General features: G+C 67.7%; 51 protein-coding genes (1 of these 51 running past the window's edge). 33 read left to right on the top strand and 18 right to left on the bottom strand.

Translation table 11 applies throughout. From position 1 onward, the window contains the following. Positions 1-3: 3 nt before the first annotated feature. The 12 genes from CA234_RS15760 to CA234_RS15820 form a co-directional block, all read right to left on the bottom strand. Complete coding sequence (locus CA234_RS15760; RefSeq protein WP_126002175.1) at positions 4-426, bottom strand: endonuclease domain-containing protein; 423 nt, start codon at positions 424-426, stop codon at positions 4-6. A gap of 77 nt (positions 427-503) precedes the next feature. Next, on the bottom strand, positions 504-2,105 hold the full coding sequence (locus tag CA234_RS15765; protein WP_126002176.1) for a carboxyl transferase domain-containing protein: 1,602 nt from the start codon (positions 2,103-2,105) through the stop codon (positions 504-506). 193 nt (positions 2,106-2,298) lie between these two features. Further along, positions 2,299-3,456: an isovaleryl-CoA dehydrogenase gene (locus CA234_RS15770; protein WP_126002177.1), complete on the bottom strand. Its 1,158-nt coding sequence runs from the start codon at positions 3,454-3,456 to the stop codon at positions 2,299-2,301. Then, complete coding sequence (locus CA234_RS15775) at positions 3,453-3,821, bottom strand: Rieske 2Fe-2S domain-containing protein (RefSeq protein ID WP_126002178.1); 369 nt, start codon at positions 3,819-3,821, stop codon at positions 3,453-3,455. Before CA234_RS15775 ends, CA234_RS15770 begins: the two co-directional genes overlap by 4 nt. A gap of 200 nt (positions 3,822-4,021) precedes the next feature. After that, entirely contained in the window at positions 4,022-5,299 is a 1,278-nt protein-coding gene (hmgA, locus tag CA234_RS15780; protein WP_126002179.1) for a homogentisate 1,2-dioxygenase, read from the bottom strand. Between the two features lie 266 nt (positions 5,300-5,565). Continuing rightward, complete coding sequence (gene hppD, locus CA234_RS15785; protein ID WP_125973324.1) at positions 5,566-6,606, bottom strand: 4-hydroxyphenylpyruvate dioxygenase; 1,041 nt, start codon at positions 6,604-6,606, stop codon at positions 5,566-5,568. Between the two features lie 51 nt (positions 6,607-6,657). Further along, positions 6,658-8,007 carry an FAD/NAD(P)-binding protein gene (locus CA234_RS15790; RefSeq protein WP_126002180.1) on the bottom strand — a complete coding sequence of 450 codons (1,350 nt, stop codon included), beginning with the start codon at positions 8,005-8,007 and terminating at the stop codon, positions 6,658-6,660. Between the two features lie 25 nt (positions 8,008-8,032). Beyond that, positions 8,033-8,299, bottom strand: coding sequence for a DUF6356 family protein (locus CA234_RS15795; protein WP_126002181.1), 267 nt, complete (start codon positions 8,297-8,299; stop codon positions 8,033-8,035). A gap of 268 nt (positions 8,300-8,567) precedes the next feature. Continuing rightward, positions 8,568-9,437, bottom strand: a complete 870-nt coding sequence (locus tag CA234_RS15805) for an NAD(P)-dependent oxidoreductase (RefSeq protein ID WP_126002183.1) — start codon at positions 9,435-9,437, stop codon at positions 8,568-8,570. A 57-nt stretch (positions 9,438-9,494) separates the two neighbouring features. Further along, on the bottom strand, positions 9,495-12,086 hold the full coding sequence (mprF, locus tag CA234_RS15810) for a bifunctional lysylphosphatidylglycerol flippase/synthetase MprF (protein ID WP_126002184.1): 2,592 nt from the start codon (positions 12,084-12,086) through the stop codon (positions 9,495-9,497). A gap of 81 nt (positions 12,087-12,167) precedes the next feature. Beyond that, on the bottom strand, positions 12,168-12,932 hold the full coding sequence (locus CA234_RS15815; RefSeq protein WP_126002185.1) for an AcvB/VirJ family lysyl-phosphatidylglycerol hydrolase: 765 nt from the start codon (positions 12,930-12,932) through the stop codon (positions 12,168-12,170). 175 nt (positions 12,933-13,107) lie between these two features. Further along, positions 13,108-14,190: a potassium channel protein gene (locus CA234_RS15820; protein WP_126002186.1), complete on the bottom strand. Its 1,083-nt coding sequence runs from the start codon at positions 14,188-14,190 to the stop codon at positions 13,108-13,110. A gap of 116 nt (positions 14,191-14,306) precedes the next feature. On the opposite strand from CA234_RS15820, the gene CA234_RS15825 reads away from it, so the two are divergent. The 28 genes from CA234_RS15825 to CA234_RS15955 all read left to right on the top strand — a co-directional run bounded on the left by CA234_RS15825 (position 14,307) and on the right by CA234_RS15955 (position 43,832). Continuing rightward, positions 14,307-15,299 (top strand): L,D-transpeptidase, encoded by a 993-nt coding sequence (locus CA234_RS15825; protein ID WP_126002187.1) that lies wholly within the window; start codon positions 14,307-14,309, stop codon positions 15,297-15,299. A gap of 183 nt (positions 15,300-15,482) precedes the next feature. Beyond that, entirely contained in the window at positions 15,483-16,061 is a 579-nt protein-coding gene (locus CA234_RS15830) for a M23 family metallopeptidase (RefSeq protein WP_126002188.1), read from the top strand. 40 nt (positions 16,062-16,101) lie between these two features. Further along, the gene (gene efp / locus CA234_RS15835; protein ID WP_125977018.1) at positions 16,102-16,665 is read left to right on the top strand and encodes an elongation factor P; all 564 of its coding nucleotides are present in this window, start codon (positions 16,102-16,104) and stop codon (positions 16,663-16,665) included. A gap of 119 nt (positions 16,666-16,784) precedes the next feature. Continuing rightward, positions 16,785-17,600 (top strand): inositol monophosphatase family protein, encoded by an 816-nt coding sequence (locus CA234_RS15840; RefSeq protein WP_126002189.1) that lies wholly within the window; start codon positions 16,785-16,787, stop codon positions 17,598-17,600. Between the two features lie 128 nt (positions 17,601-17,728). Next, the gene (locus CA234_RS15845; RefSeq protein ID WP_126002190.1) at positions 17,729-20,197 is read left to right on the top strand and encodes a PAS domain S-box protein; all 2,469 of its coding nucleotides are present in this window, start codon (positions 17,729-17,731) and stop codon (positions 20,195-20,197) included. A gap of 8 nt (positions 20,198-20,205) precedes the next feature. Continuing rightward, positions 20,206-21,606: a chemotaxis protein CheW gene (locus tag CA234_RS15850; protein WP_206431216.1), complete on the top strand. Its 1,401-nt coding sequence runs from the start codon at positions 20,206-20,208 to the stop codon at positions 21,604-21,606. Positions 21,607-21,735: 129 nt separating this feature from the next. Then, entirely contained in the window at positions 21,736-22,110 is a 375-nt protein-coding gene (locus CA234_RS15855) for an NADH-quinone oxidoreductase subunit A (RefSeq protein ID WP_125977022.1), read from the top strand. Then, a complete protein-coding gene (locus tag CA234_RS15860; protein WP_019367962.1) occupies positions 22,101-22,640 on the top strand; it encodes an NADH-quinone oxidoreductase subunit B in 540 nt (179 codons plus the stop codon). Before CA234_RS15855 ends, CA234_RS15860 begins: the two co-directional genes overlap by 10 nt. Further along, positions 22,637-23,473: an NADH-quinone oxidoreductase subunit C gene (locus CA234_RS15865; protein ID WP_125977023.1), complete on the top strand. Its 837-nt coding sequence runs from the start codon at positions 22,637-22,639 to the stop codon at positions 23,471-23,473. Before CA234_RS15860 ends, CA234_RS15865 begins: the two co-directional genes overlap by 4 nt. Beyond that, on the top strand, positions 23,470-24,699 hold the full coding sequence (locus CA234_RS15870; RefSeq protein WP_125977024.1) for an NADH-quinone oxidoreductase subunit D: 1,230 nt from the start codon (positions 23,470-23,472) through the stop codon (positions 24,697-24,699). Before CA234_RS15865 ends, CA234_RS15870 begins: the two co-directional genes overlap by 4 nt. After that, a complete protein-coding gene (locus CA234_RS15875; protein ID WP_125977025.1) occupies positions 24,699-25,367 on the top strand; it encodes an NAD(P)H-dependent oxidoreductase subunit E in 669 nt (222 codons plus the stop codon). The genes CA234_RS15870 and CA234_RS15875 overlap by 1 nt, the downstream gene beginning before the upstream one ends. Then, positions 25,367-25,534 carry a hypothetical protein gene (locus tag CA234_RS24415; RefSeq protein ID WP_164521846.1) on the top strand — a complete coding sequence of 56 codons (168 nt, stop codon included), beginning with the start codon at positions 25,367-25,369 and terminating at the stop codon, positions 25,532-25,534. The genes CA234_RS15875 and CA234_RS24415 overlap by 1 nt, the downstream gene beginning before the upstream one ends. Position 25,535: 1 nt before the next feature. Then, positions 25,536-26,840, top strand: a complete 1,305-nt coding sequence (gene nuoF, locus CA234_RS15880) for an NADH-quinone oxidoreductase subunit NuoF (RefSeq protein WP_126002192.1) — start codon at positions 25,536-25,538, stop codon at positions 26,838-26,840. Beyond that, positions 26,840-28,858 (top strand): NADH-quinone oxidoreductase subunit NuoG, encoded by a 2,019-nt coding sequence (nuoG, locus tag CA234_RS15885; RefSeq protein ID WP_126002193.1) that lies wholly within the window; start codon positions 26,840-26,842, stop codon positions 28,856-28,858. The genes nuoF and nuoG overlap by 1 nt, the downstream gene beginning before the upstream one ends. Then, positions 28,855-29,904, top strand: a complete 1,050-nt coding sequence (gene nuoH / locus CA234_RS15890) for an NADH-quinone oxidoreductase subunit NuoH (protein WP_126002194.1) — start codon at positions 28,855-28,857, stop codon at positions 29,902-29,904. The genes nuoG and nuoH overlap by 4 nt, the downstream gene beginning before the upstream one ends. Further along, a complete protein-coding gene (gene nuoI / locus CA234_RS15895) occupies positions 29,901-30,386 on the top strand; it encodes an NADH-quinone oxidoreductase subunit NuoI (protein WP_010545143.1) in 486 nt (161 codons plus the stop codon). Before nuoH ends, nuoI begins: the two co-directional genes overlap by 4 nt. A gap of 33 nt (positions 30,387-30,419) precedes the next feature. After that, complete coding sequence (locus tag CA234_RS15900) at positions 30,420-31,031, top strand: NADH-quinone oxidoreductase subunit J (RefSeq protein WP_019367953.1); 612 nt, start codon at positions 30,420-30,422, stop codon at positions 31,029-31,031. Then, positions 31,028-31,333, top strand: coding sequence for an NADH-quinone oxidoreductase subunit NuoK (gene nuoK / locus CA234_RS15905; protein WP_084580737.1), 306 nt, complete (start codon positions 31,028-31,030; stop codon positions 31,331-31,333). The genes CA234_RS15900 and nuoK overlap by 4 nt, the downstream gene beginning before the upstream one ends. Further along, positions 31,333-33,456, top strand: coding sequence for an NADH-quinone oxidoreductase subunit L (nuoL, locus tag CA234_RS15910; protein WP_126002195.1), 2,124 nt, complete (start codon positions 31,333-31,335; stop codon positions 33,454-33,456). The genes nuoK and nuoL overlap by 1 nt, the downstream gene beginning before the upstream one ends. 7 nt (positions 33,457-33,463) lie before the next feature. Beyond that, a complete protein-coding gene (locus tag CA234_RS15915) occupies positions 33,464-35,029 on the top strand; it encodes an NADH-quinone oxidoreductase subunit M (protein ID WP_125977031.1) in 1,566 nt (521 codons plus the stop codon). Beyond that, positions 35,029-36,486 (top strand): NADH-quinone oxidoreductase subunit NuoN, encoded by a 1,458-nt coding sequence (gene nuoN / locus CA234_RS15920; RefSeq protein WP_126002196.1) that lies wholly within the window; start codon positions 35,029-35,031, stop codon positions 36,484-36,486. Before CA234_RS15915 ends, nuoN begins: the two co-directional genes overlap by 1 nt. 5 nt (positions 36,487-36,491) lie before the next feature. Further along, positions 36,492-37,187, top strand: a complete 696-nt coding sequence (locus CA234_RS15925; protein ID WP_126002197.1) for a biotin--[acetyl-CoA-carboxylase] ligase — start codon at positions 36,492-36,494, stop codon at positions 37,185-37,187. Positions 37,188-37,206: 19 nt separating this feature from the next. Then, complete coding sequence (locus CA234_RS15930) at positions 37,207-37,989, top strand: type III pantothenate kinase (protein ID WP_125977034.1); 783 nt, start codon at positions 37,207-37,209, stop codon at positions 37,987-37,989. Then, positions 37,990-39,627, top strand: a complete 1,638-nt coding sequence (locus CA234_RS15935; RefSeq protein WP_126002198.1) for a ribonuclease J — start codon at positions 37,990-37,992, stop codon at positions 39,625-39,627. A 10-nt stretch (positions 39,628-39,637) separates the two neighbouring features. After that, positions 39,638-39,898 carry a DUF1467 family protein gene (locus CA234_RS15940; RefSeq protein ID WP_125977036.1) on the top strand — a complete coding sequence of 87 codons (261 nt, stop codon included), beginning with the start codon at positions 39,638-39,640 and terminating at the stop codon, positions 39,896-39,898. Between the two features lie 59 nt (positions 39,899-39,957). Further along, entirely contained in the window at positions 39,958-40,350 is a 393-nt protein-coding gene (locus CA234_RS15945; protein ID WP_125977037.1) for a hypothetical protein, read from the top strand. 110 nt (positions 40,351-40,460) lie between these two features. After that, the gene (locus CA234_RS15950) at positions 40,461-42,017 is read left to right on the top strand and encodes an alkaline phosphatase D family protein (RefSeq protein WP_126002199.1); all 1,557 of its coding nucleotides are present in this window, start codon (positions 40,461-40,463) and stop codon (positions 42,015-42,017) included. Between the two features lie 12 nt (positions 42,018-42,029). After that, a complete protein-coding gene (locus tag CA234_RS15955; protein WP_126002200.1) occupies positions 42,030-43,832 on the top strand; it encodes an adenylyl cyclase in 1,803 nt (600 codons plus the stop codon). Here the strand turns inward: CA234_RS15955 and CA234_RS15960 are convergent. Then, positions 43,829-45,040 (bottom strand): MFS transporter, encoded by a 1,212-nt coding sequence (locus tag CA234_RS15960; protein WP_126002201.1) that lies wholly within the window; start codon positions 45,038-45,040, stop codon positions 43,829-43,831. The genes CA234_RS15955 and CA234_RS15960 overlap by 4 nt on opposite strands. A gap of 236 nt (positions 45,041-45,276) precedes the next feature. Here CA234_RS15960 and CA234_RS15965 point away from each other — a divergent pair, with 236 nt between their 5' ends. From CA234_RS15965 to CA234_RS15980, 4 genes are all read left to right on the top strand, one after another. Continuing rightward, positions 45,277-48,264 carry a TonB-dependent receptor gene (locus CA234_RS15965; RefSeq protein WP_126002202.1) on the top strand — a complete coding sequence of 996 codons (2,988 nt, stop codon included), beginning with the start codon at positions 45,277-45,279 and terminating at the stop codon, positions 48,262-48,264. A 95-nt stretch (positions 48,265-48,359) separates the two neighbouring features. After that, on the top strand, positions 48,360-49,094 hold the full coding sequence (locus tag CA234_RS15970) for a SapC family protein (protein WP_126002203.1): 735 nt from the start codon (positions 48,360-48,362) through the stop codon (positions 49,092-49,094). Further along, positions 49,087-50,118 carry a cupin-like domain-containing protein gene (locus CA234_RS15975; RefSeq protein ID WP_126002204.1) on the top strand — a complete coding sequence of 344 codons (1,032 nt, stop codon included), beginning with the start codon at positions 49,087-49,089 and terminating at the stop codon, positions 50,116-50,118. Before CA234_RS15970 ends, CA234_RS15975 begins: the two co-directional genes overlap by 8 nt. A 28-nt stretch (positions 50,119-50,146) precedes the next feature. Further along, the gene (locus CA234_RS15980; RefSeq protein WP_126002205.1) at positions 50,147-51,202 is read left to right on the top strand and encodes a LacI family DNA-binding transcriptional regulator; all 1,056 of its coding nucleotides are present in this window, start codon (positions 50,147-50,149) and stop codon (positions 51,200-51,202) included. Between the two features lie 138 nt (positions 51,203-51,340). On the opposite strand, the gene CA234_RS15985 is transcribed toward CA234_RS15980, so the two are convergent. After that, positions 51,341-53,629: a hypothetical protein gene (locus CA234_RS15985; protein WP_126002206.1), complete on the bottom strand. Its 2,289-nt coding sequence runs from the start codon at positions 53,627-53,629 to the stop codon at positions 51,341-51,343. A gap of 82 nt (positions 53,630-53,711) precedes the next feature. On the opposite strand from CA234_RS15985, the gene CA234_RS15990 reads away from it, so the two are divergent. Continuing rightward, on the top strand, positions 53,712-54,005 hold the full coding sequence (locus tag CA234_RS15990) for an Hpt domain-containing protein (protein ID WP_125977046.1): 294 nt from the start codon (positions 53,712-53,714) through the stop codon (positions 54,003-54,005). A gap of 443 nt (positions 54,006-54,448) precedes the next feature. On the opposite strand, the gene CA234_RS15995 is transcribed toward CA234_RS15990, so the two are convergent. The 4 genes from CA234_RS15995 to CA234_RS16010 form a co-directional block, all read right to left on the bottom strand. Beyond that, positions 54,449-55,147: a DUF2185 domain-containing protein gene (locus CA234_RS15995; protein ID WP_126002207.1), complete on the bottom strand. Its 699-nt coding sequence runs from the start codon at positions 55,145-55,147 to the stop codon at positions 54,449-54,451. Beyond that, the gene (locus CA234_RS16000) at positions 55,144-56,322 is read right to left on the bottom strand and encodes a VWA domain-containing protein (protein WP_126002208.1); all 1,179 of its coding nucleotides are present in this window, start codon (positions 56,320-56,322) and stop codon (positions 55,144-55,146) included. Before CA234_RS16000 ends, CA234_RS15995 begins: the two co-directional genes overlap by 4 nt. A gap of 73 nt (positions 56,323-56,395) precedes the next feature. Next, positions 56,396-57,238, bottom strand: coding sequence for a MoxR family ATPase (locus tag CA234_RS16005; protein WP_126002209.1), 843 nt, complete (start codon positions 57,236-57,238; stop codon positions 56,396-56,398). 54 nt (positions 57,239-57,292) lie between these two features. After that, positions 57,293-57,671: the 3' portion of a hypothetical protein gene (locus tag CA234_RS16010; protein ID WP_125977050.1), read on the bottom strand. Its footprint extends 287 nt past the window's final position; 379 of the gene's 666 nt are visible here — the last part of the coding sequence; the start codon falls outside the window, past its right edge — the gene reads right to left on this strand; it ends in the stop codon at positions 57,293-57,295.

A 57,671-nucleotide genomic window follows, 5' to 3' on the forward strand; every position in this document is an offset into this window, starting at 1 on the left:
GCCTTAAAATTCCTCCCCGGAACGGGGAGGGGGACCGCCGGCCGAAGGCCGGGGGTGGAGGGGAAGCCGCGCCCGGCAGGCGCGAACGATGTGGACCAGGACAGCGTCGAGGTCGCGCAGGATCTCGCTCGCGGGGACGCGAAGCGTTGCGAAGCCGCGTTGTCCAAGGCGATGGTCCCGGCGAGCGTCACGCTCCGGCCGGTCGCCACGTTCATGGGCCTCCCCGTCTACTTCGATCGCGAGCCGCGCCTCCAGGCAGGCAAAGTCGATACGATAGCCGAGCTGCGGGTTCTGGCGGCGAAACTTGAACCCGCCCGGGCGCTTGCGCAGCTGTTGCCAGAGCAGAACCTCAGGCAATTCCAGCTTGGCGCGATCCTCGCGAGCCTGTTCCACCGCCCGGCGGGGCGTGCGGAGAATTTCGGGCATTTCCCCTCCACCACGCGGCTTCGCCGCGCGGTCCCCCTCCCCGTTCCGGGGAGGAATTGGAGGGGCCGCTTCGCTACTCACATCCGGAACACGCCGAACTGCGGCCGCTCCGGGATCGGCGCGTTGAGCGTGGCCGCCAGCGCCAGGCCCAGCACGTCGCGGGTCTGGGCCGGATCGATGATGCCGTCGTCCCACAGCCGCGCGGTGGCGTGCCAGGGATTGCCCTCGTCCTCGTATTTCTGGCGGATCGGCGCCTTGAACGCCTCGGCTTCCTCCGGGGACCAGCTCGCGGCATCCCGGTGGACCGTCGCCAGCACGCTCGCCGCCTGCTCGCCGCCCATCACGCTGATGCGGGCATTGGGCCAGCTGAACAGGAAGCGCGGCGAATAGGCGCGGCCGCACATGCCGTAATTGCCCGCGCCGAAGCTGCCGCCGATCAGGATGGTGAGCTTCGGCACGCTCGCCGTCGCCACCGCGGTCACCAGCTTGGCGCCGTGCTTCGCGATGCCCTCCGCCTCATACTTGCCGCCGACCATGAAGCCCGAGATGTTCTGGAGGAACAGCAGCGGAATGCGCCGCTGGCAGGCGAGCTCGATGAAATGCGCGCCCTTCTGCGCGCTTTCGGAGAACAGCACGCCGTTGTTGGCAAGGATCGCGACCGGCATCCCCCAGATATGCGCGAAACCGCACACCAGCGAGCTACCGTACAGCGCCTTGAATTCGTGGAATTCCGAGCCGTCGACCAGCCGCGCGATCACCTCGTGCACGTCATAGGGCGCGCGGACGTCGGCGGGGAGGATGCCGTACAGCTCCTCGGCCGCATATTTGGGCGGGCGCGGATCCTTGAGCGCGACATCGGGAATGCGGTCGGCGGGGAGATGGCTGACGATGTCGCGGACAATAGTCAGCGCATGTTCGTCATTCTCGGCGAGATGGTCGACCACGCCCGAGCGGCGGGCATGGAGGTCGCCGCCGCCGAGATCCTCGGCGCTGATCTCCTCGCCGGTCGCGGCCTTCACCAGCGGCGGGCCGGCGAGGAAGATCGTGCCCTGGTTGCGCACGATCACGCTCTCGTCGGACATGGCGGGGACATAGGCGCCGCCGGCGGTGCAGCTGCCCATCACGCAGGCGATCTGCGGGATGCCCTGTGCGCTCATGTTCGCCTGGTTGAAGAAGATGCGGCCGAAATGGTCCTTGTCCGGGAACACCTCGGCCTGGTGCGGCAGGTTGGCCCCGCCGCTGTCGACGAGGTAGATGCAGGGCAGGCGGTTGGCCTCGGCGATCTCCTGCGCGCGGAGATGCTTCTTCACCGTCATCGGATAATAGGTGCCGCCCTTCACCGTGGCGTCGTTGCAGACGATCATCACCATCCGGCCGGAGACGCGGCCGATGCCGGCGATCACCCCCGCGCCGGGGACCTCGCCGTCATACAGGTCGCAGGCCGCGAGCTGGCCGATTTCGAGGAAGGGCGCACCGGGATCGAGCAGCCGCTCGACCCGCTCGCGGGGGAGCAGCTTGCCGCGCGCGACATGCTTGGCGCGGGCGGACTCGCTGCCGCCGAGCGCGGCAAGCGCGACGTCGGCGCGGAGCTTCTCGGCCAGCGCCCGGTGGTGCGCGGCCTGGGCGCGGAACGGGTCGCTGTCGGGGTTGACGGCGGTGGGGAGGACAGGGGCGGTCATGCGGCTACCTTCATTCCTCCCCGGTACGGGGAGGGGGACCATGTGCGCAGCACATGGTGGAGGAGCCGCCGCGGCACGCGGCGGGATCCTGCGCTTCGAACGAGTTCCGCGCCTTGCGGCACGGCCCCTCCACCCCGCGCCTGCGGCGCGCGGTCCCCCTCCCCGTGCCGGGGAGGAATTGGGAGCTCGACCCTCACGCGGCAGCCCCCAGCAATTCGCGGCCGATCAGCATGCGGCGGATCTCGTTGGTCCCCGCGCCGATGTCGAGCAGCTTGGCGTCGCGCAGGAAGCGTTCGACCGGCCAGTCCTTGGTGTAGCCGGCGCCGCCCAGCGCCTGCACCGCCTCGCCCGCAACGCGGAAGGCGTTCTCGCTGGCGAGCAGGATGGCGCCCGCCGCATCGAAGCGGGTCGTCTTGCCCGCATCGCAGCTCCTCGCCACGGCATAGACATAGGCGCGCGCCGAGTTGAGCGCGACGTACATGTCGGCGATCTTGGCCTGCATCAGCTGGAAGCTGCCGATCGCCTGGCCGAACTGCTTGCGCTCGCGCAGATAGGGCAGGACGACGTCGAGGCACGCCTGCATGATTCCGAGCTGGATGCCGGCGAGCACGGTCCGCTCATAGTCGAGCCCGCTCATCAGCACGGCGACGCCGCCATTGAGCGGGCCCATCACGTTCGCCTCGGGCACCTCGCAATCGGTGAACACCAGTTCCGAGGTGGGCGAGCCGCGCATGCCCATCTTGTCGATCTTCTGGCCGATCGCGAAGCCGGGCATGTCCTTCTCGATCAGGAAGGTGGTGATGCCGCGCGAGCCCTCGCCGGTCTTGGCATAGACGACGAGCGTGTCGGCGTACGCCGCGTTGGTGATCCAGAACTTGGTGCCGTTGAGCACATAGCCGCCCTGGACCTTCTCCGCCTTGAGCTTCATCGAGACGACGTCCGATCCGGCGCCGGCCTCGGACATGGCGAGACTGCCGACATGCTCGCCCGAGATCAGCTTCGGCAGATACTTGGCCTTCTGCTCTTCATTGCCCCAGCGGGCGATCTGGTTGACGCAGAGGTTCGAGTGGGCGCCATAGCTGAGCCCGATCGAGGCCGAGGCGCGGGCGACTTCCTCGCAGGCGATGACATGCTCGAGATAGCCGAGTCCGAGGCCGCCATCGGCCTCCGGCACGGTGATGCCGTGCAGGCCGAGCTCGCCCATCGCCGCCCAGAGTTCGTCGCGCGGAAACCAGTCCTCGGCATCGATCCGCGCGGCGAGCGGCGCGATCCTGTCGCGGGCGAAGCGCGCGGTGGTGTCGCGGATCATGTCGGCGGAATCGCCGAGGGCGAAATCGAAATCCGGGGTCATTCTGTGTCCTCTCCAACGGTCACGATCATGCCGTCGATTGTCGTTACGGGCCATGGAAGCAGTCGCGCGCCGACGCAAGGGCCGCCGACGCACCGGCCCTCCTCCACGGTGTAGAGCGCGCCGTGCCAGCTGCACTGGATATGGGTGGCATCGGGGGTGAGATAGGCGTCGAGCTGCTGGGTCAGCGGCACCGGCATGTGGGCGCAGCGATCGACATAGCCGAACACTTGGCTGCCCCGACGGACGACGAAGCCGTGGAAGCGCCCGGCGCGCATCTCCAGCACGAAGTTGCGGGCGGTGCCGTCGGGGATCAGGTCGAGCGGGCCAAGGGGCACGCCGGCGGGGGTGGCGGTGAGGCGGCCCACCTACCTGCCTCCCCCTTGATGGGGGAGCCCGCGAGACTTGGCAGCTTGCTGCCTAGTCGCAGCGGGAGAGGGTGAAGCGGCGCTGTGCGCCGCGCGATTTGCGTCCGCAAATCGCCCCCCTCTCCAAGCTGCGCTAGGCGCTGAAGCGCCAAGCTTCGCTATCCTCCCCCGCAAGGGGGGAGGAGCAACCAAGCAGTGGTTCACGGCAGCTGGGCCTTGGGGAAGCCTTCCCACACTGCGTCATAGTCCGGCTGGGCGTGCGACAGCGCATGCTCGGTCGGGCGATAGGGCCAGCAGGTTTCGACCATGAACGCCATCGTGCCCTCGATCTTGTGCGGCTTGAGGGTCGCCTCGGTCGCTCCGCGCCAGCTGGCGACGTCGGGGCCGTGGCCCGCCATCAGATTGTGGAGCGACAGCCCGCCGGGCGCAAAGCCCTCGGCCTTGGCGTCGTACGCGCCGTGGATCAGTCCCATCGCCTCGCTCATCACGTTGCGGTGGAACCAGGGCGGGCGGAACGTGTCCTCGGCGACCATCCAGCGCGGCGGGAAGATCACGAAATCGGCGTTGGCGCGGCCTGCCACGGTGCTCGGCGAGGTGAGCACGGTGAAGATCGAGGGGTCAGGATGGTCGAAGCTCACCGTGTTGATCGTGTTGAACCGGGCGAGATCGTAGCGATAGGGCGCGAGATTGCCGTGCCATGCCACCACGTCGAGCGGACTGTAGGGCAGGGTGGTTATCCACAGATTTGCCAACGACTTCTGCACAAGCTGAAACGCCTCGTCCCGATCTTCGAACCAGGCGGCGGGGGTCTCGAAATCGCGCGGGTTGGCGAGGCCGTTGGCGCCGATCGGGCCAAGATCGGGCAGGCGGAAGGGCGCGCCGTAATTCTCGGCGACATAGCCGGTGGCGCTGCCCTCGGGGAGCAGCACGCGGAAGCGGACGCCGCGCGGGATCACGGCGATCTGGCCGGGGGCGATGTCGATCCGGCCAAGCTCGGTCAGCAGCGCCAGCGCGCCGGCCTGCGGGATGAAGAGCAGCTCGCCGTCCGCGTCGACGAAGGCGCGATTGTCCATGTCGCGATTGGCGGCGTAGCGGTGGACGACCACGCCCTCCAGATCGGCGGGATCGCGCGTGGCGAGCATCGTCTCCATGCCGTCGATCCAGTCGACCGGGCCGGCGGGAGCGGGGATGGGGCCCCAGCGCAGGCGGTTCGGCGCGAGCGGCTTGGCCGGGGTGTGGGGCGAGAACAGCGGGGCGCCCTCATAGGGCCGGTAGGGCGGGTGCTCGGCGCTGGGGCGCAGCCGGTAGAGCCAGGAGCGGCGGTTCTCGGCGCGCGGCGCGGTGAAGGCGGTGCCGGAGAGCTGCTCGGCATAGAGGCCATAGGGGGGGCGCTGCGGGCTGTTGCGGCCGATCGGCAGCGCGCCGGGCACGGCCTCGGTGGAGACATGATTGCCGAAGCCGGGGAAATAGTGGGTCATCCTGCTCCTCCTCCTCCCTCAGGAGGCTATCGCCGCTCGGGGGCTTGTTGGCCCATTTTCGTCATTCCCGCGAAGGCGGGAATCCATTTGCCAGGACGCTCGGGGCAGGAACCGCAGCTTCAGCGCCAATGGATCCCCGCCTTCGCGGGTATGACGGATGTCGTGGGGCTGCGGTTGGCCGGTCCGAAAGGGGAAGGGGAATGGGGCCGGGGTATGCCATGCTGTTCCTGCGGCGGCACCCCCGGCTCTCTCCCTCTCCAAACGGGTCAGGCGTCGACCTTGATGACGCCGCGGCGGATCTGGTCGAGCTCGATGCTCTCGAACAGTGCCTGGAAATTGCCGTTGCCGAAGCCCTCATTGCCTTTGCGCTGGATGATCTCGAAGAAGATCGGGCCGAACATCGTCTCGGTGAAGATCTGGAGCAGGATGCCCTCGCCCGTCTCTACCGAGCCGTCGATCAGGATGCGGTTCTTGCGCAGCCGCTCGACATCCTCGCCGTGCCCGGGGACGCGCTTGTCGATCAGCTCGTAATAGGTCTCGATCGTATCCTGCAGCCGCACGCCGCGGGCGCGCAGGCGCTCGACCGTGTCGTAGATGTCGTCGGTGGTCAGCGCGAGGTGCTGGATGCCTTCGCCGTTATACTCGCGGAGGAATTCCTCGATCTGGCTGTTGTCGTCCTGGCTTTCGTTCAGCGGGATGCGGATCGCCTTGTCCGGCGCGATCATCGCCTGGCTGAACAAGCCGGTCGCCTTGCCCTTGATGTCGAAATATTTCTGCTCCTCGAAGCCGAAGAGCGTGCGGTAGAACTCGCTCCACACCCGCATCTGGCCGCGGCGGACATTGTGGGTGAGGTGGTCGAGCAGGTCGAGCCCGACGCTGTTCTCGGCCTCCGCCTCGCGCCAGCCCGGGAACTCGGCCCAGTCGGCATAGAGGTCATGGCCGTCCTGGATGAAATAGAGGTAGGAACCGCCGATGCCTTGGATGACGGTGTCGTCCTCATCCGTCGGCTTGCCGCCATGGGCGAGCGCCCATTCCATCGCCTTTTTGGGGTCCGCGACGCGGAAGGCCATCGCGCTGGCCGAGGGGCCGTGCTCGCCGCGGAAGGCGGCGACGCGGCCGGCATCGTCGCGGTTGAGCATCAGGTTGATGCGGCCCTGCTTGTAGCGGGTGATGTTCTTGCGCGGGTGGCGATGGGTGGGGACGAAGCCCAGCTGCTCGAACTGGCGCGCCATCGCGTCCGGATCGGGCGAGGTGAACTCGACGAACTCGAAGCCGTTGAGGCCGAGCGGATTGGCGGTATCGGTCATGGACGACCTGATACCGCATTATCGGATTTAGTGTCAAATGTTACCAGTTCGTCATAGTCCCTCGCCGCCGACCCAATGCGCGTTGGAGAGGCGGCGCGCGACCGCCCAGGTCTGGGTGCGGATATCGGGCACCGCGACGATCTCCCAGAAGGCGCCGCGGGTCATCGGGCCGAGGGCGTAGAGATTGGCGTTGGCGGTGCCGTCGGCGGCGATGGTCTGGCCCTGGTTGTCGACGTCGATGCCGATATGGGCGGTGTCCGGACGGATCACGCCGCGGGCGGCGAGGCGCTGGAGCAGCGGCTCGCGGCTGCGGGCGAGGTCGCCGAGCGGGCCGGTGCAGTTGACGATGCGCTGGGCGAGGATCGTCTCGGGCGCGTCCTGCCCGCGCGGGCGCAGCGTGACGGCGATGCCCTCCGGGCCTTCGGCGAAACCCAGCGTCTTGGCTGCGCGCACCGCCAGCTGGCCGCGATCGATCAGCGCCTGGAGCCGGGCATGGACCTCGGGCGCGAGGCGGTGGCGGTGGACGTCCCACCAGGGGCGCAAGTGGCGGAGGAAGCGGGCGCGCTCGTCCTCGCTGGCATTGGCCCATATCGGCTGGGTGAAGGGGCGAAGCTCGTCGACCGCGTTGCGCCAGCCGATCTGCTCGGCCCGCGCGCGCACCGTGCGTACCAGTTCGGATGCCTTGGTGCGCGGGCGTTCGCGGATCTTGTCCCAGTCCTGTCCCGCGGCGTGGGGGCGAGGGAGCAGGCCGCGGCGGGAAACCGCGACGATCTTGCCGCCGAACCCGCGCGCCTCCAGCAGCAGCGCCACGTCGACCATGGTGAGGCCGGTGCCGATCACCAGCACCGTATCGCCGTCGGACAGGCCTTCGGGGACGCTCGGGTCCCAGGGATCGCCCTTGTAGCGCGCGCTCGAAAGCGTCGCGGGATCGAGCCCGGGCGGATCGTGCGGCGGCAGGTTGCCGACCGCGAGCACCGCGGCATCGGCGCGCAGCGTGCCGTCCGACAGCTGGAGCGTCGCGCCGTCGGCATCGAAGGTCACGTCCTCCACCTCGCCGCGGACGAGGCGCAGGCGGTCCGGATAGCGGGCGAGCGCCTCGTCCAGCATCTCGCGCAGATATTCGCCATAGACGCGGCGCGGCACGAAGCTGGCCGCGGCATGCTCAACGCCGCGCGCTTCCAGCCAGCGGACGAGATGGCCGGGATCGTCCGGGAAGGCGCTCATGTTCGCGGCGCGGACGTTGAGCAGGTGCGAGGGATGGGCGGCACCATAGGCGAGCCCGGTGCCCGCCACCGGCGCCCGCTCGATCAGCGTGGCGCGCGGGCCCTCGTGGCGGATGAGGTTGATCGCCTGGAGCGTGCCCGAAAAGCCCGCGCCGATGATGGCGACGTGTTCGATCATGGGTGCGGCTCCCCCGATGCCGGCGTCAGATTTGGTAGTCGAGCTGCCACTCGGGCCGGCGGAAGGCGGGTTGCTGCCCGGCAAAGGCGGGCTGGCGCGCCTCCATCTGGGCGTAGAGCCGCTTCACCGAGTCGCTCGCGGTGCGGACGAACAGGAAGGGCAGCACCGCATGGACGATGCAGGCGACCCCGCCGACCATCATCGTCACGCCGAACCTGGCCGCGGTGGCGGCATGCTCGCCATAGCTTTCGCCGACGCTGCGCGGATGGGCGAGGAAAAGCCGAGTGATCATATGGGAATTGTACGCGCGTTCGGGGCGAGGGGGAAGGGCGTCCGTCCTATTTCCCTCTCCCCTGGCGCGATAGATGAGGGGCCCGGCTGCACTCCAATACCCCGTCATCCCCGCGAAGGCGGGGATCCATTGGCGCTGAAGCTGCGGCTCCTGCCCCCAGCGTCCTGGCAAATGGATTCCCGCCTTCGCGGGAATGACAACGGCCTTGCGAAGCTGCTGTCCATCGTCGCGAGGGCAGTCCTCTCCCACAAGGGGAGAGGGAAAGGTGTCACAGCTTGGCGATCGTCTCGGCCAGCGCGGTCACGTCGACGTCGCTGCCTTCGGTCTTCACGGTCTCGGTGAGGTGCGCGCGGACCAGGTCGAGCAGCGGCAGCTTCGCGCCGACCGCCTCCGCTGCTTCCCCGGCGAGGCGCATGTCCTTGAGACCGAGCGGTGCGGCAAAGCCGGCGGGACGGTGGCGGCGCTCGGCGATCGGCGGGCCATAGACCTTGTGGATCGCGCCGTCGAAGATCGTGCCCGAGAACACCTCCAGCATCTTCTCGCGCGCCACGCCGCCCTTCTCGCCGAGCGACATCGCCTCGCCATAGGCCTCGACCGTCGCCATGATCATGAAGTTGCCGGCGAGCTTCACCAGATTCGCGGCGGAGGGCTTGTCGCCCATCGGGAAGGTGACGCGGCCGAGCGCGTCGAGGATCGGCGCAGCGGCCTCCATCGCCTCGGGCGACCCTGCGGCGACGATGGCGAGCTTGCCCTGCGCGGCGACCGGCGGGCGGCCGAACACGGGTGCCGAGACGAAGCGGTGGCCTGCCGCTGCATGGCGTTCCGCCAGCTTGTCGGCGGTGGCGACGGCGATGGTGCTGTGCGAGAGATGCAGCGCGCCCGGCGCCATGCCGGCGAGGATGCCGTCCTCGCCCTCGAGGATCGCCTCCAGCGCGGCGTCGTCCGCCACCATGGTCAGCACGGCCTGCGCGCCGTCGGCGGCTTCGCGGGGCGTGCGGGCGAGGCGGGCGCCGCGTGTCGTGAGCGGTTCGGCCTTGTCGGGCGAGCGGTTCCAGACGGTGAGCGTGTGCCCGGCATCGAGCAATGCGCCCGCCATGCCGATCCCCATCTGTCCGAGCCCGAGAAATGCGAGGTCCATGCGTGTCTCCCTGGTTACGCCGCCGCATGTGGGGTGCGGGGCCTGGAACCCAAGGGGTTATCCGCCGATCAGTATGGTCGCATCGATCAGCGCCCGTGGGACGGAAACGCCCGGCGTGGTGCCGATATAGCGCGGGATCCAGCTCGGCCCGAATTTCTGCTTGAACGCGCGTAGTCCGGAAAAGCCGTAGATCCGCTCGCCATGGCCGTAGACCGCCGCCCCCAGCCGCGACCAGATCGGCGCGAGCGGGCCGGGCTTGAGGCCGGAGAGCGGCGCCATGCCGAGGTTGAAGCGCTGAAACCCCTTTGCCGCGCCATATTGCAGCAGCCGCACGAACAGCAGGTCCATCGCGCCATAGGGCGTGTCCGGCCGGTGGCGCATCAGGTCGACGGAGATTTCCTCGCGGTTGGGCGTCTCCCACAGATTGGCGAAGGCGACGACCGCGCCCTCCAGCCGCAGCACCGCGCAGTCGAAATGCGCAAGATAGTCGGCATCGAAGCGGCCGAGGCTGAAGCGCTTCTCCGCACCCGGCTTGTCCGCCAGCCAGGCATCGGAGACGCGCTGGAGTTCGGGGAGGAGGGCAGGCACCTGCGCGGCGGGCACCACCTCGAACACCAGCCCCTCGCTGGTCGCCCGCTTCACCGAATAGCGCAGCGACTTGAACTGGCCGCCCTTGAGGTCATAGCCCTGGCGGAGATCGACGACCGCCTCCTCGCCATATTTGAGCGGCTGGAGGCCGAGCTCGACGACCAAAGGCAGCATCGCCGCGCTGACCTGGAACAGGCAGAGCCGCCCCCGCGCGGCGTCGCAGCGGCGGCGGATTTCCCAGATCAGCTCGGACCAGGCTTCCTCGGGGCCGACGGGATCGCCCATCACGATCCAGGTGCGGCCCTGCACGCGGTACATCAGGAAGGCGTCGCCCGCGGTGGAGACGAGGAAGTCCTTGTCGCCGGTATAGGCCAGCATCGCGTCGGCGCGGCTGGTGGCGGCGATCGCCCGCGCGGCGACCTGCGGGTCGAGCGCCTGGTGCTCGCGGACCCGCGGGGCGGCGGACATCAGCCGCCAGAAGGCCCAGCCGACCAGCAGCATCGTCGCGCCCAGCGTCGCGCGCAGGAAGCGAGGCGCGTTGCCGCGCCAGGCGAAGTCCCACCAAAGATCGTCGCTATACGGCACGCGCTTGTAGGCGAAGAAGCCGGCCCAGGCGCTCAAGAGCAGCGCGATCAGCGCCGCCGCCCACCACCAGCGCGCGACCGGGGCGGAGCCGATTCCGGCGCTGCGATAGAAGCCGGGGCGGGCATATTGGAGGAGCCCGGCGACGATCAACAAGACCGTCGCTTCCTCGTAATCGATGCCCTTGGCGATCGAGAACACCGCGCCCGCCACCAGCAGCAGCCGCGCCGCGTAGAAGCCGCTCTTGAGCCGCGCCTGCACGGCGGGGGCGATCAGCAGCAGCGCGGTGCCGACCAGGCTCGCGGCGAAGTGCGAGCCCTCGACGAAGGGCAGCGGCAGGATGTCGTGGAGCGGGTGCATCCGGCCATGCGCCGGCGGCAGCGCGCCGGAGACGAGCAGCACCAGCCCGCCGCCGAACACGAGCAAGGCGAGCAGCGGCGGTACCAGCGCCTGGCCGATCCGGTGCGCGACGCTGAGCCCCGTCGCGATCGGACGGCGCAGCCGTCGTCCCTCGATGCCGACGAGCAGCGCGCCGGCGACGAGCAACGGGAGGAGGTAGTAGACCAATCGGTAGAGCAGCAGCGCGGCGAACAGGCCGCTGCGGCCGATCGGCACCAGCGCCAGCATCACCGCCTCGAACACGCCGATCCCGCCCGGCACATGGGTGACCAGCGCGATCACGAGGGCGAGCGCATAGGCGAGGAAGAAGCTGCCGATCAGCGCGGGATCGGCATGGGGGATCAGCACGAACAGCGCGCCCGACGCGCAGGCGAGGTCGATCGCGGCGGTGCCGATCTGGCCCGCCATCAGCGGCACCGGCGGCAGCGGCAGGCTCGCGACGCCGAGGCGCAGCTCGGCCAATCCGCGGGCGCGGGCCACGAACAGCGCGGCGAAGGCGAGCAGCACCGCCAGCCCCGCGCCGTGGAGCAGCGCCAGCGGCAGCGTCTGGCCGAAGAGCGTGAGCGGCGCCGGCGCGGCGAGCAACGCGATGGCGGTCACCGCGAACACTCCGCTCCAGAAAGTGGCGCTGGCGATCAGCGTGATCCGGGCGACATCGGCGAAGTCGAGCCCCGCCGCGCCGTACGCCCGCAGCCGCGCCGTGCCGCCGGTGAGCAGCGACAGGCCGAGATTATGGCTGATCGTGTAGCTGGTGAACGAGGCGAGCGCCGCGGTCCGCCACGGCAGCCGCTGGCCGATCGCGCGCACCGCGAACCAGTCGTAGAGGGTAAGCGCCAGATAGGAGGCGGCGGTGAGCGCCAGCGCCGCCGCCAGCCGAGCAGGTTCGATCCGGTGCAGCGCGTGCCGCACGTCGCGCAGATGCACCTCGGTGAGGATCGTGCGCACCGCCTCGAAGGCCAATGCGGCGAGCGCCAGCGTGATCAGGATCAGCAGCGGCCGGCGATGGCGCGCGAGCCAGGCCAGCGGACCCAATGCGGTCGACGGCGCGTCCTCCGGCACGTCGATTTCGGCGATCTGCATCCAACTCCCCCGACGGCGCCTTTCCTGTGCGCCCGGTCGCCTTACTCCGGGCGAGCGCCGCCGGGCAATCGAGGGAAACGATTATGGCGCAGGCGCGTCCAGATGCGTGCCGAGCACGGGGGCGAGCGCGGCGAACACGGTGCGGACCAGCAGGTCATGGTCCATGCGGAGGAAATGGCCGCCGGGCAGGGTGATGCGGCGGACATTGGGGGCGAGCAGGGTGGGGCACAGGCTGTCGGTCTCGTCTTGCCCACGGATGCAGGTGACCGGCAGCCAGTCGAGCGCGCGCGCCGAGGCGGCGTCGGCATCGGGCGCGCCGATATAGGCGAAGCCGAGCGGATCGGCGCGGAAATAGGCGTCGGTGCCGGGCACGACGAGCACCAGCGCCGCGACCTGGGCGCGGAGCGCGGGCGGGAGCGACGCCAGGGCGACCCGGGCCATGTCCGCACCGAAGGACTGGCCGATGACGATCACCCTGGCCGCGCCCGAGCGGCGCCGGGCTTCGCGGATCGCGTCGATCAGCAGCGCCTGCACCTCGACATGGGTCTTTTGCCGGGCGAAGGCAGTCGAGCTCGCCACCGCATAGACCGGCACCCCGGCCCCGGCGAGTGCCTCGACGACATAGGAACCCATGCCGTAGCGAAGCCCCATGTCCCCCGACAGGAACACCGCGGCGACCGGCGCGGTGCCGGGGTGCTCGGGCATGCCGTAGAGGTGGACGGGATCACGATCGAGGAAGCCGGCGCTCCAATAGACCCCGAAGGCGATCGCGGCGAGCAGCGCGAGCAGGGCGGCGACCCAGCGCTTCCAGGCGAGACGGTGGGTGCGGGGGGAGGGTGTCGCCATCGTTGCGCCTTAGGCTGGGGGAGATGAAGGGAGGCTGAAGGGGAAGGCTTGATCTTAGCCCCTCCTCCTTGGAGCATCAGGTCGGTCATGCCCCGGCATGACCTGAACCGCGCGGGGCGCGGTTCACCTGCCGCCCCTGAAGGGGGGGGCTTAGGCGTCATCCTCCGCCACCCCCTCAAAACTTGTTCCGCCCGGCACGGATCTCCGCCCGCGACGTGAACAGCGCCCGCGCGCCGGCGGCCACGTCGCGCATCACCACTACCGCCTTGTCGCCCGCCTCCAGCCGCTCGTCGCGGGCGGGGCGGGGGATCGAGCGGCCGTCGGCGCGGTCGATCTGGACGATGAACACGCTGCCTTCGGCGCGGCGCTCGGCTTCCTCGATGCGCAGCCCGTCCATGGTCGCCCCCCTGGCGACCTCGATCAGCTCGACCTCGAGCCCCAGCGCGCCGAGCTCGCGCCGCAGCCGGGCGAGCTCGACATCGCCCTGCACCTGCTGGCTGTGCGGGTAGAGGATCATCCGCGCCATCGCCTCGGCGCCGATATGGGTGGGGAAGACGACGCGGTCCGCCCCGGCATGGATCAGCTTGCGCTCGGTGGTCGGCGCCTCGCCGCGGGCGATGATCTCCAGTCCGGCGTTGAGGTTGCGTGCGCTCAGCGTGATGAACACGTTCGCGGCATCGTCGGGCAGCACCGTCGCCAGTGCCCGGGCGCGCTGGATGCCGGCGGCGATCAGCACCTCCTCCTCGGTCGCGTCGCCGGCGAGGGTGCATAGCCCCGCCGCCTCCGCCTCGGCGCGCTTTTCCGGGCCGCGCTCGATCACCACCACCGGCACGGCGGCGCGGGAGAGATCGCGGGCGAGCATCAGCCCGATCCGGCCATAGCCGCAGATCACGACATGGTCGGCGAGCTTGTCGATGCGGCTCTGCATGCGGGTTGCTCCGAAAATACTCTGCAATTGCAGCACGGTGAAGAACTGGACGAGCGCGCTGGTGAGCAGGATCATGCCGGTGCAGCCCAGCACCATCGTCCCCATGGTCAGCGCGTGGAGATAGGGGGTGTCGATCGGCCGGATCTCGCCATAGCCGACGGTGTAGATGGTCAGCACGACCATGTAGCTCGCGTCGACGAAGCTCCAGCCCGCCGCCATGTAGCCGATCGTCGCCAGCACCGCGACCGCGAGGACGAACAGCAGGATCGAAACCAGGTTGCGTGTCGGCGAGCCGAGCACTTGTTCCGCTTCTGAAAGAATCCCCCGCATCGCGTCGATAAGGGCATGCGAAACGCGGCTTGTCTATCGGGGTTGGCCCGCAGCGGCAACCGCAAGGCGCATGCGAACGTTTAGCCTGGATCAGGTGAAGGATCGGGAGAGGCTGCATGCGGAAATGGGTGTTCGGAGTTGCCGCGTTGTTCGCCGCGCCCGCCATGGCGCAAGCCCCGAGCCCCAAGCCGCCGGTCGACCGCAACATCCTCCATGCGCAGGTGATCCTCGAGCATCTCGGCTTCGGGCCGGGCATTCTCGACGGGCGCGCGGGCCAGTCGCTGACCGCGGCGGTGCGCGGGCTGCAGGAAGCGCGGGGGCTGAAGGTGACCGGGGTGATCGATCCGGCGACGCTGGCGGTGCTCCACCAGTATCGCGCGCTGCGGCCGGTGCGGACGCTCGCGGTCGGCGCGACGACGATGCAGGGGCCGTTCGTCGATCCGATCCCCAAGGACCTGCCCGAGCAGGGCAAGCTGAAGACGCTCGGCTATCGCAATCCGCTCGAGAAACTGGCGGAGATGTTTCACACCACGCCGGAGGTCATCACCGCGCTCAATCCCGGCGTGACGACGATCCAGACCGGCACGATGCTGCGCCTGCCCAACGCGCTGCCGGGTTCGCGGGACTACCCCGCCGACTGGAAGCCCGAATGGCGCCAGACCCTCAACATGCTTAACGTCGATCCGCGCCAGCCCCGGGCGGATCATGTCGTCGTCGACAAGTCCGAGGGCGTGTTGAAGATCTACGGCAGCGGCAACCGGCTGGTCGCGCAGTTCAGCGCCACAATGGGAAGCGAGCATGATCCGCTGCCGATCGGTCGGTGGAAAATCAACGGTGTGGATACCAATCCCAAGTTCCATTATAATCCGAAGCTGTTCTGGGATGCCAAGAAGGACGACGATCCGGCGATGCTGCCGCCGGGGCCGAACGGACCGGTCGGGGTGGTGTGGATCGACCTGTCCAAGGAGCATTACGGCATCCACGGCACGCCCGAGCCGCAGACGATCGGCCGCACCGAAAGCCATGGCTGCATCCGCCTGACCAACTGGGATGCCGCCCGTGTCGCGCTGATGGTGAAGCCGGGCACCCCGGCGCTCTTCCAGGAATAGCGCCGTGCGCATCGCGGATGCCCGCTCCGTTCCCCGATCGTCATCCCGGCGGAAGCCGGGATCCATTCGCCTGTCGGGTGAGGCTGGAGCTGCAGCGGTGACCCCAATGGATCCCGGCTTCCGGCGGGATGACGGTATTGGGGAGGGCGGTGCGTTTCTGCCGCTAGCGTTCGGAGCAAGAGCATGCGGCGCTTCGGCCTGATCGCGGGGCTGGTGGCGGTGGCGCTGCTCGCGCTGCTGGTGTCGCGCGTGCGGTTCCTGCCGGCGGGGCAGACGCCACGCGTCCCGGCAGCGGCCCCCAAGCCCGCAGCCGCGCCGGGCGCCTCCGGGCTGGTCATCCCCGTGCAGGGCGTGCCCGCCACGGCGCTCAGCGACGATTGGGGCGAGCCGCGCGGCGACGGCACCCGCGCGCATCACGCGATCGACATCCTCGCGGCCAAGGGCACGCCGGTGCTTGCCGCCGCTTCCGGCACGGTCGAGAAGCGGTTCGAGAGCGATCTCGGCGGCCATACGCTCTACGTCCGGACGTCCGATGGCGGGACGGTGCATTATTATGCGCATCTCGATACGATCGGCGTGGCAGAGGGCGCCACCGTCCGCCGGGGCCAGCCGATCGCCACCGTGGGCGACAGCGGCAGCGCCGATGGCGGGGCACCGCACCTCCATTTCGAGGTCAAGCGGATGGCGCCAGGCGAGGGCTGGTGGCAGGGCACCAATATCGACCCCTATCCGCTGCTTGCGGGAAAGCCCGGGCGGAGCTAAAGGGCGCCGCTCAGCTCTTTCTCACATACAGGCACGATCCATGAAGATCAGCGGCGTGGACATCCGTCCCGGCAACATCATCGAATATGAGGGCGGCATCTGGCGCGCCGTCAAGATCCAGCACACCCAGCCCGGCAAGGGCGGTGCCTATATGCAGGTCGAACTCAAGAACCTGCGCGACGGCCGCAAGAACAACGTCCGCTTCCGCTCGGCCGAGACCGTGGAGCGCGTGCGCCTCGACACCAAGGATTTCCAGTTCCTGTATCCGGAAGGCGACATGCTCGTGTTCATGGACAAGGAAACCTACGATCAGACGACGCTGCCGCGCGACCTGCTCGGCGACGCCGCGGCCTTCCTGCAGGACGGCATGGACGTGCTGATGGAGCTCTATGACGAAGAGCCGATCAGCGTGCAGCTGCCCGACACGATCGAAGCGACGATCGTCGAGGCGGATGCGGTGGTGAAGGGCCAGACGGCCTCGTCCTCGTACAAGCCGGCCGTGCTCGACAATGGCGTGCGCATCATGGTGCCGCCGCACATCGCATCGGGTACGCGCATCGTCGTCGACGTGTACGAGCAGACCTACGTCCGCCGCGCGGACTGATCTGCCGGCTTCGGCCGAACATGCTAAGGGAAGGGGACGGCAGGCCTGCGTCCCCTTTTCCCGTTTTCGGGTCAGGCCTTCCTTAGTCCCCCGCAACAGCGGCAGGGAGAGAGATTGATATGGCAGCGCATTCCGGCCTTCTCACCGTCATGGACCGTGCCGCACGCAAGGCGGCACCGCGCCTGCGTCGCGACTTCAACGAGGTCACGCACCTGCAGGTCAGCCGCAAGGGCCCGGCCGACTTCGTGAGCATGGCCGACAAGCGCGCCGAGCAGACACTGATCGAGGAACTGCGCAAGGCGCGTCCCGACTGGCGCATCCTCGCCGAAGAAGGCGGCGAGCTGCCGGGCGATCCGGACAAGCCGCGCTTCATCGTCGACCCGCTCGACGGCACCACCAACTTCCTCCATGGCATCCCGCACTTCTCGATCGTCATTGCCGTCGAGGATCCGAACGGTGCCCAAGGCAAGCCGGAGATCACCCACGGCCTGGTCTACCAGCCGCTGACCGACGAGAGCTTCTGGGCGGAGAAGGGCCGTGGCGCCTGGCTGCAGGACCAGCGGCTGCGGGTTTCCGCGCGGCGCGACCTTTCGGAGTCGCTGATCGCCACCGGCATCCCGTTCATGGGCCATGGCAATTTCGCCGAGTGGAGCCGCATCTTCGGCGCGGTGGCGCCCGAAGTGGCGGGCATTCGCCGGCTCGGCTCGGCGGCGCTCGACCTCGCCTGGGTCGCGGCGGGGCGCTTCGACGGCTATTGGGAATCGGACCTGAAGCCCTGGGACGTGGCGGCGGGGATGCTGCTCGTCAAGGAAGCCGGCGGTTTCGTCACCGACTATCGCGGCCAGGACATGGCGATGCAGCGCAACCAGTTCCTCGCCGCCAATGACGGGCTCCATTCCAAGCTGCACAAGCTGGTCGCCAACGCGCTGCGCTGACGCTTTCCGTACGACTACGGAGCCGGGAAATTAACTTTATTTCCCGGCCGTTTCCGAGGATTTGCGCCCTATAAGTTCCTTAAAACGCCTTCGGCCATCAAGCCGGGGCGAACTGGGACGAACGGCGCATGAACATGGAAGTGGGCGGCCTCGGCAAGGGGCGTCGGGGAGAGGCATCGGACGAGGCGTTCTGCCATGACGTGGGCTCCGTGCTCGATCGCCTCTACGCGGTTGCCGAGTTCAGCCCCGACGGGATCCTGACCCGCGCCAACCAGCATTTCCTCGACGCGATGGGCTGCGTACTCGAAACCGTGGTCGGCGAGCACCATCGTTACTTCTGCGACGACGACTATGCCGCCAGCCCGGCCTATGCCGCCTTCTGGGAGCGGTTGCGCGCCGGCGAGACGATCGAGGAAACCGCCCGCCGCAACGGCTGCGAGGGCAAGGATGCCTGGCTTGCCGGCCATTATGCGCCGATCAAAGGCGAAAAGGGGGCGGTGAAGAGCGTCGTCCTGATCGCCCGCGACGTGCGCGGCGCGCAGATCGAGGCGGCGCTGAACCGCAGCGTGCTCAACGCCTTCAGCCGTGCGACCGCGATGATCGAGTTCGATCTTTCGGGCCGCGTGCTCAGCGCCAACGAGAATTTCTGTGACCTGCTCGGCTACAAGGCCGAGGAGCTGATCGGCCAGCACCATCGCATCTTCTGTACGGCCGAACATGCCCGTTCGCCTGCCTATCGCCAGTTCTGGGAGCGGCTGGGCCGCGGTGAGTTCGACGGCGGCCTGTACAAGCGTGTGGCCAAGGACGGCAGCGATCGCTGGATCCAGGCGACCTATAACCCGATCCTCGACCATCAGGGGTTGCCGGTGAAGATCGTCAAGTTCGCGATGGATGTGACCAAGTCGCAGACCGAGAGCGCCGAAGCGGCAGGCAAGCTTGCGGCGCTCGACCGATCAACAGCCGTGATCGAGTTCGACACCAGCGGCCATGTCGTTGCCGCCAACGACATGTTCCTCCAGATGATGGGCTATGAGCGCAGCGAGCTGATCGGCAAGCACCACCGCACCTGCTGCGATCCGGACTATGTGAAGACCGAGGACTATGCCAATTTCTGGCGTGCGCTGTCGGCGGGCGAGTTCCAGGCCGGCATTTTTCCGCGGATCGGAAAGGACGGTCGCCGGGTGTGGATCCGGGCGACCTACAACCCGATCGTCGACGTCGATGGCAAGCTGATCAAGGTGGTGAAATACGCCTATGACATCACCGAGCAGACGCAGCGTGCTGCCGACGCCGAGGGCAAGGTCGCCGCGATCAACCGCGCCCAGGCGGTGATCGAATTCACCCCCGAGGGCATGGTCCTCGAGGCGAACGACAATTTCCTGAATGCGACGGGCTATCGTCGCGAGGACGTGGTGGGCAAGCACCACAAGATGTTCTGCGACGCCGAGCTGGTGCATTCGCAGGAATATGCGCGCTTCTGGACCGATCTGGCGCATGGCGAATATATCGCCGGGGACTTCCGCCGCCGCAACAAGGCCGGCGAGGAGATCTGGCTCAACGCGACCTACAATCCGATCTTCGATGGCCTCGGCAACGTCGTGAAGGTGGTCAAGTTCGCGCACGACATCACCGAACGCAAGAAGGCGGCGATCGAGGGCAAGAGCCGCGCCCAGGCGGTCGACCGCAGCCTCGCCACGATCGAATTCAGCCTCGACGGCGAGATCCTCACCGCGAACGAGAATTTCCTCTCGACCATGGGCTATACCCTGCGCGAGATCCAGGGGCGGCACCATTCGATGTTCGTCGATCCCGCGCATCTCAAGTCGAAGGAATATGGCGATTTCTGGCGCTCGCTGGGGCGCGGCGAGGGGCAATCGGGCCGCTTCCACCGGATCGGCAAATATGACCGCGACGTGTTCATCCAGGCGAGCTACTCGCCGGTGTTCGACCTGCAGGGCAATCCGTCGCGGGTGATCAAATATGCCTATGACGTCACCGACCAGGTGATGCTCGAGCGCAAGATCGCCGCCAAGACCGAGCAGATGCAGGGCGTCGTCGGCGATCTCTCCGAGGCGATCAAGACGATCAGCGAAGGCGCCTGCAGCGCCACCGGCCTCGCCAGCGAGACCCAGGCGGCGGCCGATCGCGGCACCAGCGCGATCGAGGGCACGATCGAATCGATGGAACTGATGGCGGCCTCGTCGAAGAAGATCTCCAGCATCGTCGACGTGATCGGCGACCTTGCCGGCCAGACCAACCTGCTCGCCTTCAACGCCGCGATCGAGGCGGCGCGCGCCGGCGAGCACGGTGTCGGCTTCTCGATCGTCGCCGAAGAGGTGCGCAAGCTCGCCGAGCGCAGCGCCTCGGCGGCGGAGGAGATCACCCGGCTGATCGGCGAGTCGAGCGAGCGCGTTACCCAGGGGACCGAGCGCTCGCGCTCGGCGCGCGAAGCCTTCGAGGCCATTGCGGGTTGTGTCGACAAGACCACCGGCGCGATCTCGGGCATCGCCCAGTCGGTCGGCGCGCAGCGCGAGACCTCGCGCCAGGTAGTGGCGATGATCGACGAACTCGCGGCCTCCACCCACAGCAAGATCTGATCATGGCCATGGGGACCGAGCTCATCGCACCGGTGGGGGAGGCGGGGCGGCGCCATATCGACGTCGGCCTGCTCCGGCTGTGCGGGATCGAACTGGCGGTGCCGGTGGACTGGGTGCGCGAGGTCGTGCCGTGTCCGGCGGCGATGGGGCCGTGCTTCGGCAGCCATCCCGCGCTGATCGGCTCGATCGGGGTGCGCGGCGACGTCATCCCGGTGGTCGACGTCACCCTGTTGCTCGGCTTCGGCGAGCGGACGGGGACGGGCGGGACGATCGTAGTGCTGCGCAAGGACGATGTGCTGCTCGGGCTCCGGATCGATACGGTCTCCGGCCTGTACCGCATCCCCGTCTCGGCAGTGCGCGAACTCGTCGACTCGGGCGGGTCCGCGCGGCTCGTCGACCGCGCCTTTGTCCGCGAGGCGCATCTCGTCGGCATTCTTGATCCCGAGGCGCTGTTCGCGATGCCCAATCTGCCGCTGGTGCGCTGCCATGCGCGCGAGGCCGACAGTGCGGCGCTGGCCCGCGCGCGGCCGTTCGTGCTGGTGACGGTGGCCGGCGTCGACATCGCGATCGACAGCCATCTGGTGGAGAGCACCGCGCCGGCGATCAGTCTGCGGCGCTGCGCGGTTCCGGCCCCCGGCTGGGCGCGCAACGTCAACTATCTCGGCCGCGACGTCCGCGTCTTCGACCAACTCGCGACGCTGGGCCTCGACGGCGCAACTCCGGAGGAGTCGCCGGGCCCGGTCATCCTGTTGCGCATCGCGCCCGACAAACTGGTCGGCTGGCATGTCGAGAGCGTGCGCAGCGTCGCCCGAATCCCCGACGACAAGTTCGGGCCGGTTCCGGCGGGGCTTGCCGCGCGCAGCGCGCTGTTCGCGGGCATCGCCACCGATCCGGCGGGCGGCCAGAACCTGGTGCTGGACACCGACGCGGTACGCGCCGATCCGGCGATCAAGGCAATGGCGGCCTTGTGCCGTGCGCCCGCCCAGGCGGAGGGCCGCGCGACCATCGCGGCGCGCGAGGGTGCTGCCTCCACCAACGCCTTTCTGATCTTCGATACCGGCGCGCGACTGCTCGCCACGCCGCTCGACGCGATCCGCGAAGTGGTGCCGTTCCGCGGGCTTTCCTCGCGAGTCGAGGACTATTCGGGGCTGTGCGGGCTCGCCGATCATCGCGGTGCGCCGATCTCGGTCTATGGCGTCGAGCCGGGCGTCGAGCCCGAGGACGCAAAGCTGCTGATCATCGCGCGCGACCAGGAAGGGCAGGGCGCGCGCGGCTTCCTCGCCCAGCGGCTGGCGACGATCCTCAACGCCCCCGCGCTCCCTGTACCGGGGGGAAGCCCGGGTGCCCTGTTCGTCCCCGCAACGATCGACGGAACGGCGCATTCCATCCGAATTCATACGCTTGGCTGAAGCCGCGCCGGACGCGTTCAGCGCGGCTTAACAATTGCGAATGATTCTCAGCGGTTCCAGGCCTTGCCGCACCGGGATCATGGTCCTAGAAGCCGCTCAAGATTCCGCAGTCGCGAGAAGAGAAGGCCATTGGTCGACCTGTCACAATATCTCCCGATCCTGATATTCCTGGGGATCGCCTTGTTGCTCTCGGGCACGTTCGTGTTCCTGCCGATGCTCGTCTCGCGCCTCACCGGCACGAACAAGCCGACGCCGGAAAAGCTCACCGAATATGAGTGCGGCTTCCCCGCCTTCGAGGATTCGCGCAGCCAGTTCGACGTGCGCTTCTACCTTGTCGCCATCCTGTTCATCGTGTTCGATCTCGAAGCGGCGTTCCTCTACCCCTGGGCGGTGAGCGTGTTCACCCTGGGCTGGACCGCCTGGATCTCGATGATGATCTTTGTCGCCGAGCTGGCGCTCGGCCTAATCTATGCGTGGAAGAAGGGAGCCCTGGAATGGGAGTAGAGCTTTCGGCGCCGCCCCCGCCGGGAACCCTCCCGGACGTCGGCTTCCTGAACGACATCAATGCCGAGATTTCGGACAAGGGTTTCCTGGTCACCTCTACCGAGGAGTTGTTCCAGTGGGCCCGTACCGGGTCGCTGTGGTGGATGACCTTCGGTCTCGCATGCTGCGCGGTGGAGATGATCCACGTCAACATGCCGCGCTACGACATGGAGCGCTTCGGCGCCGCCCCGCGCGCGTCGCCGCGCCAGTCGGACGTGATGATCGTCGCGGGCACGCTGTGCAACAAGATGGCCCCGGCGCTGCGCCGGGTCTATGACCAGATGTCGGAACCGAAATACGTGATTTCGATGGGCAGCTGCGCCAATGGCGGCGGCTATTACCACTATAGCTACAGCGTCGTGCGCGGCTGCGACCGCGTGGTGCCCGTGGACATCTACGTCCCCGGCTGCCCGCCGACCGCCGAGGCGCTGCTCTACGGCGTGATGCAGCTGCAGCGGAAGATCCGCCGCATCGGGAGCCTGGACCGGTGAGGGCGCCGGCTCCCCGCTATGCCGCCAACGACGGCGTGATCGAGGCGGCCAAGGCCGCGCTCGGCGACATGCTGGTCGAGGCGAAGGATGCCGTGGGCGAAGTGTCGCTCACCGTCGTCCGCGAGAATCTGTGCGACGCGATGCTCGCGCTGCGCGACACGCCGGGCCTGGAATATCAGCAGCTCAGCGAGATCGCCGGTGTCGACTATCCGCAGCGCGCGGAGCGTTTCGATGTCGTCTACCAGCTGCTGTCGTTCACCCGGAACCACCGTATCCGCGTCCGCGTCACCACCGACGAGGAAAAGCCGGTGCCGAGCGTGACCAACATCTGGCCGGTCGCCGGCTGGCTCGAGCGCGAGACGTACGACATGTACGGCGTGCTGTTCGAAGGCAATGACGATCTCCGCCGCATCCTGACCGATTACGGCTTCCAGGGCCATCCGCTGCGCAAGGACTTCCCGATGACCGGGTATGTCGAGGTGCGCTACTCGGAAGAGGCGAAGCGCGTGGTCTATGAGCCGGTCAGCCTGGCGCAGGACTTCCGCAACTTCGACTTCATGAGCCCGTGGGAAGGCGCCAAATACGTCCTCCCCGGCGACGAGAAGGCGCCGCAGCCCGAAGCCAAGGGCGCACCGACGCCGGCTACCGCCGCGCAGGTCGCCAAGGCCGACGCGACGCCGGCCGCGAGCCAGGCTGCGCAGGGCAAGGACACCAAGACCACCGACAGCCCGGCCCAGACCGGCGCCGGTCAGCCGCACCCGGGCAACCAGCCCGGCGAGAAGCCCAAGGATCCGGACGTCGTCCCGACCAAGGGCGAAGGGCAGAACAAATGAGCGATACCGTCGACAAGATCATGGAGCGCGATATCGACCCGGCGACGGGTGATACCTCGATCGCGAACTACACGATCAACTTCGGCCCGCAGCATCCCGCGGCGCACGGCGTGCTCCGTCTCGTCACCGAACTGGACGGCGAGATCATCGAGCGCATCGATCCGCATGTCGGTCTGCTCCACCGCGGCACCGAGAAGCTGATCGAGTACAAGACCTACACCCAGGCGCTGCCGTACTTCGATCGCTTCGATTACTGCTCGCCGCTGGCGATGGAGCACAGCTATGTGCTCGCGGTCGAGAAGCTGCTCGACCTCGAGGTGCCGCTGCGCGGCCAGTATCTGCGCGTGCTGTTCGCCGAGCTGACCCGCATCTGCAACCACATGCTGAACCTGGGCAGCCACGTCATGGACGTCGGCGCGATGACGCCGAACCTGTGGATGTTCGAGATCCGCGAGGACTGCCTGAACTTCTTCGAGCGGGCGTCGGGTGCGCGCATGCACTCGAACTATTACCGCGTCGGCGGGGTGCGTCAGGACGTTCCGGTCAAGCTGCTGAACGACATCGCGGAATGGCTCGACACACGCCTGCCGCAGCTGTTCGGCGACGCGATCAGCCTGGTCGCCGAGAACCGCATCTTCAAGCAGCGCAACGTCGACATCGCGACGGTGAGCCGTGAGGACGCGATCAAGTGGGGCTTCTCCGGCCCGATGATCCGCGCCGCCGGCATCCCCTGGGATATCCGCCGTTCGCAGCCCTATGACGTGTACGACCGCGTCGACTTCGAGATCCCGGTCGGTACCCGCGGCGATTGCTATGATCGCTTCATGGTCCGCGTCGAGGAAGTCTACCAGTCGGCCCGCATCATCAAGCAGTGCATCCAGGACATGCCGGAAGGCCCGGTCCTGACGCTCGACCGCAAGGTCGGTGCGCCGAAGCGCGGCGAGATGAAGCAGTCGATGGAAGCGCTGATCCATCACTTCAAGCTCTTCACCGAAGGCTACCATGTGCCGGCGGGCGAAGTGTATGTCGCGACCGAGAGCCCCAAGGGCGAATTCGGCGTGTATCTGGTGTCCGACGGCACCAACAAACCCTATCGCTGCAAGGTGCGCCCGACCGCGTTCAGCCACCTGCAGGCGATGGACTTCATGTCCAAGGGGCACATGCTGGCGGACATCACCGCCATCCTGGGCGCCATGGATATCGTTTTCGGTGAATGTGACCGCTGATGGCTGACGCTCCTCAACTCCCCGACGAAGCCGAAGTGCGCGCGCGCTGGGGCGCTTTCGCCTGGACGCCGGCCAATGCCGAGAAGGCGCGCGAGATCATGGCGCGCTATCCGGCGGGTCGCCAGATGTCGTGCACCATCCCGTTCCTCGACCTGGCGCAGCGCCAGGTGGGTGCCGAGACGAACACGCAAGGCTGGCTGCCGGTTCCGGTGATCGAGTTCGTCGCCCGCGAACTGGACATGCCCTATATCCGCGTGTTCGAGGTCGCGACCTTCTACACCATGTTCAACCTGGTGCCGGTCGGCCGCTACCATGTGCAGGTCTGCGGCACGACGCCGTGCATGCTGCGCGGGTCCGACGACGTGATGGCCGCGTGCAAGTCGCGCGGGCTGAAGAAGGGCCACACCACCGCGGACGGGCTGTTCACGCTCACCGAGGTCGAGTGCATGGGCAATTGCTCGTCGGCGCCGATGGTGCAGATCAACGACGACAATTTCGAAGATCTCGACTATGATCGCACCCTCGCGATCCTCGACGCGCTGGCCAAGGGCGAGAGCCCCAAAACCGGCACGCAGGAGCCGGGCCGCCACACCGTCGAGCCGCTCGGCGGACCGACGACGCTCACCGCGATGGTCAGCGAGAACCATGACTATCGGGGCGAATGGTGATGCGGGGCAACAGCCTCATCGTCACCATCCTGGCCATCATCGGCGGCATCGTCGTGCTCGGCTGGGTGCTCAAGCTTGCATTTAATGTGATCGGGACGCTGGTCCTGATCGGTCTGGCCGTAGTCTTCTATCTGTTCGTACAGAAGCTGGTCGGGAAGGGACGCTAAGGTGCTTCAGGACAAGGACCGCATCTTCACCAATCTCTACGGCTACCAGTCGTGGCACCTCGACGCCGCCCGTGCGCGCGGCGCGTGGGACAACACCAAGGCGCTGCTGGAGCTGGGCCCGGATACCATCATCGACCGCATCAAGGCCTCGGGCCTGCGCGGGCGTGGCGGCGCCGGCTTCCCGACGGGCATGAAGTGGAGCTTCATGCCGAAGAACCCGACGCCCGAGCGTCCGAGCTTCCTCGTCATCAACGCCGACGAGTCCGAGCCCGGCTCGTGCAAGGACCGCGAGATCATCCGCCACGATCCGCACCTGCTGATCGAAGGCGCGCTGGTCGCGGGCTTCGCGATGCGCGCGCGGGCGGCGTACATCTACATCCGCGGCGAATATATCCGCGAGGCCGAGACGCTCTTCGCGGCGGTCGCCGAGGCCTATGCCGCGGGCCTGCTGGGCAAGAATGCTTGCGGTTCGGGCTATGACTTCGACGTCTTCGTCCATCGCGGCGCCGGCGCCTATATCTGCGGCGAAGAGACCGCGATGATCGAGAGCCTCGAAGGCAAGAAGGGCCAGCCGCGCCTCAAGCCGCCCTTCCCGGCGGGTGCGGGCCTCTATGGTTGCCCGACCACGGTCAACAACGTGGAGTCGATCGCGGTCGCGCCGACGATCCTGCGTCGCGGCCCCGAATGGTTCGCCAGCTTCGGCGCCGAGAACAACAAGGGCACCAAGCTCTTCCAGATCTCGGGCCATGTGAACAAGCCGTGCGTGGTCGAAGAGGCCATGTCGATCCCGTTCCGCGAGCTGATCGAGAAGCATTGCGGCGGCATTCGCGGCGGCTGGGACAATCTGCTCGCGGTGATCCCGGGCGGTTCGTCGGTGCCGCTGGTGCCGGCAGCCCAGATCATGGACTGCCCGATGGATTTCGACGGTCTGCGCGCGCTCGGCTCGGGCCTCGGCACCGCCGCCGTGATCGTGATGGACAAGTCGACCGACATCGTCCGCGCGATCAGCCGGCTCTCCTACTTCTACAAGCATGAGAGCTGCGGCCAGTGCACGCCGTGCCGCGAAGGCACCGGCTGGATGTGGCGCGTGATGGAGCGGCTGCGCACCGGCGACGCCGACATCAGCGAGATCGACACGCTGCAGCAGGTGACCAAGCAGGTCGAAGGCCACACCATCTGCGCCCTGGGCGACGCGGCCGCCTGGCCGATCCAGGGCCTGATCCGCCATTTCCGCCCCGAGATCGAGCGCCGGATCACCGAGCGCAAGTCGGGCGGCATCGAAACCATGCAAGAGGCGGCAGAGTAATGCCCAAGCTCAAGGTTGACGGAATCGAAGTCGAGGTGCCGCAGGGCGCCACCGTGCTCCAGGCCTGCGAGGCCGCGGGCAAGGAGATTCCGCGTTTCTGCTATCATGAACGGCTGAGCATCGCCGGCAATTGCCGCATGTGCCTGGTCGAGGTGAAGCCCGGACCGCCCAAGCCCCAGGCTTCGTGTGCGCTGCCGGCCGCCGACAATCAGGAAGTCCGCACCGACAGCCCGATGGTGAAGGCTGCGCGCGAAGGCGTGATGGAATTCCTGCTGATCAACCACCCGCTCGATTGCCCGATCTGCGATCAGGGCGGCGAGTGCGATCTGCAGGACCAGTCGGTCGCCTATGGTCGCGGCCAGTCGCGCTATGAGGAAAACAAGCGCGCGGTCACCGAGAAATATATGGGCCCCATCATCAAGACGGTGATGACCCGCTGCATCCAGTGCACCCGCTGCGTCCGCTTCGGCGAGGAAGTGGCCGGCGTGGAGGATATCGGCGCGATCTATCGCGGCGAGAACATGCAGATCACGACCTATCTCGAAAAGGCGTTCAAGAGCGAGCTTTCGGGCAATGTCGCGGACCTGTGCCCGGTCGGCGCGCTGACCCACAAGCCGGTCGCGTTCGAATATCGCCCCTGGGAGCTCAAGCGGAACCTGTCGATCGACGTGATGGACGCGGTCGGCACCAACATCCGCCTCGACAGCCGCGGCCGTCAGGTGATGCGCGTCCTGCCGCGCATCAACGAGGACGTGAACGAGGAGTGGGCGCACGACAAGACCCGCTACCATGTCGATGCGCTGGTCCGCCGCCGTCTCGACCGCCCGTTCGTCCGCAAGGACGGCAAGCTGGTCCCGGCGACGTGGGAAGAGGCGTTCGACGCGATTGCGGGCGTGGCCGCCAATGCCGGCTCGAGCGTCGCGGCGATCGCCGGCGACCTGCTCGATGCCGAGACCATGTATGCCGCCAAGGCGCTGGTGAAGGCGTTCGGTTCGGACCTGCTCGAAGGCCGCCAGACCGGCATGGCCTATGACACGTCGAGCCTGTCGGCGGTGGCGTTCAACACCACCATCGCGGCGCTCGAAGAGGCCGATGCGATCCTGCTGGTCGGCACCAACCTGCGCTGGGAAGCGCCGCTGGTGAACACCCGCGTGCGCAAGGCGATCAAGCGCGGCGCCAAGGTGTTCGCGATCGGCCCGCAGGTGGACCTCACCTACAAGGTCGAGTGGCTCGGCGACGATCTGGGGCTGCTCAACAGCCTGCCGGAGAACCTTGCCCAGGCGATCGACAATGCCAAGAAGCCGGCGCTGATCCTCGGCCCGGGTGCGCTCAAGAACGGCCATGGCGCCGCGCTCGCGATCGCCGGTGCGTTCCAGCGCGCCGCGACCGAGACCGAGGCGGCGTGGAACGGCTTCAACGTCGTCCACACCGCGGCGGCGCGGATGGCCGGCCTGATGCTCGGCTATGCGCAGAAGGGCGGCATTGCCGACATCGTCGCGGCATCGCCGAAGCTCGCCTTCTTCCTGGGCGCCGACGAGGTGGACTTCTCGAAGTTCGCCGGCAGCTTCAAGGTCTATATCGGCCACCACGGCGACCAGGGCGCGCATCATGCCGATGTGATCCTGCCGGGCGCCACCTATGCCGAGAAGCCGGGCACCTATGTGAACCTGGAAGGTCGCGTGCAGCGCGCCGATCGCGCGGTGTTCGCACCGGGCGAGGCGCGCGAGGACTGGACGATCCTGCGCGCGCTCTCCGAAAAGCTCGGCCGCACGCTGCCGTTCGACAGCTTCGACGAGCTGCGCGCCGCGATGGCGAGCGAGGTTCCGGCGCTCGGCCAGGAAGGTCTGGCCGAATTCGCGTGGAACCCGCCGTCGCTTGCCAGCCAGGCTTCGGGTCCGGTGACCTATCCGATCGCCGACTTCTATCTCACCAACGCCATCTGCCGTGCGTCGCCGACGATGCAGCGCTGCTCGGCCGAACTGCTCCATGGCGAAGACTTCGCAGAGGCCGCAGAATGACCTCCTGGTTCACCTATCTCGGCCTGCCGTACGAGCTGGCCTGGACCGTCGCCACGGTCATCGACATCCTCGTGATCGCGCTGCCGGTGATGCTGGCCGTCGCGATGATCATCTATGCCGATCGCAAGATCTGGGCGGCGATGGCGCTGCGTCGCGGCCCGAACGTCGTCGGTCCGCTCGGCCTGATGCAGTCCTTCGCCGACGGCCTGAAGGTGTTCCTGCAGGAAACCATCGTGCCGTCGGGCGCGAACAAGGGCCTGTTCCTGCTCGCGCCGATCATCACCTTCACGGTGGCGCTGATCGTGTGGGCGGTGGTGCCGTTCCAGGCGGGCGTCGCGCTGTCGAACATCAATGTCGGCCTGCTCTACGTGCTCGCGGCCTCGTCGCTGGGCGTGTACGGCATCATCCTCGCCGGCTGGTCGTCGAATTCCAAGTACCCTTTCTACTCGGCGATCCGCGCGGCCGCGCAGATGGTGAGCTACGAAGTCTCGATCGGTTTCGTGCTGATCTCGGTGATCCTGTGGGCAGGCACCTTCAACCTCGGCGGCATCGTCGAGGCGCAGAAGGGCTATTACGGCTTTGTCAACGGCAACTTCGTCAATCCGCTGCTCTTCCCGATGGCGATCGTGTTCTTCATCTCGTCGCTGGCCGAGACGCAGCGCGCGCCGTTCGACCTGACCGAAGCGGAGTCGGAGCTGGTCGCGGGCTATCAGACCGAATATTCGTCGATGGCCTTCGCGCTCTACTGGCTGGGCGAATATGCCAACGTCATCCTGATGTGCGCGCTCAACGCGACGCTGTTCTGGGGCGGCTATCTTCCGCCGTTCGACTGGGCGCCGCTCTACGCCGTGCCGGGCATTCTCTGGCTGTTCGCCAAGATGCTGTTCTTCTTCTTCTGCTTCAGCTGGGTGAAGGCCACCGTCCCGCGCTATCGCTACGACCAGCTGATGCGCCTGGGCTGGAAGATCTTCTTGCCGCTGTCGCTTCTCTTCGTCTTCCTCGTTTCCGGGTACCTCATGCTGACCCGGGTTGGAGTGCCCGCATGAGCGTCGCAAGTTTCGTCCGCACCTGGACTCTTTGGGAGTTCGTGAAGGCGCATGCCCTGACCTTGAAGTATTTCTTCAAGCCCAAGGCGACGATCAACTATCCGTACGAGAAGAACCCGCTTTCGCCCCGCTTCCGCGGCGAGCATGCGCTGCGCCGCTATCCCAATGGCGAAGAGCGCTGCATCGCGTGCAAGCTGTGCGAGGCGGTGTGCCCGGCGCTGGCGATCACGATCGAGGCCGAACCGCGCGACGACGGCAGCCGCCGCACGACGCGCTACGACATCGACATGACCAAGTGCATCTATTGCGGCCTGTGCCAGGAAGCGTGCCCGGTTGATGCGATCGTCGAGGGGCCGAATTTCGAATTTTCCACCGAAACGCGTGAAGAGCTGATTTATCAAAAGGATAAGCTGCTCGCGAACGGCGATCGCTGGGAACGCGCGATTGCGGCGAACCTTGCCGCCGACGCGCCGTACCGTTAAGCGCCGCACCATTCAAAGGGGCCATCCGATTCCGTGATCCAGCTTCTCGCCTTTTACCTGTTCGCGATCATCGTGTGCGTCTCCGGCGCCTGCACGATCCTGTCGCGTAACCCGGTACATTCCGTCCTCTGGCTCATCCTGGCGTTCTTCAACGCCGCGGGCCTGATGGTGCTCGTGGGCGCCGAATTCATCGCCATGCTGCTGGTGATCGTCTATGTCGGCGCGGTCGCGGTGCTCTTCTTGTTCGTGGTCATGATGCTCGACATCGACTTCACCGAGCTCCGCGCCGGCGTGATGAAGTATGCCGCCGTCGGCCTGCTGCTGGCATTGGCACTGGTCGCCGAGATCATCGTCGCGGTGGGCGCCTGGAGCGCCGGCACGCTGGCGCTCGGCCGCCGCGTCGCCCCGGTGCAGGACGGCGTGCCGAACATCGAAGCGATCGGCCAGCTGCTCTACACGCGCTACCTGTTCGTGTTCGAAGGCGCCGGCCTGGTGCTGCTCGTCGCGATGATCGGTGCGATCGTGCTGACCTACCGCAAGCGCAGCGACGTGCGGCCGCAGAACATTGCGCGCCAGAACGCCCGCCGCGCCAAGGACGCCACCCGTAACATGAACCCGGCGGTCGGGCAGGGGATGGAGCTGTGATCTCGCTAACCCATTATCTGGTCGTCTCGGCCATCCTGTTCACCATGGGGGTGCTCGGCATCTTCATGAACCGGAAGAACCTGATCGTCATCCTGATGGCGATCGAGCTGATCCTTCTGGCGGTGAACCTCAATCTCGTCGCCTTCTCGTCGTTCCTCGGCGATCTGGTCGGCCAGGTGTTCGCGATGTTCGTGCTGACCGTCGCCGCCGGTGAGGCCGCGATCGGCCTTGCGATCCTGGTCATCTATTTCCGCGGTCGCGGCACGATTTCGGTCGACGACGTCAATCGGATGAAGGGCTGATGTCGTCCATTCTGATCATCACATTCCTGCCGCTCCTCGCGGCAGCCGTTGCGGGGCTCGTGAACAAGTCGTTCGGCGCCGCGCTGCCCAAGATCGTCACCACGGGCTCGCTGTTCGTGGCGTGCGGCCTGTCCTGGCCGATCTTCCTCTCCTACCTGAGCGGCAGTGCCGCGCCGACGGTCACCCCGGTGCTGCACTGGATGACCTCGGGCACGATGAGCTTCGCCTGGGAACTGCGCGTCGACGCGCTGACCGCGGTGATGCTCGTGGTGGTGACCAGCGTCTCGGCGCTCGTCCACCTCTATAGCTGGGGCTATATGAGCGAGGAGCCGGACCAGCCGCGCTTCTTCGCCTATCTCTCGCTGTTCACCTTCGCGATGCTGATGCTCGTGACCGCGAACAACCTGGTGCAGATGTTCTTCGGCTGGGAAGGCGTGGGTCTCGCGTCCTACCTGCTGATCGGCTTCTGGTTCCGCAAGCCCAGCGCCAATGCCGCCGCGATCAAGGCCTTCGTGGTCAACCGCGTCGGCGACCTCGGCTTCATGCTCGGCATCTTCGGCGTGTTCCTGGTGTTCGGCACCGTCGACATTCCGACGATCCTGGCGGCGGCGCCGAACTACGCGGGTTCGACGATCGGCTTCCTCGGCTATCGCTTCGACACGATCACCGTGCTCTGCCTGCTGCTGTTCGTCGGCGCGATGGGCAAGTCGGCCCAGCTCGGCCTGCACACCTGGTTGCCGGACGCGATGGAAGGCCCGACGCCGGTGTCGGCGCTGATCCACGCCGCCACCATGGTGACCGCGGGCGTGTTCATGGTCTGCCGCATGTCGCCGCTGTTCGAGCAGAGCGCAGTCGCGATGCACGTCGTGATGGTGATCGGCGCGGCCACCTGCTTCTTCGCCGCCACCGTCGGCACCACGCAGACCGACATCAAGCGCGTGATCGCCTATTCGACCTGTTCGCAGCTCGGCTACATGTTCTTCGCAGCGGGCGTCGGCGCGTACGGCGCGGCGATGTTCCACCTGTTCACGCACGCCTTCTTCAAGGCGCTGCTGTTCCTCGGCGCCGGCTCGGTGATCCATGCGATGCACCACGAGCAGGACATGCGGTACTATGGCGGCCTCTGGAAGAAGATCCCGCTGACCTACACGGCGATGATGGCGGGCACGCTCGCGATCACCGGCGTCGGCATCCCCGCGCTGTTCGGCAATCCGGTGGCGTTCGGCTTCGCCGGCTTCCACTCGAAGGACGCGATCATCGAGGCGGCCTTTGCTTCGGGCAACACCGGCGTGTTCTGGGTCGGCGTGGTCGTCGCGCTGCTGACGAGCTTCTACTCGTGGCGCGTGGTGTTCCTCACCTTCCACGGCAAGCCGCGCTGGGCCGCTTCCGAGCATATCCAGCACGCGGTGCATGATGCGCACGGCCATGGTCATCACGACGAGCATGCGCACGACACGCACGGCCATGGCAGCGAGCATGCCAATGCGCCGGCGCAGGAAGATGCTGGTCACACCCCGCACGGCACCCATGCGTTGCACGAGCATGAGGCCGAGGGCACGGCGGGTTACCATCCGCACGAGAGCCCGCTGGTCATGCTGATCCCGCTGATCCTGCTGTCGATCGGTGCAGTGCTGGCCGGCTTCGTCTTCCACGGCGCGTTCATCGAGCCGACCGCGGGCGAGACCTATTGGCACGGCGCGCTCGCCTTCAACGAGCACCTGATGCACGCGATGCATGAAGTGCCGGTGTGGGTGAAGCTCTCGGCCACGGTGGCGATGCTGCTGGGCCTGGGCACCGCGATCTTCGCGTATATCGTTTCGCCGGGTTTCCCGGCGGCCTTCGCCGAGCAGGTGCGTCCGCTGTATCTGTTCCTGCTCAACAAGTGGTATTTCGACGAGCTCTACAATCTGCTCTTCGTGCGTCCCGCATTCGCCATCGGGCGGCTGTTCTGGAAGCGCGGCGACGAGCAGACGATCGACCGGTTCGGCCCCAATGGCGCGGCGCGCCTGGTGCAGTTCGGAAGCTTCGGGGCCGTCAAGCTGCAATCGGGGTATCTCTACACCTATGCCTTCGTCATGCTGATCGGGCTCACGGCCGCGCTCACCTGGGTCATTGCGAGGTGATGGACAAATGACCGGTTTTCCGATCCTTTCCGTCCTGCTCGCGGTGCCTGCGGTTGCCGCAGTGCTCTGCCTGTTCGTGGGCGCCCAGGGCGCCCGCTGGACGGCGCTCCTCGCGACGCTCGTCAACCTGGCGCTCGGCGCCTATCTGTGGACGCAGTTCCAGCATGGCGACGGTGCCCCGCAATGGCAGTTCGTCGAGCATGTCACGCTGTTCAAGATGGGCGGCGTCGAGTTCTCCTGGGCGCTCGGCATCGACGGCTTCGCCTTCCTGCTGATCGAGCTGTCGCTGTTCCTGATGCCGATCTGCATCGGCGCCAGCTGGCTCTCGGTCACCAAGCGCGTGCCGGAATATATGGCGGCGTTCCTCGCGACCGAAGTGCTGATGATCGGCACCTTCGCCGCGCAGGACCTGTTCCTGTTCTACGTCTTCTTCGAAGGCGGCCTGATCCCGATGTACCTGATCATCGGCATCTGGGGCGGCGTGAACCGCATCTACGCGTCGTACAAGTTCTTCCTGTACACGCTGCTCGGCTCGCTGCTGATGCTCATCGCGATGATCGCGATGGTGCTGACCACCGGCACGACGTCGATCCCCTACCTGATGGCCTATGATTTCCCGGCCAGCTGGCAGACCTGGCTGTGGCTCGCCTTCTTCGCGTCGTTCGCGGTGAAGATGCCGATGTGGCCGGTCCACACCTGGCTTCCCGACGCGCACGTCCAGGCGCCGACCGCAGGCTCGGTCATCCTGGCGGGCGTGCTGCTGAAGCTCGGCGGCTATGGCTTCCTGCGCTTCTCGCTGCCGATGTTCCCGGTCGCGTCGGTGCAGTTCATGTGGGTCGTCTTCGGCCTGTCGTGCGTCGCGGTGGTCTACACCTCGCTCGTCGCGCTCGTGCAGAGCGACATGAAGAAGCTGATCGCCTATTCGTCGGTCGCGCACATGGCGATCGTCACCATGGGTCTGTTCGCCTTCAACGCGAACGGCATCGACGGTGCGATGATGGTGATGCTGGGCCACGGCGTGGTCTCGGGCGCGCTCTTCCTGTGCGTCGGCATCATCTATGATCGCCTGCACACCCGCGAGATCGACCGCTATGGCGGCCTGGCGATCAACATGCCGCGCTATGCGGTGCTGTTCCTGCTGTTCACCATGGCCTCGATCGGCCTGCCGGGCACCAGCAACTTCGTCGGCGAATTCTTCAGCCTCGCCGGCGTCTACCAGGTCTCGACCGCAACCGCGCTGATCGGCACCACCGGCATCATCCTCGGCGCCGCCTATATGCTATACCTGTTCCGTCGGGTGGTGTGGGGCGACCTGACCAAGGACGATGTGAAGGCGATGCCGGATCTCGACGGCCGCGAAGTCGCGATGCTCGCGGCACTCGCCGCCGTGGTGCTGTGGATGGGCGTGTATCCGACCAGCTTCACCGCACCGATGCGCGCCGACGTCGCGCGGCTGACGCAGCGCCTCGACAGCGCCGCGCACACCGCGTCGATCAGCGACTCCAAGCCCACGCCGGGTTCGCCGCAGGCGGCACCCGCCCATGAAGCCTCCGCGCACGAGGGGGCGCACTGATGTCCTATTCCACGCAACTCCTCATGACGCTGCCCGAGCTGGTGCTCGCGGCCGGCTCGATCGTCCTGATGCTGGTCGCCGCATGGGGCGGCCAGGCATCGACCAAGCTGGTGAGCTGGGCCTCGGTGGCGCTGCTCGCCGGTGCCGGCATCGCGCTGGCGGGTCCGCCCTCGACGGGCGGCAGCGCGTTCGGCGGCCTCTACCGCGCGGATGCCTTCGCAACCTTCGCCAAGGTGGTGATCTATGTCGCCGCGGCGGTGTCGATCCTCGTCGCGCCGAAGTTCTTCCAGCGCACCTCGGGCGAGGATCTGCGTCCGGAATATCCGGTGCTGATCCTGCTCTCGACCGTGGGCATGGGCATGATGGTGTCGGCGGGCGACCTGCTGAGCCTCTATGTCGGCCTCGAGCTGCAGAGCCTTTCGGCCTATATCCTCGCCAGCTTCATGCGGCGGGACACGCGCTCGGCGGAAGCGGGCCTGAAATATTTCGTGCTCGGAGCGCTCGCCTCGGGCATTCTGCTCTACGGCATCAGCCTGGTCTACGGCTTCGCCGGCACGACGCTGTTCGACGGCATCGCCGACGCCTACAGCGCCGGCGCCAGCGGCAGCCAGCATACCGGTCTGCTGTTCGGCCTGGTGTTCGTGTTCGCCGGTCTCGCCTTCAAGATCTCGGCCGTGCCGTTCCACATGTGGACGCCGGACGTGTATGAAGGCGCGCCGACCCCGGTCACCGCGTACTTCGCCTCGGCGCCCAAGGTGGCGGCGGTGGCGATGGCGGTGCGCGTCGCGGTCGACGCGATGGGTCCTGCGATCCTCGAATGGCGCCAGATCGTGATCTTCGCCTCGCTCGCCTCGATCATCTTCGGTGCGGTGGCGGCGATCGGCCAGACCAACATCAAGCGCCTGCTTGCATACTCGTCGATCAACAATGTCGGCTTCGCGCTGATCGGCCTCGCCGCCGGTGGCGAGGAAGGCGTGGCGAGCGTGCTCGTCTACATGGCGATCTACGTCGTGATGACGATCGGCAGCTTCCTGGTGGTGCTGCAGATGCGCGACGAGCAGGGCGAGCAGGTCGAGACCATCGCCAGCCTTTCGGGCATGTCGCGCACGCGGCCGGGCCTGGCGCTGGCGCTGGCGATCTTCATGTTCAGCCTCGCCGGCATCCCGCCGCTGCTCGGCTTCTTCGCCAAGCTGGGCGTGTTCATCGCCGCGATGCATTCGGGCCTGATCGCCTTCGCCACGGTGGGTGCCGCGGCCTCGACGATCGGTGCCTTCTATTACCTCAAGATCGTCAAGACGATGTACTTCGACGAGCCGGCCCCTGCCTTTGCGGGCAAGACCGACCTGGTCGAGGGCGGGCTGATCGCGATCAGTGCGGTCGTCATCTCGCCGATCGGCTGGGTGCTGTTCGGTGCACTCGGCACCTGGTCGCTGGTCGCGGCGAAGGCGCTGTTCTGACCCCTGTGATCCGGACCGTCGCCGAGACGGGATCGACCAATGCCGACATTCTTTCCCTGGCGCTTACGGGCGCCGGGGAAGGGCTGTGGCTCCGGGCCGAACGCCAGACCGCCGGCAAGGGCCGGCAAGGGCGCGCCTGGGTCTCGCCTGCGGGCAATCTCTACATTTCGACGCTGGTCCGGGTGCGGCCGACCGATCCGTCGCCGGCGACGCTGGCGTTGCTCTCGGCCGTCGCGCTGGAAGAGGCGGTGCGGGCGTTCGGCGTTGCGCCTATACTCAAATGGCCCAACGACCTGCTGGTCGGCGGCGCCAAGCTGTCGGGCATTCTGCTCGAACGGGCAGGGGACGCGATCGCGGTCGGCATCGGCGTCAACCTGGCGGCGGCGCCCGAGGGGCTCGACCGCGCCGCGACGAGCCTTGCCGCGCAGGGCGTGACCGTCGCTCCTGACATTTTCGCCGAGGTGCTCGCCGAGAGCTTCGGCCGCTGGCTGGAGCGCTGGCGGGGCGAGGGCATGTGGCCGGTGCGGGAGCGCTGGCTCGCCAGGGCGCATCCCGAGGGCACCGCGCTCACCGCGCGGCTTGCCGACGGCTTGAGCTTCGACGGGCTGTTCGGCGGGCTGGATTCGAACGGTGCGCTGATCCTGCGCTTGGCCGATGGAGCGACCCGTGCCATTCACGCGGGCGACGTGTTCCTGCTGTAACGAAGAAGAGGGAAGGGCGATGCTGCTCGCGATCGACGCCGGCAATACCAATGTCGTGTTCGCGCTGGTGGACGGCGGCGAGATCCGCGCTCGCTGGCGCATCGCCACCGATCCGCGCCGCACCGCCGACGAATATGCGGTATGGCTCAGCCAGTTGCTGGCGCTCGAAGGCTATGACCGCGCCGCGGTGACGGGGGTGATTGTCGGCACGGTGGTGCCGCGCGCGCTCCACAACCTCGAGGTGCTCGCCAGCAAATACTTCAAGACCGAGGCGGTGATCGCCGGCAAGGGCAATGCCGAATGGGGCTTCGCGCTCGACGTCGACGAGCCGCAGAACCTGGGCGCCGACCGCGCGCTCAACGTGCTCGCCGGCCATGCGCGGCACGAAGGCGACCTGATCATCATCGACTTCGGCACTGCGACCACCTTCGACGTGGTCGATTATCGCGGCGCCTATAAGGGCGGGATCATCGCGCCGGGCATCAACCTGTCGCTCGACGCGCTGGTGACCGCAGCCGCCAAGCTGCCGCGTATTGCCATTTCCGCGCCGGATACCGCCAGCGTGGTCGGCCGCAACACCGTCGATCAGATGCATATCGGCATCTATTGGGGCTATGTGGCGATGATCGAGGGGTTGGTCGCGCGACTGAAGGCCGAAGTGGGCAGGCCGCTCAAGGTTATTGCGACGGGTGGGCTGGCGATTCTCTTCGAAAGGCATACATCGGTGTTCGATACGATCGAGCCCGATCTCACCATCCAGGGCTTGGCGATGCTGTGGGAACGCAGCCAGCAAGGAAATTAAGTGACCCCAAGAAACGAACTGCTCTTCCTCGCCCTCGGTGGCTCGGGCGAGATTGGCATGAACGTCAATCTCTATGGCTGCGACGGCAAATGGCTGATGGTCGATTGCGGCATCACCTTTGGCGATGCCAGCTATCCGGGCATCGACGTGATCCTGCCCGACCTCCAGTTCATCGAGGACCGGGTGGACGACCTGCTCGGCATCGTGCTGACGCACGGGCATGAGGACCATATCGGCGCGCTGCCCTATCTCGCCGCCGATCTCGGCGTGCCGCTCTACGCGACGCCGTTCACCGCGGGCCTGATCCACGGCAAGCTGGCCGAGGAAGGCATCGACGACCGTGTCGAATTGAACGTGGTCAAGGAAGAGGGGCCGTTCGACATCGGTCCGTTCACGGTCACCTATACGCCGCTCGCCCACTCGATCCCCGAGGGCAATGCGGTGCTGATCGAGACGCCCTATGGCAAGGTGTTCCACACCGGCGACTGGAAGCTGGACGAGGCGCCCTCGCTGGGCGGTTCGGCCACCGCCGAGGAACTGACTGCGATCGGCGACAAGGGCGTGCTTGCGCTGGTGTGCGACTCGACCAACGTGTTCAATCCCGAAGCCTCGGGCTCGGAAGCGGACGTACGCAAGGGCCTGGACGAGGTGGTCGCTGGCGCCAAGGGCCGCGTGCTCGTCACCACCTTCGCCTCGAACGCGGCGCGGCTGCAGACTTTGGGCGAGGTCGCCCGCGACACCGGCCGCGAGCTGTGCGTCGCCGGACGCTCGCTCGACCGGATCATCCGCGTTGCCAAGGCGACCGGCTATCTGCGCGACTTCCCCGAGCTGATCGACTTCGACAAGGCGATGACGCTGCCCGCCTCGCGCGTGCTGATCGTCGCGACCGGCGGCCAGGGCGAGCCCCGCGCCGCGCTCAACCGCATCGCCGAGGGCAGCCATGTGCTCAAGCTCCACCAGGGCGACCTGGTGGTGTTCTCCTCGCGCCAGATCCCGGGCAACGAGATCGCGATCGGCAAGATCATGAACACGCTGGCCGACAAGGGCGTCGACATCATCACCGACCGCCAGGCCTTCGTGCACGTGTCCGGCCACCCGGGGCGCCCCGAGCTGGCGGAGATGTACAAGTGGATCCGGCCCGAGATCATCGTTCCGGTGCACGGGGAGATCCGCCACATGCACGAACAGGCCCGCTTCGCGCTCGAACAGGGCGTGCCCAAGGCGGTGAAGCAGCAGAATGGCGAGATCATCCGTCTCGCGCCCAACGGCCCGCAGAAGATCGGCCATGCGACGGTCGGCCGCCTCGTGCTCGACGGGGACGTGATCCTGCCGGCGGACGGCGCGACGATGGGCGAGCGGCGGCGGATCGCGCTGTACGGCCAGATGTCGGTCGCGGTGGCGATCGATCGCAAGGGCAAGCTGCTCGGCGCCCCCCAGATCCGCGTCCAGGGCGTGCCGGTGGAAGAGGACCGCGAGGACCTGATCGAGGCTGCCGCCGATGCCGCTGCCGAGGCGGTGAAGAAGGACTGGCGCGATCGCGAGAAGCTGCGCGAGTCGCTGCGCCTCGCGGTGCGGCGGGTCGCGGTGCGCTTCACCGGCAAGAAGCCGGTGGTGGACGTGCTGCTGATCGAGGCGTAACCTTCGCCCCATGAAGTGGCAGTCGGCGCTCGCGATCTATACGCTCTTCTGGGCGATGTCGGTGTTCTTCGTGCTGCCCTTCGGGGTGCGAACCAGCGAGGAGGCGGGCGTGCCGCTTGTCCCCGGCCAGGCGCCGAGCGCGCCGCACAGCTTCAATCCGACGAAGATCGTGGTGCGCACCACGATCCTCTCGGCGGTGCTGTTCGGGGCCTTCTACCTCAACTATGTCTATGGCTGGGTGACCGCCGAGATGCTCGACTGGACGCAGTAAGCCCCGGCGAAACAAGCTTTGTTGACGTTGCAGTAGGTTCGGCCACCTATAAGAGCCGGATGGAAGACCTGCGCCGACACCACGCCCAGATGCTCGCCGCGCTCGACGAACTCGAGCAGCTCACACGATCCGCCCGTTGCGACGACAAGGCGGTGATGGCGGTCCGCTACCGCCTGACCCGCGCCAGCAGCGCGCGGCGACGCGAAGTGGTAGCGCTGTGCGAGCGGCTGATCGCGGCGGGGGCGACGGACCCTGCGCTGAAGGCCCTTCGCGATGCGACCAACGTCTCGCGCGGTACCTCGAGCAGCCATATCGGCACCTGGACGCTGCGCCAGGTCATCGCCGACTGGCCCGGCTATGTCCGTGCGTCGAACCTGATGCGCGCGGCGCTGCGGCGGGAAGTCGCGCGCGAGGTGGCGGTGCTCGCGCCGCATTTCGCCCAGGCGATGTGAACGTTCACATTTCTGTCATCTTCGCTTGCCATGCGCAGCGGATGAGGCTTGCATCTCCCCGCTGAGGCGGTGGCGGGGGTGCCTGCCGCACCGCGCGAGGGAGACGAAGGATGCACACTACACGACGCGAGCTGTTGCTGGGCGCCGCCGGATCGCTGCTGGTGCTGGGCGCGCCGGGCATCGTCCGCGCGCAGCAGGCGTTCCGCGCCTATCCCTTCACGCTGGGCATCGCGGCGGGTGACGCTGCGGCCGACGGCTTCGTGCTGTGGACGCGACTCGCCCCTGAGCCGCTCGAGCCGCATGGCGGGATGCCGATGGTGCCGATCGCGGTGCAGTGGGAAGTCGCCGCCGACCCCGCCTTCAAGACGATCGCTGCCAAGGGCGAGGCGCTGGCCCGGCCGGAGCTCGGCCATTCGGTGCATGTCGAAGTCGGTGGGCTGCAGGCCGATCGGCCCTACTGGTACCGCTTCACCTGCGGGCGCGAGCGCTCGATGCGGGGGCGGGTCAAGACGCTGCCCGCTGCCGGCGCCTCGGTGGCGAAGGCGCGCTTTCTCGTCGCCGGCTGCCAGCACTATGAGCAGGGGCTCTACACCGCCTATGCCCATGCCGCGCGGGAGGAGGCGGACTTTCTCTTCCATTATGGCGACTACATCTACGAGGGTCGCGGCAACCCGGTGGCGTTCGACTATGGCGGCAACCCCCGGAAGTTTATCCGCGCGCATGTCGGCGAGGAGCCGTTCAGCCTCGACGACTATCGCCGCCGTTACGCCCAGTACAAGACCGACGCGGATCTCCAGGCCGCGCACGCCGCGACCGGCTGGTACGCGACCTTCGACGACCATGAGATCCAGAACAACTGGGTGGCCGACCGCGACCAGAACGGCACGCCCCCCGAGGCGTTCCTGCTCCGCCGCGCCGCTGCCTTCCAGGCCTGGTACGAGCATATGCCGGTGCGCAGCAGCTCGATCCCGCATGGTGACGGCATCCAGGCCTATCGCCGCGCCCGCGTCGGCGACCTGCTCGATCTGCACCTGCTCGACACCCGCCAGTATCGCACCGAGCAGCCCTGCGACGACGGCTTCAAGGCCAAATGCGCCGGCTGGGGCGCTGCCGATGCGCAGGTGCTCGGCACCACGCAGGAAGCGTGGCTGGCGCGTAACCTCGCCGAGGGCAAGGCGCGCTGGAACGCGATCGCCCAGCAGGTGATGATGATGCCGCTCGATCGCCGCATGGGCGACGAACCCGCGCCGATCCGCAACATGGACAGCTGGGGCGGCTATGACCTGCCCCGCGAGCGGCTGTTCTCCAAGTTTGCCGGCCACGGCAATGTCGTGGTGCTGACCGGCGACGAGCACCAGAATTATGCCGGCGAGCTGCGCACCCGCGCTGGCCAGGGCGACGCGGTGGCGGTGGAGTTCGTTTCCACCTCGATCAGCTCGGGCGGCGACGGGGCGGACGTCCGCGCGGGCAGCGACAAGATCCTCGGCCGCAATCCCTATCTGAAATACATGAACGACCGGCGCGGCTATCTGCTGTGCGACGTCACCCGCGACCAGTGGCAGGCGCAGTTCCGCACCGTCGACACGGTCAGCGAGCCGGGGGCGCCGGTGAAGACCGCGCGCACCGCGATTGTCCAGCATGGCCGCGTGCAGCTCGACTTCGCCTGACGGGGACAGCGATTGCACGAAGGCAAGGGGGGCGGCCTGCCCGATGCGAGCCGGCGCACGGTGATCCGTCGCGCCGGTGATGCCGGGCTGGCGGCGATCGCGGCGGCGGCAGCGGTGCCGCTACCGGTACAGGCGGGGGAAGCGATGACCGCGGAGACGACGCCCGATTTCGGGCCGAACGTGCTGGTGATCGATCCGTCGATGCCCGGCGGCGATGTGCAGGCGCGGATCGACGCGATCTTCGCGCAGCAGGAAGCCGCGCATTTCACCGATCGCCGCTTCGCCATTCTGTTCAAGCCTGGGCGCTATACCACCGACGTGCGGGTGGGCTTCTTTACCCAGGTTCTCGGGCTGGGGAAGTTGCCGGGTGCGGTTACGATCGACGGACATGTCCGCGTCAATGCCGACTGGCTGAAGGGCGATGCGCTCGCCAATTTCTGGCGCGGCGCCGAGAACCTCACCATACGCCCGCCAGCGGGCTGGGACCGCTGGGCGGTTTCCCAGGCGGCGCCCTATCGGCGGATCCACATGCTCGGCGACCTGGTGCTCGACGATGGCGGGTCGTCGAGCGGCGGCTTTCTCGCCGATTGCCGGATCGAAGGCACGATCCGCGCCGGCAGCCAGCAGCAATGGTATAGCCGCAGCAGCCGGATCGGCGGTTGGCAGGGGGTGAACTGGAACATGATGTTCCAGGGCGTGCAGGGCGCGCCGGCGACCAGCTTCCCCGATCCGGCGGTGACGACGTTGCTGCGCGTGCCGCTGCTCCGTGAGAAGCCGTTCCTGCAGCTGGACGAGGCAGGCCACTGGTCGGTGTTCGTGCCGGCACTGCGGCGCGAGGCTGTGGGGACGAGCTGGGCCGACGGGCCCACACCCGGCAGCGCGTTGCCGATCGCACATTTCTTCCTCCCGCGGCCGGGCATGGACGCCGCCACGCTCAACGCCGCGCTCGCCCGCGGCCAGCATCTGCTGTTCACGCCGGGCGTCTATCGGCTCGACGCGCCGCTGCGGGTGACTTCGGCCAACCGCGTGCTGCTCGGCATCGGGCTCGCGACGCTGCAGGCGGTAAAGGGCAATGCGGTGGTCGAGATGGACGATGTGCCCGGCGTCACCATCGCCGGGCTGATGATCGATGCCGGCGCCGAGCGCTCGCCGGTGCTGGTGCAGGTGGGGCCGCGCGGCAGCACCGGCGACCATCGCCACAATCCGGTGCTGCTCGCTGACCTGTTCTTCCGCGTCGGCGGGGTGGAGGTCGGCAAGGTCGAGACCTGCCTCGAGATCAACAGCCACCATGTCCTTGCCGATCATCTCTGGATCTGGCGGGCCGATCACGGCGATGTCGACGGCACCCGCGTCCATGTCGGCTGGGACGAGAGCACCGGCGATCAGGGGCTGGTGGTCAACGGCGACGACGTGACCGCACACGCGCTGTTCGTCGAGCATTTCCAGCGCTACCAGACCTGGTGGCGGGGCGAGCGCGGGCGGACCTATTTCTACCAGAACGAGCTGCCCTATGATCCGCCCAGCCAGTCGGCCTGGATGGCGGGCCCGACCCGCGGCTGGGCAGCCTACAAGGTCGACGACCAGGTGCGCGCGCATGCGGCGGTAGCGCTGGGCGTCTATGTCTATTTCCGGACCAACCCGCAGGTGGTGCTCGAAAGCGCGATCGAGGCGCCGGGGCGGCCGGGGGTGCGCTTCCACCATGTGACGACGATGTCGCTCGGCGGCGGGATCGGCACGATTGCGCATCTGGTGAACGATACCGGCGCGGCGGCGCGCCCCGGCGCGACGATGCAGCGGCTGCTCGCCTATCCTTAAGCGGGCTCGCGTACCGCGAGCATCACCAGCCCGCCCGCCAAGGTGAGGCCGGAGAGCAGGAAGAGCAGCGGCGCGAAGCTGCCCGGCGTCGCCGCCATCCAGGCGATCGCCGTGCCGACCAGCGCGGGCAGCGTGTTGGTGAGATTGAGGATGCCGAGGTCGCGGCCGCGATGGCGTTCGCTCGGCATCTCCTGCATCCAGAAGGCGCCGTGCAGCGCCATGAACAATTGCGCGCCGACGCCATAGACCAGGAATCCCGCCACCGCGATCGTGCGGGTGCCGGCCAGGCCCATGACGAGCAGCCCACCTGCGGTGACCGCCGCTGCCGCCAGCAGGAACGGCTTGCGGCGGCCGATCCGGTCCGAGAGGCGGCCGAGCAGCAGCGTGCAGGGCAGGGGGAGGAGGTAGGCGAGCACCAGTGTGCGCCCGACGAAATCGGCGGCCGCGGCGGCGGTCTGTCGGGGCGGCAGGTCGGCGAAATAATAATAGAGGTAGAGCGTCAGTCCGTTGCCCGCCGACTGGAGCAACAGCCGCGCGACCCAGGCTGCGGCGAGGTTGCGGCGGGCCTGGCCGCGGGGAAGGGGCGCGGGCTGCGGCGGCAGGCGTCGCGCCGTGGAGAAGGCGAGCGGTGCGACCAGCAGCGCGATGACGAGCGAGAGGAGGCCCAGCCGCAGGGGCTCGGTGGCGCCGGGGAGCTGGACCAGTGCCCAGGCCGTGGCCGCGCCGATCGGGTTGGCGAGCGCGAGCAGGCCGCCGGTAAAGCCCTTCTGCGCATCGGGAATCTCGTCCGCCATCAGCGCGAGCAGCGGCGCCAGCACCGCATTCGCGGCGCATTGCACCGCGACCACCGCGAGCGTGACACCGGCCGGCGACTCGGCACGGGCAAACAGGGCATAGGCGAGCGCCAGGCCGAGTGTGCCGAGCAGCAGCCAGCCCCGACGCCCGCGCCCGCGTGCCAGCGAGCGGTCGCTCAGCCAGCCGAAGCCGATATTGGCAGCAATCGCCGCGACCGTGCCGATCGCCGCGACCAGGGTGAACAGGTCGAGCCGGTCGGCGCCGGCGATCGCTTCCACCTTGATCGGCAGGAACACCGTGAACAGCGGCAGATAGCCGATCGTCCCGCCTGCATTGGCCAGCGCGAACAGCAGCAGGAAGCGCCAGTGCCGCGCGGCGCCTTGGGCGGATAGGGAGGGCGTCGGCGCGTGCATGCGGCGGCTGGAATAGTAGCTGGCGCCGCACGTGCCAACGTCGTTCCTGCCGCTTTTGGTGCACCGGGCAGGTCCGGCCAATGCTGCAACTTGGCCGCGCGAAGATGACAGTTCTGAGAACGATCCCCCCCGCGAAAAACTACAAAAATGTGACTTGTTGACCGCGTAATGAATGTTTGTATGTGAACGTTCACATCATGGCGGACCATGATTCATCCAACATGCGGGGAGCCAATATGACACGGGTACATGCAGGCAGGTCGATGCTGTGGCGCGCGGGAGTATCCGCGCTCGCGCTGCTCGCGATGCCGGGGATCGCAGCGGCGCAGGACACGAGCGGCGCCACCGAAACCGAAGCCAATGGCGACATCGTCGTTACCGGCATCCGCGCCTCGCTGCGCGAGTCGCTGGCGCTGAAGCGCGACGCGCAGGGCGTGGTCGACGGCATCACCGCCGAGGACATGGGCAAGTTCCCCGACACCAACCTCGCCGAATCGCTCCAGCGCATCACCGGCGTGTCGATCGATCGCTCGATCGGTGAGGGCTCGACCGTCACCGTTCGCGGCTTCGGCCCCAACTACAATCTGGTGACGCTCAACGGCCGCCAGATGCCGACCTCGACGCTGGACGGCGGCGCCACCGCGCCGACCTCGCGCCTGTTCGACTTCGCCAACCTCTCGTCCGACGGCATCGCCGCGGTGGAGGTCTACAAGACCAGCCGCGCCGACATCGAATCGGGCGGCATCGGCTCGACGATCAACATCCGCACGCCGCGCCCGCTCGACAAGCCCGGCCTGCACGGCAGCTTCGCAGTCTCGGGGATGTACGACAGCTCGAGCAACGCCAAGAACACGCCGATCACTCCCGAAGTCTCGGGCATCGTCAGCGACAGCTTCCTCGACGATCGCATCGGCATCCTGATCGCCGGCACCTACCAGAAGCGCAAGGCAGGCAACAACGAGGCCTATGTCGGCTGGAAGAACGGCCGCACCGGTTCGGACAAGGCGGGCGAACTCGCCCAGCCGGGTGACCCGCGCGCTGCCAACATCACCAACCGCCCGACCGGCGACCAGATCTACACCGTGCCCCAGAATGCCGGCATCGGCATCAACGATATCGAGCGCGAGCGGATCAACGGCCAGGCGGTGCTGCAGTTCAAGCCGTCCGACACGCTGACCGGGACGATCGACTATACCTATTCGCGCAACCGGGTGACCGTGCGCAGCAACAGCATCGGCGTCTATTTCAACAACAACGACACCGTCAGCAGCTGGACCGGCGGCGCGGTGGCGAGCCCGATCTTCTACACCGAGCGGTTCAAGGCGAGCGAGAACAAGGACGTCTCCTACGTCAGCAACCTCAGCGCCAACCAGAGCGAGAACAACTCGATCGGCGGCAACCTGCAGTGGAAGCCCGAGGGCGCCTTCTCGTTCGAGCTGGACGCGCACCATTCGATCGCCAAATCGGGCCCGACCAACAAATACGGCACCAGCACCTCGGTGAGCACCGCGATCTTCGGCGCGGCGAGCCAGACGATCGACTTCACCCACTACATGCCGGTGCTCTCGATCAAGATGCAGCCGGGCATCGACCTGCTCGACGCCTCGCGCATCCAGGCGACCGGCAATTCCTTCCGCAACGGCATGTTCCGCGACGAGATCAATCAGGTCCAGTTCAAGGGCCGCTACGAGCATGGCGGGCTGCTCGACAGCGTCGACTTCGGCATCTCCTATGTCGATAACAAGGTTCGCTCGGCGTACGGCTTCCTCCAGAACAACACCTGGGGCGGCGCCGGCCCGGCCTCGGACCTGCCCGACAGCCTGTTCACGCTCGCGACCATCCCCGACAAATATCCGGGCCTGAAGACCGACGGCAGCCTGCTGATCCAGCAGATCTTCACCAAGAATTTCGAGACGCTGGTCGGCAATCTCGAGCGCCTCTACAAGATGTGCTCGAAGCCGCAGAGCGGCACGCCGCTGGGGCCCGACACCTGCCTGGCGCAGTACACCGTCGATCGCCACATTTCCGAAAAGACGCTCGCGCCCTTCCTCCAGGCGAACGTGAAGTTCGACGCCTTCGGCCGCCCGGCGCACCTCTATGCCGGTGTCCGCTACGAGAAGACCTGGATCGACTCCTCGGCACTCGTGCCGGTCGCCACGGGCACCAAATGGGTCTCGGCGAACGAGCTCAACGTCGTCTATTCGGGCAAGAGCGACTACACCTCGCTCAGCGGTTCGTACCAGAACTGGCTGCCCTCGTTTGACTTCGACATATCGCCGCTGAAGAACGTCAAGCTGCGCGCCTCCTATGGCCACACCATCGCGCGGGCGGACTATGGCAGCCTGCAGGGCGGCCAGACGATCGACTCGCTGTTCCGCGTCGATGGCGGCACCGGCAGCCAGGGCAATCCGGGTCTGCTGCCGTACAAGTCGAAGAATCTCGATTTCTCGGCCGAGTGGTACTACCAGCCGGACAGCTACGTCTCGGTCGGCTATTTCCACAAGTCGGTGGTGAACTTCATCGGCACCGGCCAGGTGAAGAAGCCGGTGTTCGGCCTGACCAACCCCGCCGACGGCCCGCGCTACAAGGCAGCGCTGGCAGCGCTCGGCGCGGGCGCGACCTCGAACGACATCCGCCAGTACATCTTCGCCAACTATCCGGGTTCGGTGAAGATCACCGGCGGCACGCCGGGCAACTATACCGGCGACATCCTCGGCCTGCCCGAGGACGCGCCGGTGCTGTTCACCGTCAATACGCCGGTCAACAACAACCAGACCGCCAATGTCCATGGCTGGGAATTCGCCGTCCAGCACAGCTTCTGGGAGACCGGGCTGGGGATGATCCTCAACTACACGATCGTCGACGGCGACGTGCATTATCGCAACGACCAGCCCGCCACGGTCAACCAGTTCGCGCTGGTCGGCCTGAGCGATACGGCCAATGTGATCGGCTATTACGACAAGAACGGCATCCAGGCGCGCGTCGCCTATAACTGGCGTGCCGAGTTCCTGTCGGGCGCGGGATCGAACCCGAGCTATACCGAACCCTATGGCCAGATCGATGCCAGCGCGAGCTGGGAGGCGCTGCCGCGCACGACCCTGTTCTTCGAGGGCATCAACCTGACCGGCGAAGGCCGCCGGACGCACCAGCGGACCGACCGTTATGTCGGCGTCACTGCGCCGGGCTATGCCCGCTACACGGTGGGCGTGCGCTACCGCTTCTGACGACCGACCTGGCCTTGCGGCTTCGATGCCGCAAGGCCCTTCCGCCCCGCCGCGCGGCGTGCCAACGCCCCGGCGGGGAACGGGGATTACCACGCATGAACGATCAACAGCTCGTGACCATCGACGATCACCGTGCGGTCCGTATCGACCGGCGGCGCGGGGCTGCGCTGGGCGACGCCGTCCAGCTCTGCCTCGTGGTGCCCAGCGAGTTCCGCCAGGTGCAGAATGCCTATCCGATCCTGTTCCAGCGGACGCCCGCCCGGGACGGGTTCCAGGCGATCGCGCTGTTCGGCTTCGCGCCCGAGGAAAACCTCTATCTCGAGGGTGATCGCTGGGATGCGCCCTATCTCCCGCTGGCGATGGCGACCCGGCCCTTCCTGATCGGCCCCCCACCTGCCGGTGGCGACCTCGCCCAGCTCCATCTTTCCGCGGCGAGCCCGCGGGTGCTGGCACCGGGCGATGCCGGCTATGCCGAGGCCTCGCCGCTGTTCGAGGCGGACGGTACGCCGAGCAGCTATCTTGCCGCGGTGCTCGACGGGCTCGCGCAGCTCGACCGCGGCTACCGCGCCGCCCCCGATTTCTTCGACGCGCTGGAGCGGCACGAGCTGCTCGAGCCCGTATCGATCCGCTTCGACGATGCCGAGGGCAATGCCCGGCAGATCGTCGACTTCCACGGCATCCATGAGGAGCGGTTCGCGGCGCTCGACGGCGCGACGCTGGGCGAATTGCACCGCGACGGACATCTGCTGCCGATCACCATGGCGCTGGCATCGCTCGCCAACCTGCCGCTGCTGATCGGGCGGCTCCAGCGCCGGGGCGCCGATGCCTGACCCCGCCGACCTGTTCGACGGGCTGCGGCCCGTGCCCGAGATCGCCGCCGCCGATTGCTGGGCGCTCGACCATGCGCTGGCGGCCTCGGCCGAGCCGTTCGTGGTGCGCGGGCTGGTCGCCGACTGGCCGCTGGTCGCCGAGGGCGGGAAGGGCGCGGCGAATATCCGCGCCTATCTGGCCGGCTTCGCGCGCGACACCGACTTCACCTATGCCGAGGGCGCGCCCGGCGCCGGCGCGCGCATCTTCTACGACGACGCGATGGCGATGAACCACCGCACCCGTCGCGCGCGGATCGGCGCGATCTTCGCGGCGATGGCAGCGGACGAGGGGAAGGCGGACGCGCCGCTCCGTTACATCGCCTCCACCGACGTGCCGCGCTTCTTCCCCGGCCTGGCGGAGGCCAATCCGATGCCGCTGGGCCCGCGCGAGGGGCTGGCCGCGACGATCTGGATCGGCACCGCCACGCGCGTCGCCGCGCATTGCGACGAGCCCGACAATTTGGTCTGCACCGCGGTCGGCCATCGCCGCTTCACGCTGTTTCCGCCCGACCAGTTCGCCAACCTCTATCCCGGCCCGCTCGACAATACGCCGGGCGGCCGCGCGATCAGCATGGTCGATTTCCACGCACCCGATTTCGCGCGCTTCCCGAAGTTTCGCGAGGCGCTGCGCCATGCGCGCACCGTGGTGCTGGCGCCGGGCGACGCGCTGCGCATCCCGAGCCTCTGGTGGCACCATGTCGAGGCGCTCGACGGCTTCAACGTGATGATCAACTATTGGTGGCGGACGCGCCCGTCCTGGCTCGCCGAGCCGAACGATGCGCTGCTCGCCGCGCTGCTCGCGATCCGCGACCTGCCGGCGGCGGAGCGGGCGCATTGGCGGCAGGTGTTCGACCATTATGTCTTCGCGCCCGGCGCGTCGGTGACCGCGCATATCCCCGAGGGCGGCCGCGGCATCCTCGATCCGCTGACGCCCGAAACGGCGGGGCAGCTGCGCGCGTATCTGTTGCGCCAGCTCAGCCGCTAGGCAAAAACGATGCAGGAGAGGAAGTCGCATGTCTCGTAGACGCCAGTCCGTGACCATCCGCCATGTCGCGGCCGATGCCGGCGTCTCGCTGCAGACCGTCAGCCGCGTCATCAACAAGGAGCCCGGCGTGCGGCCGGAGATGCTCCACCGCGTCCAGGCCTCGATCGCCAAGCTCGGCTATGTGCCCTCGCTGGCCGCGCAGCGGATGAGCGGATCGCGCTCCTATCTGATCCTCGCGCTCAACGATCGCGAGCGGACCATCGCCGATTGGCGCGCGCGCGAGGGGCGCGACTGGGTCGACCAGATGCTGCTCGGCGGCATGCTCGCCTGCGCTGCGCATGGCTATCGGATGATCGTCGAACTGGTCGACACCCAGAGCGACCAGATCGAGCGCGAAATCTCCGCCGCGATCGCAGCACTCCAGCCCGACGGCGCGATCCTCACCCCGCCGCATTCGCAGAACCCGGTGATCCTCAAGCTGCTCGCCGAAAAAGGGATCGAGATCGCCCGGATCGGCTCGGTCGCCGAGGGGCCGGGGCACATGCTGGTGCAGGACGATCGCGGCAGCGCGCGGCTGGCGACCGAGCATCTGCTGGCGCTCGGGCACCGCCGCATCGGCTTCATCGCGGGACCTGCGGAATATGAGCTGAGCGCCTGGCGCGTCGAGGGCTGGCGGGCGGCGATGGCGGCGGCGGGGCTGTCCTCGGACGGGCTGCTGGAGACCGGCGACTTCTCCTACGATGCCGGGCTGATCGCGGCGCGCACGCTGCTCGACCGGGCCGAGGTGACCGCGGTGATCGCCGCCAACGACCAGACCGCGCTGGCGACGATGGCGGCGGTGCGGGGGCGGGGGCTCAGCGTGCCCGAGGACGTGTCGCTGGTCAGCTTCGACGACACGCCGATCGTGCGGTTCGCCAGCCCGGCGCTGACCGCCGTCTCGCAGCCGATCGCCGACATCACGGCGAAGGCGGTCGAGCGGATCATCGATGCCTGTGCCGGACGGGCAGCCGCCTCGGCCGAGCCAGTGTTGCTGCCCTCGACGCTGATCGTCCGCGACTCGACCCGCCGCCCGCCGGCGCGGTAGGGTCTGCGCCCCTCGGACCGTCATTCCGGCGAAAGCCGGAATCCATTGGGGTCACCGGTGCGGTTCCCGCCGATAGCGAGAGGCGTCTGGATCCCGGCTTTCGCCGGGATGACGACTTGGGGGGAGGACCCCAGCCCCTCAGCCCCGCAGCCGCTCGATCGCCTGGGCGAGCGCGACATAGAGCTTGCCCGCATCGGACGAGAGCAGGGTCACCGCCAGCGGATTGCCGTCACGCAGGCTCAGCACCTGGCGGAGCATCGTCTCGAAATCATGGACATAGCGATGGACGTTCTCGCGGAACGTCTCGTCATGCTCGTACAGCCGGTGGATCTCGCGCGCCTCGTGCGGGGCGAGCAGGCGCACCGCGCGGCGGGTGAACACGCCGCGATCGCCCTTGAGATAAGCACCCCAGGCACTGTCGGTGACCTCGGCGGAGAAGGTCTTGGCGATGTCGATCGAGGTCGAGTGCAGCGCGTCGATCAGTAGCGCCATGCGGTGGGCGAAGCCGTCGCTGTCGGCGCGTTCCTGCGCGTCCTGCGCCTCGGCAATGCGCGTCTCGGCACGCTGGTTGGCTTCCTCCAGCACGGTCATCTGCGCGCGGAGATGCTCGGCGGCGCGCGCAGCGGCACCGATTGCGGCGTCGGCAGCCTTGGTCAGCGTGTCGACCTGGCGGCGGACCGACAGCTCGACGGCATGTTCGATCACCTGATCGGTGGCCTCCTGCAGCACGCGATTGACCGCTGGCACGATGCCGTCGATCGCCTCGCGGGCATGGTCGGCGGCCTTGTTGGCGCTGTCGCGGACGCGCAGCAGCGTTTCGATCAGCTCGGGCGCGGCGTCGCTGGTGAAGCTCTTCGCGTGGAGGATCGCGCCGTCGACCGCGCGGCTGAGCGTTTCGGCCTGGTCGGCGGCGGTCGCCAGTGTCTCGGCGAGCGCGGCGCGGCCGCGTTCGAGCGCGGTCTGCTGGTGGGTGACCGAGGCGGCGATTCCCGCCACCGCGTCGTGGGTGGTCTCGGCGGCGGTGACGAGGCCGAGCAGCTCGGGCTTGGCGGCGGCGATGCGCTTGCGCGTCGCGTCGATCCGCTCGTCGAGCCGCTCGAGTGCCGCGGGCATCGTCTCGTCGAGCTCGCGGGCGGCGGCGTCGAGCGCGGTGAGCAGGCTTTCGGCGGTGGCGATCCCTTCGCGCGCGGTGCCTTCGCCGGTGCGCATCGACTGGGTCATGCCGTCCATCGACTGGTGCAGCCCGTGGATCGCGGCGGCCAGCGCCTCGGTGCGGCGGGTGCCGGCGGCGTGGAGGACTTCCAGCTCCGAGTCGAACGTCGCGGCGCCTTCGGAGAGGCGGGCAAACAGCGCGTCGCCGCGCCGCTGCTCCTCGCTGAGCCGCGACGAGATGCGGATGATCGCATCCTCGATCAGCGCCATGCGCTGCGCCATCGCGGCACTGCTGTCCTCGGTGGCGCGTTCGAGCGCGGCCTGGTTTGCGCCGAGCATCGCCAGCATCGCGTCGCCCTGCGCGGCGATGCCCTGGCGCGACTGGTCGATCGCGGCGGCGGCGCGATCGAGCACCGCATCGACCTGCGCCGACATCTGGTCGGTCACCTGTTCGAGCCGGCTGCTCGCCGCCTCGCTGGTCGCTTCCATGCGGGAGATATGCGCGGCGAGCCGCTCGGCGGCGCCCCCGGCGATGCGATCGGCCTCGCGACCGCGCTCGGCGAGCACGGTCAGCTGGATGTCGAGCGCGGCGGCGGTCTGGCCGGCCTGGAGCCCGGCCTGGTCGACCCGATCGGCGAGCCCGCGCATTTCCTCGTGCGCCCTGGGCAGCGAGGCGAGGATCACGGAGACGCTGTGCTCGGCGGCGCTGGTCATGGCGCTCAGCTGCTGGGTGCCGGCGGCGACCAGCTCGGCCTGGCGCTGGGCGCTGGCGGCGGCATGGGCGAGGCGTTCGGCGGCGGCGTCGCTCAGCACCGAGAGGCTGGTTTCCTGCTCGGCGAGCGCATTGCGCTGGGCGAGGAGGCGGTCGGTGAGCGCGGCGGTGCGCGCCTCGAGCTGCTCGGCCGCGTCGCGCATTGCGCGTGCGGTGTCCGCATGGCGGCGCGCCTCGGCGGTGCTGGTGCGCACCGCGATGAGGTACAGCAGCGCGACCACCGCGGCGGGCACGCAGAGCGACGCGAGCAGCTGGACGCGCTGGAAGTTGCTCAGCGGCTCGTCCCAGGCGGGGAGCGCGAGGCTCGCCATGCCATAGGTCGCGCCGACCCCGGCCGCGACCGCGAGCAGGGTGAGGATCCAGCCGAGGCGCGGCGCTTCGAGCGGCGCATCCGGTGCAACGGGCGCGGGTTCGTCGATCACCAGGCTTTCCGCCAGCACGGGCGGCTCGGCGGCGTGGGTGTCGAACGATACGGCGGATTCAGCGGTGGAGCCCCCAGTCATCCGGCCACTGTATCAGCTTTGCCGCGCGGACCAAGACCGGGTTGGCAACGAACGGTTAACGAAGATGGAGATAGGATTAGCCATGGCTTATGATCCCGGTGCAATCGATACGAGTCTGGCGGCCGCGGTCGGCGACGATCCCGCGCTGATCGCCGAGCTTCGCGACGCATTTCTCGAGAGCGTCCACCGTTCGGTCGACATGATGAAGACCTCCAAGGGCGCCGAGCAATGGGCGGGTGCCGCGCTCCGGCTGCAGAGCCTGGCCGGCAGCTTCGGCGCGACTAGCCTGATGGGGCTTGCAGAAGAGGCCGTGCGGCGCAGCGCCCAGGACGGCGCGCTGCTGCGGCGGATCGACAAGGCGGTGGAGAAGCTTTGAGCGCTCGCTGACGTTTCAGGCTGTACGTTCCGGCGGATAGTCGAACGGCCGAAACTGGTGATTAGTTGCCGTACGCGTGTTATCACGTCCTATGCTGACAAACCTCTTCTTGGCTATGATCGCGACGGTCACCGTTGCGAGTACTCACTCCAGCGAGCGTCGGCAGTCTATCGCCTCTCCATCCGAGGCGAAGAGTCTCTCGTCCGTCTCGGCTGCGGCGCGCGCGTGCAAGCATCTGAGAAGGGGCGACAAGCGCTCTGCGGCTCCTCCGGTTGGCATTTCAGCCTACGAGGCATGCCTTGGGGAACAAGCAAACCTGACGCGCCCGGCAAACCCCCAGCTATGCGCTCTTGCCAAGAGCGTCATGTCGCCAGCGGGCATCTGCATACTTGGGGAGTGACGGCCGCAACCGGGGCGGTACGGACACCCTCCGACCAACGGCCTCAATCCGCCGCAGCAGACTCCGGCTCGAACACATCCTTCTCCCAGTTCCGAACATAGGCCGAACCGGTGGGCGCATCGATTAGATGGACCCAGCTGTCGTCGATGTTGAGCACCCGGCCGAGCGCGACGCATTCGATCGCGCGGGCGCCGATCGCTTCGTCTTCCAGCCCGCGATAGTCGCCGCGGATGCGCCAGCCGCTGTCGGGCGCGTCGCCGACGCTGGGGGGCAGCGGCAGCTCGCGGTAGAGATAATGGACCGCAGCACCCTGTTCGAGCACGCAGCTGTCGACCAGGCAGCGCGCGTCATAATGGCGCCGCGCGGGGGCAGAGGGCGGGCGGACCGGGCGGTCCTCGCCCCAGCGCAGGTCGATCACGTCGCCGCGGCTGAACGCCACCTCGCGGCCGGGGCGAAGCTGGGGGATGTCGAGCGGCACATTGTCCAGCCGGCCCCACAGCTTCTCGCCCTCGGCGCGGGTGATCTCCACCCACATCCGCTCGGCGGCATAGTCCCGCGAGGGCGGGGTGGACTGGAAGATCAGCTTGGCGAGGTCGCCGGGGCGCAGCGCCAGCACTTCGTTCTCGCTGGGCAGGAAGAAGGTATAGGGCGCGGCCTCGGCCATCGGCCGCGGATCGGCGATCGTGTAGCTGCCGAACAGGCGCCGGCGCCAACGGTGGAGCATGTCGCGGATCTTGGTCATCGCTTTTTACTCAACTCGCGCATCGCTGCATCGATCCCTGCAATCGTGAGAGGATACATGCGATCGCGCATCAGCTCGCGGATCATCGTCACCGAGTGCGAATAGCCCCATTGCGCCTCGGGCAGCACGTTAAGCCACACCGTGGCGGGCCAGGTATCCACCACGCGCTGCAGCCAGGTTGCGCCGGGCTCGTCGTTCAGATGCTCGACCGAGCCGCCGACCTGCGTAATCTCATAGGGGCTCATCGACGCGTCGCCGACGAAGATCACTTTGTAATCCTGCCCATATTTGTGGAGGAGGTCGGCGGTGCGGGTGCGCTCGGTGAACCGCCGGCGATTGTCCTTCCATACGCCTTCGTACAGGCAGTTGTGGAAGTAGAAGAACTCCAGGTTCTTGAACTCGCTGGTTGCCGCCGAGAACAGCTCCTCGCAGAGCTTGACGAACGGGTCCATCGAGCCGCCGACGTCGAGGAAGAGCAGCAGCTTGACCGCATTGTGCCGCTCGGGCCGCATCTTGACGTCGAGCCAGCCCTGCCGCGCGGTGCCGGCGATCGTGCCGTCGATGTCGAGCTCCTCCGCCGCGCCTTCCCGGGCGAAGCGGCGCAGGCGGCGCAGCGCCACCTTGATGTTGCGGGTGCCGAGCTCGCGGGTGGAATCGAGATTGCGATAGTCGCGCGCCTCCCACACCTTCACCGCGCGCTGGTGCTTGCCCTCGCCGCCGATCCGCACGCCTTCGGGATTGTACCCGCCATTGCCGAAGGGGGAGGTGCCGCCGGTGCCGATCCATTTGCTGCCGCCCTGGTGGCGTTCGTGCTGCTCGGTCAGTCGCTGCTGGAGCGTCTCCATCAGCTTTTCCCAGGAGCCGAGCGCCTCGATCTGCGCCTTTTCCTCGTCGGTCAGATATTTCTCGGCGATCGCGCGGAGCCATTCCTCGGGGATCTCGGCCGGGGCGACGCCGTAGTTGCTCGTGATCCCCCGAAATACCTTGGCGAAGACCTGGTCGAACCGGTCGAGCAGCCCCTCGTCCTTCACATAGGTGGCGCGGGCGAGGAAGTAGAAGGCCTCGGGCGTCGGCTCGATCACCTGCGCGTCGAGCGCCTCGAGCAGCAGGAGATGTTCCTTGAGGCTGGCAGGGATGCCCGCGGCGCGCAGTTCGTCGAGAAAGGCGAGGAACATGGCCTAGAATATGCCCGCAGGAGGGTGGGCGTCCATTACGTTGAGCGCCGTAGGGAGGCGGGCCGAGCCACGCTCATTTCTGCCGCCGCGCCATGAAGGCGAGGCGCTCGAACAGCATCACGTCCTGCTCGTTCTTGAGCAGCGCACCGTGGAGCGGCGGGATCGCCTTTGTGGGATCGCGCGACTGAAGCACCTCGAGCGGCATTTCCTCGTGGAGCAGCAGCTTGAGCCAGTCGAGCAGCTCGCTGGTCGAGGGCTTCTTCTTGAGGCCGGGTACCTCGCGGATCTCGTAGAACAGGTCCATCGCGCGGCTGACGAGCAGCTTCTGGATGCCGGGGAAGTGGACGTCGACGATCGCCTGCATCGTGTCGCGGTCGGGGAATTTGATATAGTGGAAGAAGCAGCGGCGCAGGAAGGCGTCGGGCAGCTCCTTCTCGTTGTTCGAGGTGATCACGACGATCGGGCGCTCGGCGGCGCGGACATTCTCGCCGGTCTCGTAGACATGAAATTCCATGCGATCGAGTTCCTGGAGCAGGTCGTTCGGGAACTCGATATCGGCCTTGTCGATCTCGTCGATCAGCAGCACGGGGAGGGTGGGGCTGGTGAACGCCTCCCAGAGCTTGCCCTTGCGGATATAGTTGGCGATGTCGTGCACCCGCGGATCGCCGAGCTGGCCGTCGCGCAGCCGCGCCACCGCATCATATTCGTAGAGGCCCTGCTGTGCCTTGGTGGTCGACTTGACGTTCCACTCGATCAGCGGCGCGCCGACGGCCTTGGCGATTTCGGTCGCGAGGACGGTCTTGCCGGTGCCGGGCTCGCCCTTGACGAGCAGCGGACGGCGCAGCGTGACGGCGGCGTTGACCGCGACCTTCAGGTCCGCGGTGGCGACATAGCTCTGGGTACCTTCGAAGCGCATGCGCATGAAGGTGGGCCGAACGGTGGCGGGATGCAACCCATCCCGAGGGGCAGGTCAGCCGCGGCTGCGGGCGCTCGCGCGGGCCTCGAGCAGGTCCCAAAGGCCGCGATGCTGGGCGAAGACCTGTTGCGCACCGAACAGCATCGCGCGCTCGTGCGCGGCTTCGCGGGCGAGGGCGTCGACCACGCTCACCGTCTCCTCGGGGATCGGCAGGCCGGCGGGCTTGGGATCGATGCCGAAACTCGTCGCGGCGCGGTCGAGCACCGCGCGGATCGCCACCCATTCGATCGCCAGCGCGATCGCGGCGCCGGTCGCGCAGCCGGCGCGATCGGACTGGGCGAGCATGTCGAGCGCATGCCGCTGCGCGGCGGCGGCGGCTTCGCTCTCGGCATGGCCCGGCGTGCTGGGCAGGGGACCCACCGCGGCGACGAGA

Source organism: Sphingomonas sp. ABOLE, from assembly GCF_003950455.1.
Lineage (GTDB): Bacteria > Pseudomonadota > Alphaproteobacteria > Sphingomonadales > Sphingomonadaceae > Sphingomonas > Sphingomonas trueperi.

Excerpts from the sequence above, each read along its gene's own strand:
- CA234_RS15760 (WP_126002175.1), bottom strand. The coding sequence starts at position 426 with ATGCCCGAAATTCTCCGCACGCCCCGCCGGGCGGTGGAACAGGCTCGC.
- CA234_RS15765 (WP_126002176.1), bottom strand. The coding sequence starts at position 2,105 with ATGACCGCCCCTGTCCTCCCCACCGCCGTCAACCCCGACAGCGACCCG.
- CA234_RS15770 (WP_126002177.1), bottom strand. The coding sequence starts at position 3,456 with ATGACCCCGGATTTCGATTTCGCCCTCGGCGATTCCGCCGACATGATC.
- hmgA (WP_126002179.1), bottom strand. The coding sequence starts at position 5,299 with ATGACCCACTATTTCCCCGGCTTCGGCAATCATGTCTCCACCGAGGCC.
- hppD (WP_125973324.1), bottom strand. The coding sequence starts at position 6,606 with ATGACCGATACCGCCAATCCGCTCGGCCTCAACGGCTTCGAGTTCGTC.
- CA234_RS15790 (WP_126002180.1), bottom strand. The coding sequence starts at position 8,007 with ATGATCGAACACGTCGCCATCATCGGCGCGGGCTTTTCGGGCACGCTC.
- CA234_RS15795 (WP_126002181.1), bottom strand. The coding sequence starts at position 8,299 with ATGATCACTCGGCTTTTCCTCGCCCATCCGCGCAGCGTCGGCGAAAGC.
- CA234_RS15805 (WP_126002183.1), bottom strand. The coding sequence starts at position 9,437 with ATGGACCTCGCATTTCTCGGGCTCGGACAGATGGGGATCGGCATGGCG.
- mprF (WP_126002184.1), bottom strand. The coding sequence starts at position 12,086 with ATGCAGATCGCCGAAATCGACGTGCCGGAGGACGCGCCGTCGACCGCA.
- CA234_RS15815 (WP_126002185.1), bottom strand. The coding sequence starts at position 12,932 with ATGGCGACACCCTCCCCCCGCACCCACCGTCTCGCCTGGAAGCGCTGG.
- CA234_RS15820 (WP_126002186.1), bottom strand. The coding sequence starts at position 14,190 with ATGCGGGGGATTCTTTCAGAAGCGGAACAAGTGCTCGGCTCGCCGACA.
- CA234_RS15825 (WP_126002187.1), top strand. The coding sequence starts at position 14,307 with ATGCGGAAATGGGTGTTCGGAGTTGCCGCGTTGTTCGCCGCGCCCGCC.
- CA234_RS15830 (WP_126002188.1), top strand. The coding sequence starts at position 15,483 with ATGCGGCGCTTCGGCCTGATCGCGGGGCTGGTGGCGGTGGCGCTGCTC.
- efp (WP_125977018.1), top strand. The coding sequence starts at position 16,102 with ATGAAGATCAGCGGCGTGGACATCCGTCCCGGCAACATCATCGAATAT.
- CA234_RS15840 (WP_126002189.1), top strand. The coding sequence starts at position 16,785 with ATGGCAGCGCATTCCGGCCTTCTCACCGTCATGGACCGTGCCGCACGC.
- CA234_RS15845 (WP_126002190.1), top strand. The coding sequence starts at position 17,729 with ATGAACATGGAAGTGGGCGGCCTCGGCAAGGGGCGTCGGGGAGAGGCA.
- CA234_RS15850 (WP_206431216.1), top strand. The coding sequence starts at position 20,206 with ATGGGGACCGAGCTCATCGCACCGGTGGGGGAGGCGGGGCGGCGCCAT.
- CA234_RS15860 (WP_019367962.1), top strand. The coding sequence starts at position 22,101 with ATGGGAGTAGAGCTTTCGGCGCCGCCCCCGCCGGGAACCCTCCCGGAC.
- CA234_RS15870 (WP_125977024.1), top strand. The coding sequence starts at position 23,470 with ATGAGCGATACCGTCGACAAGATCATGGAGCGCGATATCGACCCGGCG.
- CA234_RS15875 (WP_125977025.1), top strand. The coding sequence starts at position 24,699 with ATGGCTGACGCTCCTCAACTCCCCGACGAAGCCGAAGTGCGCGCGCGC.
- CA234_RS24415 (WP_164521846.1), top strand. The coding sequence starts at position 25,367 with ATGCGGGGCAACAGCCTCATCGTCACCATCCTGGCCATCATCGGCGGC.
- nuoG (WP_126002193.1), top strand. The coding sequence starts at position 26,840 with ATGCCCAAGCTCAAGGTTGACGGAATCGAAGTCGAGGTGCCGCAGGGC.
- nuoH (WP_126002194.1), top strand. The coding sequence starts at position 28,855 with ATGACCTCCTGGTTCACCTATCTCGGCCTGCCGTACGAGCTGGCCTGG.
- nuoI (WP_010545143.1), top strand. The coding sequence starts at position 29,901 with ATGAGCGTCGCAAGTTTCGTCCGCACCTGGACTCTTTGGGAGTTCGTG.
- nuoL (WP_126002195.1), top strand. The coding sequence starts at position 31,333 with ATGTCGTCCATTCTGATCATCACATTCCTGCCGCTCCTCGCGGCAGCC.
- CA234_RS15915 (WP_125977031.1), top strand. The coding sequence starts at position 33,464 with ATGACCGGTTTTCCGATCCTTTCCGTCCTGCTCGCGGTGCCTGCGGTT.
- nuoN (WP_126002196.1), top strand. The coding sequence starts at position 35,029 with ATGTCCTATTCCACGCAACTCCTCATGACGCTGCCCGAGCTGGTGCTC.
- CA234_RS15930 (WP_125977034.1), top strand. The coding sequence starts at position 37,207 with ATGCTGCTCGCGATCGACGCCGGCAATACCAATGTCGTGTTCGCGCTG.
- CA234_RS15940 (WP_125977036.1), top strand. The coding sequence starts at position 39,638 with ATGAAGTGGCAGTCGGCGCTCGCGATCTATACGCTCTTCTGGGCGATG.
- CA234_RS15945 (WP_125977037.1), top strand. The coding sequence starts at position 39,958 with ATGGAAGACCTGCGCCGACACCACGCCCAGATGCTCGCCGCGCTCGAC.
- CA234_RS15950 (WP_126002199.1), top strand. The coding sequence starts at position 40,461 with ATGCACACTACACGACGCGAGCTGTTGCTGGGCGCCGCCGGATCGCTG.
- CA234_RS15960 (WP_126002201.1), bottom strand. The coding sequence starts at position 45,040 with ATGCACGCGCCGACGCCCTCCCTATCCGCCCAAGGCGCCGCGCGGCAC.
- CA234_RS15965 (WP_126002202.1), top strand. The coding sequence starts at position 45,277 with ATGACACGGGTACATGCAGGCAGGTCGATGCTGTGGCGCGCGGGAGTA.
- CA234_RS15970 (WP_126002203.1), top strand. The coding sequence starts at position 48,360 with ATGAACGATCAACAGCTCGTGACCATCGACGATCACCGTGCGGTCCGT.
- CA234_RS15975 (WP_126002204.1), top strand. The coding sequence starts at position 49,087 with ATGCCTGACCCCGCCGACCTGTTCGACGGGCTGCGGCCCGTGCCCGAG.
- CA234_RS15980 (WP_126002205.1), top strand. The coding sequence starts at position 50,147 with ATGTCTCGTAGACGCCAGTCCGTGACCATCCGCCATGTCGCGGCCGAT.
- CA234_RS15985 (WP_126002206.1), bottom strand. The coding sequence starts at position 53,629 with ATGACTGGGGGCTCCACCGCTGAATCCGCCGTATCGTTCGACACCCAC.
- CA234_RS15990 (WP_125977046.1), top strand. The coding sequence starts at position 53,712 with ATGGCTTATGATCCCGGTGCAATCGATACGAGTCTGGCGGCCGCGGTC.
- CA234_RS15995 (WP_126002207.1), bottom strand. The coding sequence starts at position 55,147 with ATGACCAAGATCCGCGACATGCTCCACCGTTGGCGCCGGCGCCTGTTC.
- CA234_RS16000 (WP_126002208.1), bottom strand. The coding sequence starts at position 56,322 with ATGTTCCTCGCCTTTCTCGACGAACTGCGCGCCGCGGGCATCCCTGCC.
- CA234_RS16005 (WP_126002209.1), bottom strand. The coding sequence starts at position 57,238 with ATGCGCTTCGAAGGTACCCAGAGCTATGTCGCCACCGCGGACCTGAAG.